Genomic DNA, 56,880 nt, shown 5'->3' with positions numbered 1-56,880 from the left:
GGCCGACGCCGGCCGGCGCATCGCCGACGCCCACGACCTGGGGCCGCGCCGTGCGCTAAGCGGTGCGCCGTTGGCCCCGCAGCTGAGCGCGACCGCGACCGGGCAACGCGCCGGGCTCATCGGTGATGGACACATCAACGTGATCCGAAGCTTCCTGGCCCAACTCCCGGTTGAAATCGACGCGCTCACCCGCGCGGCCGCCGAGGCCGACCTGGCCGGCAAGGCCGCCGGCTATCGCCCGGAGCAGTTGGCCAAATACGCCCAGCGGCTGATGGATTGGCTGCACCCCGACGGGGAATTCAGCGACGCCGAGCGGGCCCGCAAACGCGGCATCACCCTGGGCGCCCAGGAGTGCGACGGCATGTCCCGCCTGAGCGGGCTGATCACCCCGGAGCTGCGCGCCGCCCTCGAGGCCATGCTGGCCAAGCTCGCCGCGCCCGGGGCCTGCAACCCCGACGACCAAACCCCGGTGGTCGACGCCACACCGGACGCCGACGCGGTGCGCCGCGACGCCCGCAGCCAGGCCCAGCGCAACCACGACGCGCTGCTGGCCGGGCTGCGCGGCCTGCTGGCCTCGGGGGAGCTGGGCTGCCACAACGGGCTGCCGGTGTCGATCGTGGTCACCACCACCATGGCCGACCTCGAGGCGGCCGCCGGCAAGGCGCTGACCGCCGGCGGCACCCTGGTACCGATGTCGGATGTGATCCGCTGGGCCGGCCACGCCCACCATTATCTGGCGATCTTCGACCAAGCCCGGCCGCTGGCGCTGTATCACACCAAACGCCTGGCCTCCCCGGCACAGCGAATCATGTTGTACGCCAAGGACCGTGGCTGTAGCAAACCGGGCTGCGACGCACCCGCCTACCACACCCAGGTCCACCACGTCCGCGGCTGGCAAGCCACCCGCCGCACCGACATCGACGACCTCACCCTGGCCTGCGGACCCGACAACCGCCTCGCCGAAACAGGCTGGACCACCCGCACCAACGCCCGCGGCGAAACCGAATGGATCCCCCCACCCCACCTGGATCGCGGCCAACCAAGAACCAACACCTACCACCACCCCGAACGATTCCTCCGCGAGGATGGCGACGACGACGGCGACGAACCTCATTGACCCACAACGCAACTGCACTGGTTGAGGCCACTAGGCCGGCATCACCCGGCGGACGTCGGGGCCCCACAGGGGCTGCATGCCACCCGGCAGCGCCAACTGCGTGGTGGTGATGACCTCGGCCAGCTCGCGCAACCCCGCATGGACCGAGCCGAGCAGGTCGTCCAGCTCCGCCCGCAGCCCCTCGGCGCTGACCGCCTCCAGCTCGGCGGGATGCGAGCGGCGCAGCAGGGTGCCGATCTCGTCCACCAGCCGCTCCGGGCGCGACGACCCCGACGCCCCCGGCAGGTCCTTGAGGTTGGCGCGCAGCCGCTCCACCTGATACAGCAGCGAACGCGGATTCTGCGCGTCGAACAACATCAGCTCGGCCACCGCGGCGACGCTGACCTTGCCGGCGGTGCGGCGCCGGTAGATCACCGAGGACTCGCAGGCCACCAGCGTCGCCTCGATGATCGTCTGTTCGGCGGCGGTGCGGCGCACGGCGGTCAGCGTGGCGCGCAGCAGCGCGGTCAGCCACAGCCCGCGTTCGATCCGCTTGCCGATGTCCATCATCGTCCAGCCCGCGTCGCGCACCATCGACTCGCCGGCCACCCCCGACAGCGTCAGCATCCCCGACAACGTCTGCACCTGGGCCGACGCGAGCACCGCGTCCGCCTCGGCGAGGGAGTCCGGCGGCTCCCGGCGCTGCGCCAGCGCGCGCTCCACCCCGGCGAGCACCATCCACGTGTCGTTGGACATCTGGTCGCGCACCGCCCTGGCGGCCAGCGCCAACCCTTCCACCGACTGCACGAGGGAGCCGGGCCGGTCCGGATCCACGGTGAGGGACCACAGCGTCGACGGGGCCACAGCGATGACCTCGGCCCCATCCCCGTCCCCGGCGATGTCGCCGTCGGTGTCGGTCCCGGTGATGCGGCCGAGCGCGGCCATCAGCACCGGCACGCACTCGCTTTCCTCGGTGTGCTGCTGATGGCGGTAGACGTGGAACCGGTCCCGGGCGACGAGCAGCAGCCGCGCCATGTTCTCCGCGCGCTCGCCGTAGCGGCCGATCCAGAACAGGTCGGACAGCACGCGCGGCGAGCTGACGCCCCAGGTGCCCGCGGCCGTCTTCGCCGGGGGCAGGGGCGACGGCAGGCTCACCGCCTCGGCGCGCGCGCGTTCCGTCGGTCGCACCCAAACATCCTTGGCCGCAACGGTTTGCAGCGTGTAGGCGGCCGGGCCGGGCGCCAGGACGTAGCCGACCCCGCCGATCATCGGGGCGTACCCGCTGCGCTGGGCGACGTTGAACAGCCGGATCCCGACCGCGGCCGACGACAACACCCCGGCGTGATCGGTGGGCGCCGACGAGAACTGGGGCAGCTCCTGGCCGATCCACTGCCAGGGCATCTTCTCGATGCGGGCGGCCAACTGCGCCAGCTGATGCGACGAAAGGGTCGGGCCGACAAGGGTTTTCCCACCGATGGTGGACTTCACCAAAAGCGAGGAAAGATTGGCCAGCAGGTGCGAGCGTTCGGCGGGGATGCCGCCCCAGTGGACCGGCGCGGTCTGCAACAACGGTTCCTCGCCGCGCAGGCGTTCGGACAGCTGCGGCAAAAACCGAAGCAGCCCAGGGTTTTCCAGGATTCCGCTGCCCAGGGTGTTGACCACGGTCACCGTCCCGCGGTGAGACGCCTCCACCAGGCCGACCACGCCCAGCCGTGAGTCGGCGCGCAGATCGAGCGGGTCGGCGTAGTCGGCGTCGACCCGGCGGAGGACGACGTCGACGCGTTTCAAGGTGCCCAGCGAGCGCATCCACAACTTGCCCTCGCGCACCACCAGGTCCGCGCTCTCCACCAACGGAAAGCCCAGCAGCGTGGCCAGATACGCCTGGTCGAAAGCGGTTTCGGAGAAGATGCCGGGGCTGAGCACCACCACCACCGGATCCTGCGCGTCGTCGGGTGCGGCGTCGATCAGCGCCAGCCGCAGCGCCTGGGCGAACGGCGTCGTCGGCCGCGGCACGATCCGCTCGTACAGGTCGGGCACCGAGTGCGCGACGACACGCCGGTCGGCCAGCGCGTAGCCGGCGCCCGACGGTGCCTGCGTCCAGTCGGCGTTGACCCCGAAGGTGCCGTCCGGCAACCGGCTGACGTCGCACGCGTGCAGGAAGAGCTGGTGATGCCCGGGCACTTCGATGCCGTTGGCGGCCCGCACATATCCGGGATGGGCGAACAGCAGCTCCGGCGGCAGGATGCCCTCGGTGAGCAGGCTGCGCGGTCCGTACAGGTCGGCGAGCACCGCGTCGAGCAGCCGGGACCGCTGCACCAGGCCCGCCTCCAGCACCTCCCACTCCGCGGCGGACAGCACGATCGGCAGCGTGTCCAGGATCCACGGCCGCGGCTCCAGGCCGTGTCCGCCGGGTTCGACGTCGGTATAGGTGTCGGTGTAGGTGATGCCGTCGCTGTCGATCAGGCCGCGCACCACCGAGCGCAGCCGGTCGAGCCCAGCCCGGCCGCGCTCCGCGATGGTGTCGGCCAGCTCAGTCCAGGCCGGCCGCACGTTCCCGTCCCCGTCGACGAACTCGTCGTAGCCCGCGACCGGACCGTGCCGCAGGTCGAAGAGGGCCTCCTGGGCGCGCGCGGCCCGGTACCCGGCCAGCAGCCGGTCGGCATCGTAGCGGCCTTCGTAGCGGTCTTCGTGGCGGCCACCCGCGGCCGGCGGGGCCGCGCCGGTGCCGAACGTCATGTCCGCGTACGCCATTACCGCTGCACGGTACGCACGCGGCGCAGGTCGAGGATGCCCGGCGCGCCGATGTCGGTGAAGATGCGCGCCTGTTTCTCGCGAATGTCGGACAGGTCGAGCTTGCCGGGGGTGAAGCCGGTGGCTTCGAAGCGGCGGGCGCGCCGCGCCTCGGCCTCGACAGCGTTCACGGGCGGCTCGTCGTAGGCCCGGCCGCCCGGATGCGCGACGTGATAGGTGCAGCCGCCGCGCGACGTGCCCGTCGTCAAATCCACCAGCTCGAACTGCAACGGGACGTCGGTGCTGATGGTCGGGTGCAACGCGCTCGGCGGCTGCCACGCCTTGAACCGCACCCCGCCGACGTGGATGTCGGGATTGTCGGTGGCCAGCAGCGGCGCCGGGTAGCCGTTGACCGTCACCACGTAGCGGTGGCGATCGGCGCCGATGATGCGGATCTGGATGCGCTCGACCGACGAGTCGACGTAGCGGGCGGTGCCCGCCGCGGTGGCCTCCTCGCCGAGCGTGTTCCATGGCTCGATCGCGCCGCGCAGCTCGATCTCCACGCCGTCGAACACCGCGGTGCCGATGCGGGGGAAGCGGAACTCGGTGAACGGGTCCAGCCAGCTGGTCTCGAACGCGATGCCGTGCGCGCGCAGGTCGGCGGCCACGTCGGCGATGTCGTGAATTAGGAAGTGCGGCAACAGGTATCGGCCATGCAGGTTGGCGCCGTGGCGGATCAGCGGGGCGCGCAGCGGCTCGTCCCAGAACCACGCCACCAGCGAACGCACCAGCAGCGACTGCACCATCGCCATCCGCAGGTGCGGGGGCATCTCGAACCCGCGCAACTCCAGCAGGCCGAGCCGGCCGCGGGGGCTGTCGGGGCTGTACAGCTTGTCGATGCAGAACTCGGCGCGGTGGGTGTTGCCGGTGATATCGGTCAGCAGGTGGCGCAGCGCGCGGTCGATCATCCACGGCCGCGGGGCGTTGCCGCCGAAAGGCCCTGCCAGGCGGATGATCTCGGCGAACGCGATCTCGAGTTCGTAGAGCGCCTCGGCGCGGCCCTCGTCCACCCGGGGGGCCTGCGAGGTGGTGCCGACGAACCGGCCGGCGAACAGATACGACAGCGACGGGTGCCGCTGCCAGTACGTGAGCAGCGAGACCAACAGGTCGGGACGCCGCAGTAGCGGGGAGTCCGCGGGCGTGACGCCGCCCAAGGTGATGTGGTTGCCGCCGCCGGTGCCGCCGTGGGTGCCGTCGACGTCGAACGACTCGGTCGAAAGGCGCGCCAGTCGTGCCTGCTCGTAGAGCGTTTCGAGCTGCTCGCGCTGCTCGGCGAAGCTGGCCGTGGGCGCGACGTTCACCTCGATCACCCCGGGGTCCGGGGTGATCGTCGTCGAGCGCAGCCGCGGGTCGGGCGGGGGGTCGTAGCCCTCGATCACGACCGGGCAGCTCGCCTTGGCCGCGGCGGCCTCGACGCGGGCGACGAGGTCGACGAAGTGTTCCAGCGCCTCGGTGGGCGGCATGAAGAGGTGGAGCAGCCCCCCGCGCACCTCGGCGACCATCGCGGTGGGCGGCGCGGTGTCGGGGTCCTCGACGACCGCGCTGCCCGACTCCGGCGGCCGTCCCTCTCCGGCGGCCTGGGGATCGGCGTCGAACGTCGGCCGCGGTGGCCGCCAGCTGATGGAGTCCAGCGGCAGGCGCAGGCCCGCCGGAGAATCGCCGGGCAGCAACACGATTCGGCCGCGGCGCAGCCGCCAGTCGGCGCTCGCCCAGCCCAAGCCGTCGGCGCGGCGGTGCAGCGGAAGCACGAAAGCCGCCGGCGCCGTGACGGATTCGTCGAGCCGGGCCAGCAGGGCGGCGCGGCCGTCGGGGGTGTCCGGGGCGAGATCGTCGGCCGGGTCCGCCGGGTCGCCGTCGGGCAGCCGCGCCTTGGTCGCCAGCCGGTGCAGCGGGTCCTCGTAGGCCGCCCGCACCTGGGAAGGCGGCAGCCCCAGGCCGTCGGCGACCCCGGCGAGCAGGTGGTAACCCGCGTCGCCGTCGACCGGGGCCGAGCCGTCCGCCCAGGGGTCGGCCAGCAGCGTGTCGTCGGTCCACAGCGGCCGCCCGTCGGTGCGCCAGTACAACGCAATCTGCCAGCGCGGCAAGGGTTCTCCCGGGTACCAGCGCCCCTGCCCGCGCTGGATCAGGCCGCCCGGTGCCCACGCGGCCTTGAGCCGCGCGGCCAGGTCGGAGGCGCGCCGCCGCTTGTGCGGTCCGTCGGCGGCGGTGGTCCACTCCTCGGCGACCTGATCGTCCACCGACACGAACGTCGGCTCACCGCCGATGGTCAGCCGCACGTCGGCGGCGGCCAGCCGTTCGTCGACGCGGCGGCCGACCTCGCAGATCGTGTGCCACGCCTCGTCGGTGTAGGGCAGCGTGACGCGCGGATCCTCGTGGATGCGGGTGACGGTGTTGGAGAACTCCAGCACCGATTCGCACGGCTCGGTGCCGCCGGTGATGGGCGCCGCCGACGCCGGCTGCGGCGTGGCCGCCAACGGGATGTGGCCCTCGCCGGCGAACAGCCCGGACGTCGGGTCCAGCCCGATCCAGCCCGCGCCGGGGATGTACACCTCGGCCCAGGCGTGCAGGTCGGTGAAGTCGGCGGCGGGACCCGACGGCCCGTCCAGCGCCTCCACGTCGGACGCCAGCTGCACCAGATAGCCGGACACGAACCGGGCGGCCAGCCCGAGCTGGCGCAGGATCGACACCAACAACCACGCCGAGTCGCGGCAGGAGCCAACGCCGGTGCGCAGCGTGTGATCCGGCGTCTGGACGCCGGGCTCCATCCGCACGCTGTAGGCGACGTCGGCGTTGACGGCGCGGTTGAGGGCGACCAGCAGGTCGATGGTGCGCGTGCGGTCGGCCACGGAGAAGTTGTCGAGCCACGCCCGCACCAGCTTGCCCGGGCCCGAACCGTCCCCGTCCTCGTCGACGGGCCGCAGGTAGGGCTCCAGGTCGTCGGCGAGCTCCTTGGGGTACGTCAACCCCTGCGCCGGCCACGTCTCGGCCCAGTCCTCGATGAAGAAGTCGAACGGGTTGATCACCTTCAGGTCGGCGATCAACCCGACCGTGATCGTCAGTCGCCGCGTGGGGGTCGGAAACACAAGGCGCGCAAGGAAATTGCCCACCGCATCCTGTTGCCAGTTGATGAAGTGCTCGTCCGGCTCGATGCGCAGCGAGTACGCGTCGACGGGCGTGCGGCAATGCGGCGCGGGACGCAGCCGCACGACATGCGGATACACCCGGACCGGCCGGTCAAAGGTGTAGCTGGTGCGGTGCTCCAGCGCGACTTTGATGCTCATGACATGGTGATCTCATCACAGGCGGCACACGGCCGCAGCGCACCGCGGCCCCGGCTTACAGCGCCGTAACTTCGGCCGGTGGTCGGCGCCGGCTTGCTACGCGCCGGCTCTATGCCTGTCGTTAAGCCGACTGCGGCCCCGGCGGCGGACCGGGCTGATAGCCCGGCTGCGGCACGGGGGCCACTTGGCCACCGCTCAGCCTGCGGTAGGTGTAGACGATCAGCAGCGACGCGACCGGGGCCGCCACCAACAGGCCGACGCCGCACAGCAGGAACCCGACGATGGCGGACGCGAAGACGATCAGCCACAGCAGCAGGGCGTTGACGAAATTCGACCCGGCGAGCGAGAAGCTGGACGTGAAGCCCTTGATGGCCGACTCCGAGCGATCGATCACGAACAGCGCGGTGAACTGGGTGAAGATGCCCAGCACCAGGCCGGGGATGAAGCACGCCGCCGACGCGATCGAGGTGAGGACCTCGACGAGCAGGACGGCCAGAAACACCATCCCGACGTTGCGCGGCCTGAAGAACGAGCCGATGGTCACCGCGCGGCCGTCGGCGAGGTCGAGGCAGCCGGACAGGAACGCCGCCTGCGCGAACGCGCTCACCGCATAGGCGACCAGGTAGCCGAGCGCCAGCAACCCGTACCCGGGGGCGGTCAGGTTGGTCGTGAAGGTGAAGTCGTAATCGTCGGAAGTCGTTCCCGCGGTCATGTTCTGGCTCAGGGTGATCAGCCCGCCGGCGACCGCGATCAGCAGTCCATAGACCAAGGTGGGGACGATCAACGCCACGGCGTTCCTGGTGAACGTGTTCCACGCCCAGCTGAACCCGTCGAGCACGATGATCGGGCGCTTGGGCGGGGCGCCGTACCCGGGCGGCGGCCCGTAGCCGGGTGGCGGGGGAGGCGGTGCGCCGTAGCCGGGGGGCGGCCCGTAGCCGGGTGGCGGGGGAGGCGGTGCGCCGTAGCCCGGCGGCGGAGCGCCGTAACTGGGGGGCGGCGGGTAGCCCGGGGGGTTGTGCTCGCTGCCGTGCGGGTCGGCCGGGGTGCCTGGATATTCGGGAGGCTGGCTCATGTCCGTCCTAGCTGTTGACTCAACCTGTGGGCACGCGCACACGGGAACTTAGCAAAGATGTCGGGGCGGCGCCCGGATTCGTTTTCGTGGTATGCCTGAAGCCGTGTCCGACGGTCTTTTTGACCTGCCCGGCGCGGCGCCGGCGAGCGATCACGGCCTGGGCGTGTCGGCCGGCGCGCCGTTGGCGGTGCGCATGCGGCCGGCCTCGCTGGACGAGGTCGTCGGCCAGGAGCACCTGCTGGCGCCCGGATCGCCGCTGCGCCGCCTGGTGGAGGGCTCGGGCATGGCGTCGGTCATCCTCTACGGCCCGCCGGGCAGCGGCAAGACGACGCTGGCCGCGCTGATCTCGCAGGCCACCGCGCGCCGGTTCGAGGCGCTGTCGGCGCTGTCGGCCGGGGTCAAGGACGTTCGGGCCGTCATCGATGTGGCGCGCCGGGCCCTGTTGAACGGCGAGCAGACGGTGCTGTTCATCGACGAGGTGCACCGGTTTTCCAAGACCCAGCAGGACGCGCTGCTGTCCGCCGTCGAGAACCGGGTGGTGCTGCTGGTGGCGGCCACCACCGAGAACCCGTCGTTCTCGGTCGTGGCGCCGCTGCTGTCCCGGTCGCTGATCCTGCAGTTGCGCCCGCTCGACGCCGACGACATCCGCGCCGTGGTGCGGCGCGCGATCGACGACCCGCGGGGGCTGGGCGGCCGGGTCGCGGTGACCCCCGAGGCCGTCGACCTGCTGGTGCGGCTGGCCGCCGGCGACGCGCGGCGGGCGCTGACCGCGCTGGAGGTGGCCTCCGAATCGGCCCAAGCAGCTGCCGAGTCGGTCACCGTCGAGACCATCGAGCAGTCACTGGACAAGGCCGCGGTGCGCTACGACCGCGACGGCGACCAGCACTACGACGTCATCAGCGCGTTCATCAAGTCGGTGCGCGGCTCCGACGTCGACGCCGCGCTGCACTACCTGGCCCGCATGCTCGTCGCGGGGGAGGACCCGCGCTTCGTCGCGCGCCGGCTGATGATCCTGGCCAGCGAGGACATCGGCATGGCCGATCCCAGCGCCCTGCAGGTCGCGGTGGCGGCCGCACAGACCGTCGCGCTGATCGGGATGCCCGAGGCGCAGCTGACGCTGGCGCACGCCACCATCCACCTGGCCACCGCGCCGAAGTCGAACTCCGTCACCACCGCGCTGGGGGCGGCCATGGACGACATCAAGGCGGGCAAGGCGGGCATGGTGCCACCGCACCTGCGCGACGGGCACTATTCCGGCGCGGCGGCGCTCGGCCACGCGCAGGGCTACCGGTATTCGCACAACGACCCCGACGGCGTCGTCGCCCAGCAATACCCGCCGGACGAGCTGGTGGGCGTGGACTACTACCGGCCGACCGGCCGCGGCGCGGAGCGGGAGATGGCCGGTCGGCTGGAACGGTTGCGGGCGATCATCCGCCGGAAGCGATAGGAGGCCGGCGACGGTCATGAAGGCCTTCACCGACGAGGAGATGGGCCGGCTGCTGGCCACCACCAACGAATACAGCGTCGTGATCCTCAAGCGCGGCCCGAAGTTCGGCGACGAGTCGTCACCGGGGGTCATCTGGGAGCACGGCCGGCGCAACTTCGGCCTGCGCGACGACGGCGTCCTGGCCGTGGTCTTGCCGGTCGCCGACGGTTCCGAGGTCTGCGGGATCGCGGTGTTCGCGGCCACGGTCGACGACACCGCCGCGATCATGGCCGAGGATCCCGGCGTGGCGAGCGGCGTCTTCGCCTTCGAGGTGCACCCGTGTCGCGGGTTCCCGGGCGACGCGCTGCCCTGAGCGCAGCCAAGCGCAGCCCCAACGCCACCCCAGGCGCGCGAGCGTCACGCCAGCGTGGCGCTCGACCGTCGCCGCCACGCTGGCGTGACGCTCGAGGCGGCGGCGGCGGCGAACGTGACGCTCGAGGCGGCGGCGGCGGCCAACGCTCGCGGCGAGGTGGCGGCGAAAGCAGCCAAAGCCGCCGAAGCCCGCGGGCCTCAGACCAGCTCGGGCACCCGCAGGTGGGCGATCGCCAGCTCGAACTCGGCCACGTCGACCACCTCGGCGCCCAACTCCCGGACCCGCCTGCTGCGCAACTCGGTCGCGCGGTCGCGGTTGCGGGCCATCGCGTCCATCGAGTCGAACGTCGAGCAGGACACCGCCCGCCGGCACGCGGGGTGGTCGACTAGCAGGCTGGCGCTGCAGAACCCGTCGAGATCCCGCATCTCCGGCAGCACCGACATGCGGTAGAAGTCCACGGATCGGTTCAGCTGGTCCGGTACCACCTTGAGCCAGGTGGCCCGCACGCAGGCCCCGGGGCGGGAGCGGTGATCGCGGTGCAGCAAAGCGATGTCCCACTCCTCGACGCGGGCGCTGCCGTCGAACATGAGCGCCGCCCGGTCGCGGATCGGGGCGACCCGCTCGGCGCCGGCGCGCATGGCGTCGATGCTGTCCCACGAGCTGGTGGCGATGCAGGTTCCGGACTGCCGGTCGACCAACAGTGACAGTCCGACGCACCCGTCGATCTCCATGAGAGCCGGCATGACGACATCGCGCACGTGCGCGATCCCGATGTCGACCGACAAGGGTTGCGCCTGGATGGTGGTAGAGCGTGCGTACACGGCCAACCTCCTCTGTCGGGGCTGATATCCAATGCGCCCCGGTGGCGCCACCGGGGCACACCAGTTACCTTCCTCCTGCCCGTTGCCCGCCGCAATGCCCCGATGTGGCCGGCCTCACACCGACTGGCCGGTCTTCACCGGGGCCCGCGGGCGCGCCGTAGGCTTGTCCGGATGCATACCGACGTGCTGGACGTGGACACCTCGCGGCGCCGCATCGTCGATCTGACCGAGGCGGTGCGGGGCTTCTGTTGGTCGCGGGGGGACGGCCTGTGCAACGTGTTCGTCCCGCACGCGACGGCCGGGGTCGCCATCATCGAGACCGGGGCCGGCTCCGACGACGACCTGGTCGAGACGCTGGAGAGGCTGCTGCCGCGCGACGACCGGTACCGGCACGCGCACGGCTCCCCGGGCCACGGCGCCGACCACGTGATGCCGGCGCTGGTGGCGCCGTCGGTGACGGTTCCCGTCTCGGGCGGCGAGCCGATGCTGGGCACCTGGCAAAGCATCGTGCTGGTCGACCTCAACCGGGACAACCCGCAGCGCTCGGTGCGGCTGAGCTTCCTGGAGGGTTAGCCGACCGGGAGCCCACCACTCCAGCGAATAGGCTGGGATAGACGTCCACGCAAACGAGCAACCAGGGAAGAAGCGGACCCAACAGTGCAGACACACGAGATCAGGAAGCGGTTTCTTGATCACTTCGTGACGGCGGGCCACACCGAGGTGCCGAGCGCATCGGTGATCCTCGACGACCCCAACCTGTTGTTCGTCAACGCGGGCATGGTCCAGTTCGTGCCGTACTTCCTGGGCGCGCGCACGCCGCCGTACCCGACGGCCACCAGCATCCAGAAGTGCATCCGCACGCCCGACATCGACGAGGTGGGCATCACCACCCGGCACAACACGTTCTTCCAGATGGCCGGGAACTTCTCGTTCGGCGACTACTTCAAACGCGAGGCCATCGAGCTGGCGTGGACCCTGCTGACCAACGGCGTCTCCGAGGGCGGCTACGGCCTGGACCCCGACCGGATCTGGACGACGGTCTATTTCGACGACGACGAGGCCGTGCGACTGTGGCAGGAGATCGCCGGCCTGCCGGCCGAGCGGATCCAGCGCCGCGGCATGGAGGACAACTACTGGTCGATGGGGATCCCCGGGCCGTGCGGACCGTCGTCGGAGATCTACTACGACCGCGGGGAAGAGTTCGGCGTCGGCGGCGGCCCGATCGCCAACGAAGACCGCTACATCGAGATCTGGAACCTCGTGTTCATGCAGAACGAACGGGGCGAGGGCACCGGAAAGACCGACTTCGAGATCCTGGGCCCGTTGCCGCGCAAGAACATCGACACCGGCATGGGCGTCGAGCGGGTCGCGTTCATCCTGCAGGGCGTGCACAACGTCTACGAGACCGACCTGCTGAGGCCGGTCATCGATCTCGTCGCGGCGCGGGCCCCCCGCGGCTACGACGCGGGCCGCCACGACGACGACGTGCGCTACCGGGTGATCGCCGACCACAGCCGCACCGCGGCCATCCTGATCGGTGACGGCGTCACCCCCGGCAACGACGGCCGCGGGTACGTGCTGCGGCGGCTGCTGCGCCGGGTGATCCGGTCGGCCAAGCTGCTCGACATCGAGGGGCCGATCGTCGGCGACTTGATGGCCACGGTGCGCGACGCGATGGGGCCGTCGTATCCGGAACTGGTCGCCGACTTCGGCCGGATCAGGCGCATCGCCGTCGCCGAGGAGACCGCGTTCAACCGCACCCTGGTGGCCGGCTCCAAGCTGTTCGACGAGGTGGCCGGCACCACCAAAGCCGCGGGCGCCAAGGCGATTTCGGGCAACGACGCCTTCACGCTGCACGACACCTACGGCTTTCCCATCGAGCTGACCCTGGAGATGGCCGCCGAGGCCGGCCTGCAGGTCGACGAGATCGGCTTCCGGGAGCTGATGGCCGAGCAGCGCCGCCGGGCCAAGGCGGATGCCGCCGCCCGCAAGCACGCGCACGCGGACCTGACCGCCTACCGCGAGTTGGTCGACGCCGGACCCACCGAATTCACCGGCTTCGACGAATTGTCCTCCGAGGCAAAGATTCTGGGTATCTTCGTCGACGGCAAGCGGGTGCCGGTCGTCACCCACGGCGCGCACCCGGACGGGGCCGGCGCGCATCAGGTCGAGCTGGTGCTGGACCGCACCCCGCTCTACGCCGAGTCCGGCGGGCAGATCGCCGACGAGGGCACCATCAGCGGAACGGGGGCCGGCGAGAGCGCCCGCGCGGCGGTCACCGACGTGCAGAAGATCGCCAAAACCCTCTGGGTGCATCGCGTCAACGTCGAGTCCGGGGAATTCGTAGAGGGTGACACCGTGGTCGCCGCGGTCGACCCGGAATGGCGCCGCGGCGCCACCCAGGGCCACTCGGGCACCCACATGGTGCACGCCGCGCTGCGACAGGTGCTGGGCCCCAACGCCGTTCAGGCGGGGTCGCTGAACCGCCCCGGCTACCTGAGGTTCGACTTCAACTGGCAGGGCCCGCTGTCCGAGGAGCAGCGCACCCAGGTCGAAGAGGTCACCAACCAGGCCGTCCAGGCCGACTTCGAGGTGCACACGTTCACCGAGCAACTCGAGAAGGCCAAGGCGATGGGCGCGATGGCGATGTTCGGCGAGGCCTACCCGGACGAGGTTCGGGTGGTCGAGATCGGCGGGCCGTTCTCGCTCGAGCTCTGCGGCGGAACCCACGTGCACAACTCGGCGCAGATCGGGCCGGTGACCATCCTGGGCGAATCGTCGGTCGGTTCCGGGGTCCGCCGGGTGGAGGCCTACGTCGGGCTCGACTCGTTCCGCCACCTGGCCAAGGAACGCGCCCTGATGGCCGGGCTGGCGTCGTCGCTGAAGGTGCCGTCCGACGAGGTGCCCGCGCGGGTGGCCGGCCTGGTGGAGCGGCTCAAGGCCGCCGAGAAGGAACTCGAACGCGCGCGGCTGGCGGGCGCGCGTGCCGCCGCGGCCAACGCCGCGGCCGGCGCGGAGCGTATCGGTAACGTCCGTGTGGTGGCGCAACGGATGTCCGCCGGGATGACGGCCGGTGACCTGCGCTCCCTGGCGGGCGACATTCGCGGCAAGCTGGGCAGCGACCCCGCCGTGGTGGCGCTGATCGCGGAGGGCGAGGGCGGCAGCGTGCCGTACGCGGTCGCCGCCAACCCCGCCGCCCAGGAGCTGGGAATCCGCGCCAACGACCTGATCAAGCAGCTCGCCGTGACGGTCGACGGCCGCGGCGGGGGCAAGCCGGACCTGGCGCAGGGCTCCGGAAAGGACCCGAGCCGCATCGACGCGGCGCTCGCGGCGGTCCGCTCGGAGATAGCGCGGGTCGGTTGAGTGGTCCCCACACAGCATCGGTTGCCCGACCGGCCCGGCGACCCCGACCAGGACCCGGGGCGGGGACGACGGTTGGGCGTCGACGTCGGCAGCGTGCGCATCGGCGTCGCCTGCAGCGACCCCGACGGCATCCTGGCCACGCCCGTGGAGACGGTGCGGCGCGACCGGTCCGGCAAGCACGTGCGGCGGCTGGCCGAGCTGGCCGCCGAGCTCGGGGCGGTCGAGGTGGTCGTCGGGCTGCCCCGGACCCTGGCCGACCGCACCGGTCCGTCGGCGCTCGACGCCATGGAGCTCGCTGACACGCTGGCCCAGCGGCTCGCGCCCACTCCCGTGCGACTGGCCGACGAGCGCCTGACCACCGTCAGCGCGCAGCGATCGCTGCGCGCGGCCGGCGTCCGCGCCAAGGAGCAGCGGGCGGTCATCGACCAGGCGGCCGCGGTGGCCATCCTGCAGAGCTGGCTCGACCAGCGGCGCGCCACGCTGACGGCCGGGGAGCCCGCCGATGGTTGACAGCGGACGGCGGGAACGGGCCGAACCGGAAGCGGTCGGCCCCCGGGGCAGACGGAGCCGGGTCAACCGCAATCGGGCCGAGCGGGTGCTTCGCCGCCGGCGGTTCGCCGGCAAGGTCGTGCTCGCGGTCGTCGCCGTCGTCGTGCTGGTGGGCGTCTTCGTCGGCGCCAAGCTGTGGCACACGATGTTCGGCGCCGGGGACGACTACACCGGGAACGGCAAGCGCGACATCGTCATTCAGATCAAGGACGGCGACTCCACCACCATGGTGGGGGAGACGCTGCAGCACGAGCAGGTGGTCAAGACCGTGCGGGCGTTCGTCAACGCCGCGCACGGCAACAGCAAGATCTCCTCGATCCAGCCCGGCTTCTACCGGATGCGCACCGAAATCCCGGCGGCCGACGCCGTCGCGCGGCTGGCCGACCCGGAGAACCGGGTGGGCCGGCTGGTCATCCCGGAAGGCCGTCAGCTCGACGACACCACCGACATGAAGACCAACAAGGTCAATCCCGGGATCTTCTCGCTGATCTCGCGCGCCACCTGCGTGACCCTGGACGGCAATCAGCACTGCGTCGCGGTGGAGGAGCTGCGGGCGGCGGCGACCAACAGCACGCCCGCCGCGCTGGCGGTGCCGCCGTGGGCCGTCGAGCCGTTCACCGAGCTCGGCAGGGACCATCGCCGGATCGAGGGGCTGATCGCGCCGGGCACCTTCAACGTCGACCCCGCCGCCTCCGCCGAGACGATCCTGTCCACCCTGATCAGCGCGGGCGCGGTGGAGTACATGAAGTCGGGGCTGGTGGACACCGCTCAGACCATGGGCCTGTCGCCCTACGACATCCTGGTGGTGGCGTCGCTGGTGGAGCAGGAATCCAGGTCGCAGGACTTCGCGAAGGTGGCGCAGGTGATCTACAACCGCCTGCACGCCCACCACACGCTGGAATTCGACTCGACGGTCAACTACCCGCTGGACCGCCGCGAGGTGGCCACCACCGACGCCGACCGCGCCCAGAAGACGCCGTGGAACACCTACGTGTCGCAGGGGCTGCCCGCGACGGCGATCTGTTCGCCCGGCGTCGACGCCCTGCACGCCGCCGAGCATCCCGAGCCCGGCGACTGGTTGTACTTCGTCACGATCGACGCGCAGGGGACGACGCTGTTCACCAAGGATTATCAGCAGCACCTGGCCAACATCGAGCTGGCCAAACGCAACGGTGTCCTCGACTCCGCGCGGTAGGGCGCCCCGCCCCGGCGCCGCGCGGAGAGCGGCGGTGCTCGGCAAGCCGATCGCCCACTCGAAGTCCCCGCAGCTGCACCTGGCCGCCTACCGCGCGCTGGGCCTGCACGACTGGACCTACGAGCGCATCGAGTGCGACGCCGAGCGGCTGCCCGCCGTGGTCGGCGGGTTCGGCCCCGAATGGGTCGGGGTGTCGGTGACCATGCCGGGCAAGTTCGCCGCGCTGCGCTTCGCCGACGAGCGCACCGAACGCGCCGGGCGGGTGGGCTCGGCCAACACCCTGGTCCGCACGCCGGCGGGCTGGCGGGCCGACAACACCGACATCGACGGGGTGAGCGGGGCGCTGGCGTCGACAGGGGTGGCGGCCGGCCCGGCACTGGTGTGCGGCTCGGGCGGCACCGCCCCGGCGGCCGTCCTCGGGCTGGCTGAGCTGGGTGTCACCGCCATCGCCGTCGTCGCCCGCAACCCGGACAAGGCGGCCCGGCTGGTGGACCTCGGCGCGGGGGCCGGGGTGTCGACGCGGTTCGTGCACCTGGACGGCGACGAGTTGGCCGGCGCGGTGGCCGAGGCGGAGGTGCTGGTCAGCACGATCCCCGCCGACGTCGCGGCGCGGTACGCGGACACCCTGGCGGCCATCCCGGTGCTGCTCGACGCCGTCTACGACCCGTGGCCCACGCCGCTGGCGGCCGCCGTCGCCGCCGCGGGCGGCCGCGTGATCAGCGGCCTGCAGATGCTGCTGCACCAGGCGTTCACCCAGGTGGAGTTGTTCACAGGGCTCCCGGCGCCGCGAGAGGCGATGGCGGCCGCCCTGGGCTAGCGTCCCCCGGCATGCGGGTGACGGCGACGGTCGTGGTCCTGGTCTGGCTGGCGGCGCTGAGCGGCTACGACGTGCGCGAACGCCGGCTGCCCAATCCGCTGACGCTGCCCGGGGCCGGGGTGATCCTGGTGGCGGCCACCGGGGCCGGGCGCGGCGGGGACGCCCTGGCCGGGGCGGCGGCGCTGGCCGCGATCTACCTGCTGGTGCACGTCGTCGCGCCGGTGGGGATGGGGGCCGGAGACGTCAAGCTGGCGGTCGGCCTGGGCGCGCTGGCCGGCAGTTTCGGCGCGGGGGTGTGGTTCCTGGCGGCGCTGGCCGCGCCGCTGCTGACGGCGCTCTTCGCGGTGGTGTGCCGCGCGCGAACGGTGCCGCACGGCCCATCGATGTGCCTGGCCACCGCCGCCGCGGTCGGGCTGGCCGTCGGGATTTAAGCCCGCGCCGGACCCCGTGGGAAGATGTTCGGGTGTTGCGTTGGATCACCGCCGGGGAGTCGCACGGCCGCGCGTTGGTGGCCATGCTCGAGGGCATGGTGGCCGGCGTGGAGGTCAACTCGACCGATATCGCCGACCAATTGGCCCGCCGCCGGCTCGGTTACGGCCGCGGCGCGCGGATGAAGTTCGAGCGCGACGCGGTGACCGTGCTGTCCGGGGTGCGCCACGGCATCACGCTCGGCGGCCCCATCGCCATCGAGATCGGCAACACCGAGTGGCCCAAGTGGGAAACCGTGATGGCCGCCGACCCCGTCGACCCCGCGGACCTGGCCAACCTGGAAAAGTCAGCGCGCAACGAACCCCTCACCCGCCCGCGCCCCGGCCACGCCGACTACGCCGGCATGCTCAAGTACGGCTTCGACGACGCCCGGCCGGTGCTGGAGCGGGCCAGCGCCCGGGAGACGGCCGCCCGCGTCGCCGCGGCCACGGTCGCGCGGTCCTTCCTGCGCCAGGCGCTCGGCGTCGAGGTGCTCTCCCATGTCATCGCGATCGGCCCGTCGGCGCCCTACGACGGCCCGCCGCCGCGCCAGGAGGATCTGGCCGCCATCGACGACAGCCCCGTTCGCGCGTTCGACAAGGCCGCCGAGGCGGCGATGATCGCCGAGATCGAGGCGGCCAAGAAGGACGGCGACACCCTGGGCGGCGTGGTCGAGGTGGTGGCGCTGGGCCTGCCCGTGGGCCTGGGCTCGTTCACCAGCGGTGACAACCGGCTGGACAGCCAGCTGGCCGCCGCCGTGATGGGCATCCAGGCGATCAAGGGCGTGGAGATCGGCGACGGCTTCGAGACGGCGCGCCGCCGCGGCAGCCGCGCCCACGACGAGATGTACCCCGGACCCGACGGTGTGGTCCGCTCGACCAACCGCGCCGGCGGGCTCGAGGGCGGCATGACCAACGGGCAGCCGCTGCGGGTGCGCGCCGCCATGAAACCGATCTCCACCGTGCCGCGGGCGCTGGCCACCGTCGACATGGCGACCGGGGACGAGGCCGTCGCCATCCACCAGCGCTCCGACGTGTGCGCGGTGCCGGCCGCCGGCGTCGTGGTCGAGGCGATGGTGGCGCTGGTGCTGGCACGGGCGGCGCTGGAGAAGTTCGGCGGCGATTCGCTCACCGAGACCCGCCGCAACATCGAGGCCTACCAGCGCGCCGTCGCCGACCGGGAAGCGCCGGCCGCCCGGGGTACCGCGTAATGGCGCCCAGGGCGGTCCTCGTCGGGTTGCCGGGCTCGGGCAAGTCCACCATCGGGCGGCGCCTGGCCAAGGCGCTCGGCGTCGGGTTCCTCGACACCGACGCGGCGATCGAGCAGCGCACCGGCCGCACCATCCCCGACATCTTCGCCGCCGACGGCGAGCGCGAGTTCCGCCGGATCGAGGAGGAGGCGGTGCGCGCCGCGTTGGCCGATCACGACGGCGTGGTGTCGCTCGGCGGCGGGGCCGTCACCAGCCCGGGGGTGTGCGAGGCGCTCGCCGGCCACACCGTCATCTACCTCGAGATCAGCGCCGGCGAGGGCGTGCGGCGCACCGGCGGCAGCGCCGTGCGGCCCCTGCTGGCCGCGACGGACGAGGCGGAGAAGTACTCGAAGTACAAAGCGCTGATGGCGCAACGGGTCCCGCTCTACCGCCGCGTGTCGACGATCCGGGTCGACACCAACCGCCGCAACCCCGGGGCGGTGGTGCGCTACATCGTGTCCCGCCTGCAGACACCCGAGAACGCCCACGCGGAGGCCGCCACATGACCGCGCCAGTCACCGTGCAGGTGGCCGTCGACCCGCCCTACCCGGTGGTGATCGGCACCGACCTGGGCGACCAGCTCGTCGAGCTGCTCTGCGACCGCCACCGGGTGGCGGTCGTGCACCAGCCGGTGCTGGCGCAGACGGCCGAGGCGATCCGGGGCCGGCTGGCGGACAAGGGCGTCGACGCGCACCGCATCGAAATCCCGGACGCCGAAGCCGGCAAGGACCTGCCGGTCGTCGGCTTCCTCTGGGAGGTGTTCGGCCGCATCGGGATCGACCGCAAGGACGCGGTGGTCAGCCTGGGCGGCGGCGCCGCCACCGACGTCGCCGGGTTCGCGGCGGCCACCTGGCTGCGCGGCGTCGACGTGGTGCACATTCCCACCACGCTGCTCGGCATGGTCGACGCGGCCGTCGGCGGCAAGACCGGCATCAACACCGACGCGGGCAAGAACCTGGTGGGCGCGTTCCACCAGCCGCTGGCGGTGCTGGTCGACCTGGCCACCCTGGAGACGTTGCCGCACAACGAACTTGTCGCCGGGATGGCCGAGGTGGTCAAGGCCGGGTTCATCGCCGACCCGGTGATCCTCGACCTCATCGAGGCCGACCCGCGGGCGGCCGTGGACCCCACCGGTGACGTGCTGCCGGAGCTGGTCCGGCGCTCGATCGCGGTCAAGGCGAAGGTGGTCGCCGCCGACGAGAAGGAGTCGGAGCTGCGCGAAATCCTCAACTACGGCCACACGTTGGCGCACGCGATCGAACGCAGGGAACGCTACGAGTGGCGGCACGGCGCGGCCGTGTCGGTGGGGCTGGTGTTCGCCGCGGAGCTGGCCCGCCTCGCCGGGCGGCTCGACGACGCGACCGCGCGGCGCCACCGCGCCGTGCTGTCCGCGCTCGGCCTGCCCGTCAGCTACGAGCCCGACGCGCTGCCGCAGCTGCTGGAATTCATGGCCCAGGACAAGAAATCGCGGGCCGGCGTGCTGAGGTTCGTGGTCCTCGACGGGCTGGCCAAGCCGGGGCGGCTCGCCGGGCCCGACCCGTCGCTGCTGGCGGCGGCGTACGCGGGGCTGTCCGACGAGGGGGCCCGATGAGCGCGGGGAACGTGAACGTGCAGGTCATCAACGGCCCGAACCTGGGCCGGCTGGGCCGGCGCGAGCCGGACGTCTACGGGGACACCACGCACGAGCAACTGGCCGCGCTGATCGAGCGGGAGGCCGCCGCGCTCGGCCTGAAAGCCGTTGTGCGGCAAAGCGACAACGAGGCCGAACTGCTGGACTGGATCCATGCGGCCGCCGACGCGGGCGAACCGGTGGTGCTGAACGCCGGCGGCCTGACCCACACCTCGGTGGCGCTGCGCGACGCGTGCGCGGAGTTGCGCGCACCCCTGATCGAGGTGCACATCTCCAACGTGCATGCGCGCGAGGAATTCCGGCGCCACTCCTACCTCAGCCCGGTCGCGACGGGGGTGATCGTCGGGTTGGGAGTCCAGGGCTACCTGCTCGCCCTGCGCTACCTGGCGGAGTCCGCCGCGGGCTAATCCTTGCCGGCGTCCGGCTTGGTGTGCTCGTCGCCGACGGGGCGGATCACCTCGGTCTTGGGGTCGTCCTCGGTCTTGGCGATCGTTTCGGTCGGGGCTTCCTGCTCCGCGGTGCCCACGGCTTCGGTGGGCGCCTCCCGCTCGGCCGTGGCGACCGCCGCGGTCCGCTCCTCGTGCTGCGCCCCGGCCGCGGGAATTTCGCCGGTCGGCGCGTCGTCGCCGCGCACCGCGGAGAACACGTCGGTGTCGGCCCGCTCCTCGTCCGTCCCCGGCCGGCGGGGCGGGGGATTGCGGTCCACCCGCCACCGGCCGACGGTCACGCCGATGATCCCGGGCAGGAACACGCACAGCGCGGTGAACGCGGCGAACGTGGTCAACTCGTTGATCAGGCCCCCGGTGTAGAGACCCTTGTACACCAGCGCGATGAGCCAGGACACGGCCCCCGACAGGACGCCGGCCACCAGGCCGGCCAGCAGCCACGTCATCGCCAGGTCGCGCCGCCGGTCCGGGTCCGGGTTCGCGATGGCGTCGGCCCGGCCGTCCAGTACCCCCCAGACCGCCACCCCGATGATGAACAGAAGCAACAGCACCACACTAAAAAGCCCGGCCTGCGTCTGCCACGCGTTGATCAACGCCCCCTGGAACAAGCGGACCACGACCATCGCCGCGGCGTACACCAATCCGCGCAACATCCAGCTCCTCATGGGCAATCAGCGTAGCGAGTACCGTCAAGGGTCGTGACACATTCTCAGCGCCGGGACAACCTGAAAGCGCAAATCCGGGCCGGTGGGCTGGATGCGATGCTGGTCAGCGACCTGAACAACGTTCGCTACCTGTCCGGTTTCACCGGATCGAACGGCGCGTTGCTGGTGTTCGCCGACGATCGCGGCGCGGTGCTGGCCACCGACGGTCGGTATCGCACCCAGGCCGCGGAGCAGGCGCCGGGGCTCGAGATCGCCATCGAGCGCGCCCTGGGCCGCTACCTGGTGGGCCGGGCCGCCGACGACGGTGTGGGGCGGCTGGGCTTCGAGAGCAACGTGGTCACCGTCGACGCCTTCGACGTCCTGACCGGCGAACTCGGCGAGCGCAAGGCGGCCACCGAGCTGGTGCGGGCCGCCGGGACCGTCGAGGCGCTGCGGGAGGTCAAAGACGACGGCGAGGTGGCCCTGCTGCGGCTGGCCTGCGAGGCGGCCGACGCCGCGCTCGCCGACCTGGTGGAGCGGGGCGGTCTGCGGCCCGGGCGAACCGAACGCGAGGTGAGCCGCGAGCTGGAGGCGCTGATGCTCGACCACGGCGCGGACGCGATCTCGTTCGAGACCATCGTGGCCGCCGGCCCGAATTCGGCGATCCCGCATCACCGCCCCACCGACGCCGCGCTGGCCACCGGCGACTTCGTCAAGATCGACTTCGGCGCGCTGGTGGCCGGCTACCACTCCGACATGACCCGCACCTTCGTGCTCGGCAGGGCCGCCGACTGGCAGCTGGAGATCTACCAGCTGGTCGCCGACGCCCAGCGGGCCGGGCGGGAGGCGCTGCGGCCCGGGGCGAGCCTGCGCGACGTCGACGGCGCCGCCCGAGGACTCATCGTCGACGCGGGCTACGGCGAGCAGTTCGGCCACGGGCTGGGGCACGGCGTGGGGCTGCAGATCCACGAGGCGCCGGGAATCGGGGCCACGTCGACCGGCACGTTGCTGGCCGGTTCGGTGGTGACCGTCGAGCCGGGCGTCTACCTGCCGGGCCGTGGCGGCGTGCGCATCGAGGACACCCTGGTCGTGCCCGGCGAGGCGGCGGCGACCCGCGGGCAGGCGCCGGAGTTGCTCACCCGGTTCCCCAAGGAGCTGGCGATCCTCGACTAGGGCCAACCGCGCGGTTCGGCGGCCCGGCCGTCCGGGGTAAAGTCGGGTGGCGTGAATGGGGTGGAGCCGATCGAACGTGGGCTGGCGCGCCTGCGGGATTTCCGATGGGAGCTGAACGCCCAGCCCTTGCGGGAGCTGCGGCTGGAGGTCGACATCGTCTATTTCACCGTCCCGGTGCCGTTTTTCGGCGGGAAGAAGCTGAGCGTGCCCTTCTTGACGATGATCAAGCGGGTGCCCCCTTCGCCAAGCGAGCCGACCGAGCCCGGCCGGTAAGGCGGGAGCTTTCCGCCTCACCGGCGCGGGCGCGACCCGCGAGACCGGGCCGCGGCGCGCTCTAGACTGACGGACAAATTGCAGACGGTCGCGAACGACCGTCCATCCTCTAGGAGATACACCGAACCGTGGCAAGCACCGCCGATTTCAAGAACGGACTGGTGCTGGTGATCGACGGCCAGCTCTGGCAGATCGTCGAGTTCCAGCACGTCAAACCCGGCAAGGGCCCGGCCTTCGTGCGCACCAAGCTGAAGAACGTGCTGTCCGGCAAGGTGGTCGACAAGACCTACAACGCCGGGGTGAAGGTGGAGACGGCCACCGTCGACCGGCGCGACACCACCTACCTGTACCGCGACGGCTCGGACTTCGTGTTCATGGACAGCCAGGACTACGAGCAGCACCCCCTGCCGGAGTCGCTGGTCGGCGACGCCGCTCGGTTCCTCCTCGAGGGCCTGCCGGTGCAGGTGGCGTTCCACAACGGGGCGCCGCTGTACATCGAGCTGCCGGTGTCGGTCGAGATGGAGGTCACCCACACCGAGCCGGGCCTGCAGGGTGACCGGTCCAGCGCCGGCACCAAGCCCGCCACCGTCGAAACCGGGGCCGAGATCCAGGTGCCGCTGTTCATCAACACCGGCGACAAGCTGAAGGTGGACACGCGCGACGGCAGCTATTTGGGGCGCGTCAACGCGTGAGCAGGCCCGCGCGACCGGTTAAAGGCCGCCACCAGGCCCGCAAGCGTGCCGTTGACCTGTTGTTCGAGGCCGAGGCCCGCGGGCTGGGCCCGGCCGAGGTCGTCGACGTGCGCGCCACCCTGGCCGCGGCGAACCCCGACGTGGCGCCGCTGCAGCCCTACACCGTCGCGGCGGCCCGCGGGGTCGGCGAGCACGCCGCCCACATCGACGACCTGATCAGCTCGCACCTGCAGGGCTGGACGCTGGACCGGCTGCCCGCGGTGGACCGCGCGATCCTGCGGGTCGCGGTGTGGGAGCTGCTCTACGCCGACGACGTCCCGGAGCCGGTCGCCGTCGACGAGGCCGTGCAGCTGGCCAAGGAGCTGTCCACCGACGAGTCGCCGGCCTTCGTCAACGGCGTGCTGGGCCAGGTCATGCTGGTGACGCCGCAGATTCGGGCGGCCGCCGCGGCGGTCCGCGGCCACGCGGCCGCCGCGCCGGAAAACGAGGAACACCAGGCGTGACCCGGCTGGAACTGCGCGCCGTCGTCGCAGGGTTGCTGGCCGCGACGGTGGTGTTGGGTGCCGTCGTGTGCGCCGCGTTCGGGTGGACGATCGTCGCGTCGGCGCTGTCGATCTACGCGCTGGCGGTGGGCGCCTGGCTGTATCACTGCGTCGAGCGGCTGATCGTGGCCCGCCGCATCAGCACGGTCCGCACCGCGGCCAGACCGCTGCAGCCGCTGCTGCCGGTGATGGCCGCGCTCATGGGCCTGACCCAGGCCGTGGTGCGATCGCTGTCCGACGTCACCGAGCTGCCGGCGCGTCGCTGGGACCTTCCGGTGCTGCGCTGGGTGGACGGCACCCGCCCCGGCCGGCGCCTCGTGGATGCCGACGTGGACGCCGACGAGGATGACGACGAACTGAACAGCTGAGGGGAGCTGATGCGAAACGATCACGTCGGCACCGCGGCGGGGTGAGAATACAAGTCGCTCAGAAGAACAGGTGAGGTCATGATTCGATACACCACCCAGCCGCGACGACTTCGGGTCTCCGCGCTCGCGGCGGTGGCCAACCCGTCCTACGCCCGCGTCGACACCTGGAACCTGCTCGACGACGCGTGCCGCCACCTCGCCGAGGTCGACCTGGCCGGCCACGACAAGACCCACGACGTGGCCCGGGTGAAACGCCTGATGGACCGCATCGCCGCCTACGAGCGGTACTGGCTGTACCCGGGCGCAAAGAACCTGGCGACCTTCCGCGCGCATCTGGAGAGCCTGTCCACGGTGCGGCTCACCGAAGAGGTCTCCATGGCGGTGCGGCTGTTGAGCGAATACGGCGACCGCGCAGGCCTTTTCGACACCTCCGCGCCGCTGGGCGACCAGGAGCTGGTGGCCCAGGCCAAGCAGCAGCAGTTCTACACCGTGCTGCTCGCCGACGACGCGCCCGCGACGGCCCCCGACTGCCTCGCCGAATGCCTGCGCGCCCTGCGCAACCCGTCCGACGACGTGCAGTTCGAGGTCCTGGTGGTGCCCAGCGTCGAGGACGCCATCACCGCCGTCGCGCTGAACGGAGAGATCCAGGCCGCGATCGTCCGCGACGACCTGCCGCTGCGGTCGCGCGACCGGTTGCCGCTGATGAACTCCCTGTTGGGGGCCAACGAGGACGTGGATATCCCCGACCGCGCCAACGACTGGGTGGAATGCGGCGAGTGGATCCGGGAGCTGCGGCCCCACATCGACCTCTATCTGCTGACCGACGAGTCGATCGCGGCGGGCGACGACACCGAGCCCGACGTCTACGACCGCACGTTCTACCGGCTCAACGACGTCACCGACCTACACAGCACCGTGCTCGCCGGACTCCGCAACCGTTACGCCACACCCTTTTTCGACGCGCTGCGCGCCTACGCGGCCGCGCCGGTCGGCCAGTTCCACGCGCTGCCCGTCGCGCGCGGCGCCAGCATCTTCAACTCGAAGTCGTTGCAGGACATGGGCGAGTTCTACGGCCGCAACATCTTCATGGCCGAGACCTCGACCACCTCCGGTGGCCTGGACTCGCTGCTCGACCCGCACGGCAACATCAAGAAGGCGATGGACAAGGCCGCGCACACGTGGAACTCCGACCACACGTATTTCGTCACCAACGGCACCTCGACGGCCAACAAGATCGTCGTGCAATCGCTGACCCGCCCGGGCGACATCGTGCTGATCGACCGCAACTGCCACAAGTCGCACCACTACGGGCTGGTGCTGGCCGGCGCCTACCCGCTGTACCTGGACGCATACCCGTTGCCGCAGTTCGCCATCTACGGGGCGGTGTCGCTGCGCACGATCAAGCAGACGCTGCTGGACCTGGAGGCCGCCGGACAGCTGAACCGGGTGCGCATGCTGCTTTTGACCAACTGCACCTTCGACGGCGTGGTGTACAACCCGCTGCAGGTCATGCTGGAGGTGCTGGCCATCAAGCCGGACATCTGCTTCCTGTGGGACGAGGCGTGGTACGCCTTCGCCACGGCCGTGCCCTGGGCGCGGCAGCGGACGGCGATGGTGGCGGCCGAGCGCGTCGAGCAGATGCTGGCGTCGCCGGAATACGCCGCGGAATACCGGAATTGGGCCGCCGAGATGGAGCGGGTCGACCGGTCGGAGTGGGTCGACCGCCCGCTGTTGCCCGACCCGGCCCGCGCCCGCGTCCGCGTCTACGCCACGCATTCCACGCACAAGTCGCTGTCGGCGCTGCGCCAGGCGTCGATGATCCACGTCCGCGACCAGGACTTCAACGCGCTGACCCGCGACGCGTTCGGTGAGGCGTTTTTGACCCACACCTCGACCTCACCGAACCAGCAACTGCTGGCGTCGCTGGACCTGGCGCGGCGGCAGGTGGACATCGAGGGCTTCCAGTTGGTCCGGCAGACCTACGACATGGCGCTGGTCTTCCGGCACCGCGTTCGGCGAGACCGGTTGATCAGCAAGTGGTTCCGCATCCTCGACGAGTCCGACCTGGTGCCCGAAGAGTTCCGCGCGTCGTCGGTGAGTTCCTACCGCGAGGTCCGCCAGGGCGCGCTGGCCGAGTGGAACGAGGCGTGGCGTTCCGACCAGTTCGTGCTGGACGCGACGCGGGTGACCCTGTTCGTCGGCAAGACGGGGATGAACGGGTACGACTTCCGCGAGAAAATTCTGATGGAGCGCTTCGGCATCCAGATCAACAAGACCTCGATCAACAGCGTGCTGCTGATCTTCACCATCGGCGTCACATGGTCGAGCGTGCATTACCTGCTCGACGTGTTGCGCAGGGTGGCAATCGATTTCGACCGCTCCGATGACGCGGCCAGCGTCGCCGACCGGGCGCTGCACGCGCGCCACGTCGAGGAGATCACGCAGGACCTGCCGCACCTGCCCGACTTCAGCGAGTTCGACGTCGCCTTCCGGCCCGTCGACGCGTGCATCTTCGGCGACATGCGGTCGGCCTTCTACGCCGGATACGAGGAGTCCGACCGCGAGCACGTCCTGATCGGCATGGCGGGGCGCCGGTTGGCCGAGGGCAAGACGCTGGTGTCCACCACGTTCGTGGTGCCCTACCCGCCGGGGTTCCCGGTGCTGGTTCCCGGTCAGGTGGTCTCCAAGGAGATCGTCTACTTCCTGGCCCAGCTCGACGTCAAGGAGATCCACGGATACAACCCCGACCTGGGGCTGTCGGTGTTCACCGAGGCCGCGCTGGCGCGGATGGAGGCCCAGCGGAACGCGGCGACGGCCGCCGTCGGCTCGGCGGTGGCCGCCTTCGAGCTGCCCTCGGACGCCAAGGGATTCAACGGGGGGCGCAACGGCGACGGCGCCGACCACGTCGTCAGCGAGGACGCCTCGGCCTAGCGGCTGGGCGGTCAGTTGTGTGGCGGACCCTGGGGCCAGCCCAGTTCGCCTTGCCGGATCCCTCGCTTGATCTCGTCGCTGCGGGCGGGGCTGCCCGCCGGGGCCGTCTCCGGACAGCTGCAGCTGAGCGTATTGAACGGGCTGGTGTCGGCGCCGGCCGGCGCCGCCCCCACCAGCCCCAAGCCCGTGACGATCGCGAGGAAGGCCAGTATTCGTGTGGTCGCGCGGTTGGTGCGGCGCGCAAGGCGTGCAGTACCTGACATGACGGGATTCAGCCTAGGCGGGAGTCGCTGAGAGGGCGCTGAGAAGCGCGCTGAACTCGGTGTTTCCCGCCGGCCCCCTGCCCTGCAGAATCGGAGGCGTGCAGTTGCCTCGCCTCCCGCACTGGGGCATCCCCGCCCGCTCGGCCGCGGTGGCGGCGGGCGTCGTGCTGTGCGCCCTCGCCCTCGCCGGCGCGGGGTTGGACGCGATCCTGTATCGGTCGCTGCTGGCCGGCGTCGACTATGCGTCCGCGGAAAGGGTCCGCGACGTGGCGAAGGAATTGCAGTCCGATCCGCCAGCCGCGCTCGACGGCACCCTGTTCAGCACCGACCAACGGGTGGTCGCCGTCCAGGTCGTCGCCCCCGACGGCAAGGTGATCAGGCGGTCGCGGTCGGCGCCCGCCACGGCGCTCGTTCCCGTCACCGCCTTCGGCTACGGCCTGCGGCGGGGGTTGTCCGACGACGCCGTGGCGGGTGACGACATGCGGGTCAGCGGGCAGCGGGTGGCCACCGCATTCGGCGACTACACGGTGCTCGTGGGGGGTGGCAGCGGAACGGTCGAGGCGACGGCGCGGACGGTCGCGCTGCTGCTGGCGGGCGGTGCGCCCATCGTCATCGCGGTGGCGGCGGGCGCGACGTTCTGGCTCGTGCGCCGGTCGCTGCGATCCGTGGACGCGATCCGCGCGCGGGTCGCCGAGATCTCGGCATCGGATCTGGCCGAACGGGTGCCGGTGCCGAACGGCCGCGACGAGATCGCGGCGCTGGCGGTCACCATGAACCGGATGCTGTCGCGGATCGAGGCCGGCCACCGCGCGCAACAACGCTTCGTCGGCGACGCGTCGCACGAACTGCGCAGCCCACTGGCCACCATCATCTCCGGGCTGGAAGTCGCCGAGGCGCACCCGGACCTGCTCGACGCGGAACTCGCGATCAACACCCTGCTCCCCGAGGCGCAACGCATGCACACGCTGATCGAGGATCTGCTGCTGCTGGCCCGCGCCGACGAGCGCAGCCTGCTGCGCCGCCAAGAGGAGGTCGCCCTCGACGACGTCGCCCGGGCCGAGGTCGCCCGGGCGCGCCGGGACGCGCCCTGCGCCGTCGAGGCCGACACGTGCCCGGTGCGGTGCACCGGCGACCCGGTGGCCCTCTCGCGGATGGTCCGCAATTTGATGGAAAACGCCGTCCACCATGCCAGTTCGTTTGTCCACCTGGAGGTCGGCAGCCGCAACGGCACGGCGATCCTCACCGTCAGCGACGACGGCCCCGGAATTTTGGCGGCCGACCGGGCCCGGGTGTTCGAACGCTTCGTGCGGCTGGACTCGGACCGGGCCCGCAGCGGCGGGGGAGCCGGCCTGGGCCTCGCGATCGTCGCCGAGGTCGCCGCCGCGCACGGCGGCACGGTCACCATCGACGACCGGCCGGGCGGCGGGAGCCGGTTCATCGTGTCCCTGCCGCACCGCGGGCCTCATCCAGACAGTCGGTAACCGACACCCCGGATCGTTTCGATGGTGTTGGTGCCGAACGGTATATCGATCTTGCGGCGCAGATATCCCACGTAAACCTCGACCACGTTGTCGGGCCCGTGATAGTGCGCGTCCCACACGTTGCGCAGGATGTCGGCCTTGGTGACGACCATGTCCTTGTTGCGCATCAGGAATTCGAGCACACCGAACTCCCGGGGGGTCAACGTGATCGGGTTGGCGCCGCGCTGCACGCTGTGCCGCGCGGGATCCAGCAGCAGCGACCCCGCGGTCAGCACCGCCGGCCGCTGCGGCACGCCGCGGCGCACCAGCGCGCGCAGCCGCGCGACGAGCACCCGGAAGGAAAACGGTTTGGTCAGGTAGTCGTCGGCTCCCAGGTCGAACGCGTCGGTCTCGTCGTACTCCCCGTCCTTGGCGGTCAGCATGAGCACCGGTGTCCACACGTTGCGCGCCCGCATCCGGCGCAGCACCTCGTACCCGCTGTGGCCGGGGAGCATGATGTCGAGGATCACCACGTCGAAGTTGTTGTCCACCGCCTCCCGCAGGCCGTCGACTCCCGTGCCCACGGCAACCACCACGAATCCCTCCGCCTTGAGCCCCCTGGCGAGGGTCGCCGACAGCCGCGCCTCGTCCTCGACCAGCAGGACCCTCATGCCGTCACGCCTCTTCGGCGACGGCGCCGGGGTGGCGCCCCGGACGCTGCGGCAAGACGACGACCAAGGCCACCATGATCGCCGCGATCACCGCCGAAGCCAGCGGGCGGCTCAGCGCCAGGCCGCCGTCGGTGACCGGCTTGTCGATGAAGTCGCCGACCGTCGCGCCCAACGGCCGGGTCAGAATGAACGCGACCCAGAACAACGCGACGCGCGAGACGGCGGTCCAGTAGTACAGCGCGACGACCACGGCCAGGCCCGCGGCGAACACCAACGCCCCGCGCTCGTAACCGAAGTCGCGGGTGTCGGCGAGCCAGTCACCGAGCGCGGTGCCCAGGGTCTGCGAGAAAGTGATTGTCGCCCAATAGAAGGCCTCCACCTTAGGTGTCGAGACGGTGGTCACCGAGACGGTGCCCTCCGACCAGCGCCACAGGCCCAACGTGGCCAGCAGGCAACCCAGCAGCACCAGCGACCCGCCGGTGTAGCCGATCCCGAGCGATCGGTCGGCGAAGTCGGCCAACGTCGTGCCGAACGTCGTGGAGGCCACGATCGTCGCCCAGTACAGGGCGGCGTGGAAGCGCTCGGCGAAGATCTGAGCGGCGACCAGCGCCACCAACGCGACGCCGAACAGCGCGACCCCCGCCGCGTATCCCCAGTTCAGGGTCATCGTGACGGTGTCCCCGCCCGTCTCGCCCAATGTGGTCGCCAGGATCTTGACGACCCAGAAGCCCAGGGTGACCGCGGGCACCTTCGTCAGCGCCTGCCGCGAAACGTCACTCATCAACAGCCATCTTTCCGGTGTCGCATCATCCAATGTCGTCGTTGGGGTATTTCTAGGGTAGCCGCGCTGAGAAAACGCTGAGTCCGCGCATGAGAAGTTCCTGTGTCCATCCTGTGCGCGCCCGTCGCGCGCAGGTCCACGAAAAGTGAAGTCGCACAACGGATAACGTGATCCGGACGCGTCCTGCCATACCCGACCGCCGCCGATTCGTTATCAAAAACCTTAAGGTTCAATGAGTTACGGCACGCCGCCGGCGTCGTGCAGCCGAGCGCCCGGCGAAGGTCGTGCCACCATGGGGTGATGTCCCTCGAGCCCAGGAGCGCCGACGAACTCGGCGCAGGCACGCGCTGGTCGCTCATGGTCGTCTCCCTGGGGGTGACGGCGACGTCGTTCCTGTTCATCAACGGCGTCGCGTTCCTGATCCCGTCGCTGCAGGCGCGCCGCGGCATTCCGTTGGCCGAGGCGGGCCTGTTGTCGTCCATGCCGAGTTGGGGCATGGTGGCGACGCTGGTGCTCTGGGGCTGGGTCCTGGACCGCGTCGGGGAGCGGATCGTGCTGACGGCCGGGTCGGCGCTCACCGCGGCGGGCGCCTACGGCGCGGCGTCGTCGCATTCGATGTTGGCCATGGGCGCGTTCCTGTTTCTCGGCGGGATGGCCGCGGCCAGTTGCAACACCGCCGGCGGCCGGCTGGTGTCCGCGTGGTTCCCGTCGCACCAGCGGGGCCTGGCGATGGGCATTCGCCAGACCGCGCAGCCGTTGGGCATCGCCCTGGGCGCGATGGTGATCCCCGAGCTGTCCGAGCGGGGCCCCCGTTCGGGGCTGATGTTCCTCGCGCTGATGTGCACCGTGGCGGCGGTAGCCAGCGCGCTGGGGATCGTCGACCCGCCGCGGAAATCGCGCAAGATCGCCACCGACGCGGAGCTGGCCAGCCCGTATCGCGGGTCGTCCGTACTGTGGCGGATCCACGCCGTCGGTGCCCTGCTGATGGTGCCGCAGACGGTGACGGTGACGTTCATGCTGGTGTGGCTGATCGATCGCCGCGGCTGGTCGGTGGCCGGCGCGGGCGGGCTGGTCATGGTCTGCCAGCTGCTGGGTGCGGTCGGACGGATCGCGGTCGGACGTTGGTCGGATCGCGTCGGCTCCCGGATGCGGCCGGTCCGCGTCATCGCCGCCGCCGGCGCGGCGGCCCTCGTCCTGCTCGCCCTCACCGACAACGGCGGGTCGGGCTACGACGTGTTGCTGATGGTCGCCGTCGCGGTGATCGCGGTGCTGGACAACGGGCTCGAGGCCACCGCCATCACCGAGTTCGCCGGGCAATTCTGGAGCGGCCGCGCCCTGGGGGTGCAGAACACCACCCAGCGGCTGATGGCCGCCGCCGGGCCGCCGCTCTTCGGTGGGCTGATCGTGGCCGCCGGATACCCGCCGGCCTGGGCGCTGTGCGCGTTGTTCCCGCTGGCGGCCGTCCCGCTGGTGCCCGCCGAGCCGGGCAGGCCACGACCATCCGCACGCGCCTCGCCGTCGGGACCGGGCCGCGAGGTGGTCGGCGCTCCGCGATCGCGCTGAGGCGCCGGATAGCCCGAGATCGCCTGTGCACTCACGGTTTCGAGTGTGCGGGTGCGGCGGCGACACGCCGAGGATTCCCGCCCTGGACGCACACCGGAAGGCGATTGCTGGGCGGGGCAGCCCCATGCGGGTCGTTTGCTACCGTCCCGCGCAGCGTGTACTCGGTGAACGATTTGGCGACGAAGACGGCTCCTGTACGAAAAACCTGCGGGTGGATCGGCCGTCTTGCTGGGCGGCTAGATCCGATGCTCGGACTTGAGCATTTGGGCGGCACGCTCGCCGATGATCACGCACGGCGCCATGGTGTTTCCCGTCGTGATGCGGGGCATGATCGACGCATCGGCGATACGCAGGTTCTCGACCCCGTACACCTTCAGCTCGCCGTCAACCACGGACACCTCGTCGCGTCCCATCTTCGCGGTGCCACACTGATGCCAGAAGGTCCGCGTCGCGTTGCGGACGAACGATTCCAGCCGATCGCCGTCCAACTCGCCTGGCATCACCTCGCGCTTGACGAACGGTCTCATTTCCACGGAGTTGCCGATCTCACGGGACAGCGCAATGCAGGCCAGCGCCACGTCGACGTCGGCGCGTTCCGTCAGCGCGTTGGTATGGATGCGCGGCGGTGCCAGCGGATCGGCGCCCGAAAGCCGTATCCGCCCGCGGCTGCGGGGGTGCGCGATCGCGGAGAACAACGTCCACCCTGACTCCGGAAGCCCGTATCGGGCGATGTTCTCCGGTGTGGACAGCGGCGCCTCCGCCTGCCAGATGAATATGTCCGGGGCGTCGCTTGCGGCAGTGATCCGCTCGAACACAACCACTTCCGATCCGTTGTTGCGCAGTGGCAGCGCGCCATCGGGGTATTCCCAGACGCAGTCGAACGCGGTGTGGTCCTGGAGATTCTTCCCGACGCCGGGTAGGTGATGCTTGGCGTCGACGCCGGCGTCGCGGAGTTCATCACGGTCGCCGAGCCCCGACAGCATGAGAACCTTCGGGGTGTTGATCGCACCCAGCGAGAGCACCACCTCCGCGGCGGCCGAGATCGTGTGCAGCTGCCCCCGGTAGATGATCTCTACACCAGCCGCCCGGCGGCCGTCGACGACGACCCGTGTCACCAACGCGTTGGGCAGCACCGTCAGATTCGGGCGGTCCATCAGCGGATAGGTGTAGGTGCGGAACGTGGACAGCCGCTGCCCGCCGCAGAGACGCAAATCGCCGAGCGCCACGCCGCGATTGGACTCCATCATGCGGCCGTTCGCGTTCTCGTAGTGCGGTATCCCAATCGCCTTGGCCCCCTGCAGCATCGCCAAAGCGACGGGATGAGGATCGGGCGCCTGCTGAACGAAAACCTCCCCACCCGTGCCGCGCCGCCGCGGATCGGGATCGCCGCACCAGTCCTCGATTCGTCGATAGACGTCCAACACCGACTGGTAGCTCCATGAACGGTCACCGGACTCGGCCGCGAAAAGGTCCCAGTCCCGGGCGTGCCCACGTGACCACACCATCGCGTTGATGCTGGATCCGCCGCCGAGCACCTTGCCCATCGCCATCTGGAGGCGGCGGCCGCCGAGGCTGGGTTCGGATTCACTGGTATAGCCCCAGTCCCGGTCGCCCCCGATGTTCGTCGGCCAAGCGGTGGGGTCGACGACGGCCGGCACGTTGTCCGCGCCGCCGGCTTCAATCAGGAGGACCTGAGTGGTGGGATTTTCGGCCAATCTGCGAGCGACCACCGAACCCGATGAACCCGAGCCGCACACCACGAAGTCGTAGACGCTGCGCAACGCGGCACGCAGGTGACGTTGGTTGGCCTGCACCGTGCGGTCGAATTCGCGGTCGGTGTAGCGGGCAATACGGTCGACGTCTCCCTCCTGGACACTGGAACGCGTTGTCATCAAACGACTCCATTCGTCGCGGCTTCGCCCCGTCATGCCGCCACCCCGGTGGGTTGGGCCGGCCCTCGGGCGCCTTGTGAACTCAAAGCTAGGCACGCGGAGGTTCTTAGTCATGCGTCTGTCCGCTCAGCGGACAGCGACCACACGGGAGAGGCGGGATTTACTCGAAAGCGAATCTTCCTGTTCTTGACGCGCGCGAAACATGCTCCCGCCGTTAGGAATTCGATGCTGCTGACAGCTGTTGTGCGACACGTTCCGCGGCACGGCGAATGAGGACCGCAAACCGGCTGGATGGCCTGTCGGCCGGAGTCGAGATCTGCAGGGCAGCTTCGGTACGTCCGGCCACACGAATGGCCGACGCATAACACGTCAACCCGGCATGCACCCGCGCGTCATCGTGGGCCCAGCCGTCCACCGGGTTGGCCCGTTCCGGCGCCGCGCTCGGGTCGAAGATCAGGGCCGCCGCGGAGGTGCGCGGCATCGCGATGCCGGCGTAGATGGGGGTGGGGAGGGTAACTCCGCCTGGCACCACTTCGAGCGCCTTGGAGCCGTGCGCGGTGGGGACAACGAGCGAGACCGTCGCCCCGGTACGGCTGCGCAGGGCATGCATGATTTGCAAGCCCTGCGCCCGCAGCGCTGCGTGCGGATCCGCATGGCGCGCGATGTCCGAAAGGAGCGGCGCCGGCACGTAGTGCCCGTCGGCCAGACGCTCCACCGCGCCGACAGCCTCCAATTGCGACATCAGACGGTAGACCGACGAGCGCGGAATCCCGGTGATACGCGCCAGTTCACTGTGTTGATGTTCGCGGCCGCTCTGCGGCAACGCTTGCAATAGGCGGAAGGCGCCGTCCAAGACTCCGCGCCCCGAGCTCCAGGTTTCCTGAGGCCGCTCATCGGGTTCGCCGCCGCGCCGCGGCGACGATGGTTTGCGATTCGTCACACCACCTCACTCGCCACCGGTCATCCTGAGTGAACGCTGCTACCCCTCCGAATAGTTCAACGGCACTGGCTCGATGCGGCGCTCAGCGCAGGATCCGCGCGTACAGCAGGCTGTCCTGCGGCTCGACGCCCAGGTTGGGGTAGACGGCGTGGCGGGCCAGCCGTCCCTCCAGCACGAAGCCGGCGCGCTCCAGCAGCCGCGCCGACCGCACGTTCTCGACGTTGCAGGTGGCCCATACCCGGTACACCCCCCGGTCGCCGTCGAGCGCGTCCAGCAGCATGTCGAGAACCTCGACCATCAGGCCCTTGCCCCACCACCGCCGGCCCAGGCAATACCCGATCTCGACCGAGTGCGGCACCGGGCGCCGGCAGCTGGCCAGCCCGATCACGTCACCGCTGTGCCGCAGCTCGATCACCCACGTCCGCTCGTCGGGGGTGGCGTTGAGCTTCTCGGTGATCACCCGCCGGGTCGCCGCCACGTCCGGGTGCGGCGACCACATCAGGTACCGGGTGACCTCGGGATCCCGGGCCACCCGCTGGAAGAGCGCGCCGGCGTCGTCGAGCACGGGCCGGCGCAGCACCAGCCGGGGCCCCGTGATGCGGTCGGGTGGGTAATCGACCACGTCAGAGGCCGAGCGCTTGATAGGTGCGGCGGACGAATTTCGGTTGCGCGGATTGGAGTTTCGCCAGCGAGGTGTTGCCGGCGACGGCCGCCGCCACGTCCGCGGACATGTCGGGCATGTTCTGCACCAGGTAGATCAGGACCAGATCGGCGCCCGGGTCGGCCTGCCACCACGTCCCGTAGGCGCCCGGCCAGCTGAACGTCCCGATCCCGCCCGGCCCGAACAGCGGCGCGCTCCTGGCGGGGTCGGTCACCACCGACAGGTTCAGGCCGAAGCCGCGGCCCACCCAGTACGGCGCCCCGAGGAAGTGGTGCCGCTTCTGTTCGTCCGTCAGCCGGTCGGTGCGCATCAGGCGGGCGGACTCCGGCGACAACACGCGCACCCCGTCGATCGTCCCGTCGCCGAGCAGCATCCGCACGAACCGCAGGTAGTCGTCGGCGGTCGACCACAGCCCGCCGCCCGCGTTGGGGAACGAGGGCGGCGTGATGTGCGGCGGCCCCATCACGTCGTGGTGCAGCCGGCCCCGGTCGTCGAGCCGGTACATCGTCGCGGCGCGGCGGCGCGCCTCGGGGGACACGAAGAACCCGGTGTCGGGCATGCCCACCGGGCCCAGCACGCGTTCGTCGAGCACCTCGTGGAACGGCTTGCCCTCGATGCGTGCCGCGATGACGCCCAGCAGGTCGATGGAGTGGCTGTAGGTGAGCCGGTCGCCGGGCTGATGCACCAGCGGCAGCTTGGCCAGCTCGGCCAGCCAGGCGTCCGGGCCCTGGTTGAACGGCAGCCGGATGTAGGCCTTGGCGATCGGCCCGGAGACCGAGAAGCCGTAGGCCAGGCCGCTGGTGTGGGTGAGCAGGTCCTCGATCAGGATGGCGCGCCGCACCGGGTGCGTCCGGTCCAACGGGCCGTGCGGGTCGTCGAGCACCCGCAGGTCGGCCAGCTCCGGCGCCCAGCGCACCACCGGGTCCTTCAGCGTGAGCTTGCCCTCGTCGACCAGGCTCATCACCGCCGCCACGGTGACCGGCTTGGTCATCGAGGCGATCCGGAACAGCGTGTCGCGCCGCATCGGCAGGCCGGCGTCCACGTCGCGATGACCGATTTCGTTGACCTGCAGCACTTCTCCGCGCTGCCACACCATCGTCAGCGCACCGGCGAGCAGGCCCGCGTCGCACACTTCGCGGATGGAGGCGCCATTGACGTCGAGATTCACCCGATTGAGGTTAGCGTCGTGCCCGGGCCGCGCGATCGTCACGCTAGGACTGTCGCCCGTCCAGCGCCTCGGCGACGGTGGGATAGAGGTCGATGAACTCGTCGAGGCCCACGATGCGCAGCGGCCGGCTGGTGGCCGAACCGTCGGCCGCCACCCGCAGCGAGGTCGGGCTGTTCTCGGTCAGGCGATGCACCTCGACCAGCACGGTGATGCCGGCGGAGGACAGGAAATCCACCTCGGTGAGGTCGATGACCAGCACCGCGGGCGTGCCGGACAGGGCGACGTCGATGTGCGTGGCGAGCGAGGGCGCGGTGATGATGTCCACCACCCCGTTGACCTGCAACACCACCGCGTCACCGGCATCGCGGCGGGTGACGAAGAACTCCTCGCTCACGGTTCGAACGTACTGTCTTCTCCGCGACGCCCGACCACCCGGGCCGGATCAGCGCCGCCGCGCCCGCACGGACCAGAACGCCATCTCCACCTGCGCGCCGTCCACCTCGCGACGCATCGTGGCGGGCTCCAGCGATTCGATGTCCCAGGCCGCGCCCCCGAGCACGTCGCGCAGCGTCTGCTCGGACACCGACGGCCGCGGCCATCGCTCGTCGGGGCCATTGGCGTCGGAGAAGCAGCTGATCAACAGCGTCGCGCCGGGCCTGGTCGCCCGGTGCACCGCCGCGGCGTAGCTGCGCTTGCCGTCGTCGTCGAGGCAGTGGAACATGCCGCTGTCGATCACCGTGTCGAACGCGTCGGTGAATCCCTCCAGTTTGGTGGCGTCGGCCACCGCGAACGTCACGTCCGCCCCGGCCTCGTGCGCCCGCCGCTGGGCGGTGACCAGCGCGGTGGCCGAGATGTCGAGCCCGGTGACCCGGAACCCGTTTCGCGCCAGGTAGATCGCGTTGTCGCCGAGCCCGCAGCCGATGTCCAGGACGTCGCCGTGGACCCAGCCGCCGCCATGCCACGCGACGACACTGTCCTTGGGTGCCTTGGTATCCCACGGCGGCGTGGCCATCGGCGGGATCCCCTCGCCGGGGCTCTCGCCGCGGTAGAGCGCGTCGAAGTCCATCCGCTGCAATCCCGAGAATCCCGAGCCGGTCATTTCCGCCAGGGTAGCGTCCACCGCGCTCGAGGGCGTTGACGCCGTGAATCGGCCGGTCAGCGACGTTGGGGCGAGGCCAAAATTTCATGACGGTTTCGGTTGGGCAAAGGTACGGCAGCGTGCCCGCGATGCGGGCGCCGATCTCGCCGGTCCGGTTTTACTGTTGGCCGCATGGCCGAACCGGACGATCGCGTGAAGCGCTGGCGCACAGCGCTTCACGTCGCGGTGTCGGCCCTGATAGTCGTCGTCCTCGGATTCGCCGTCAGCCCGGTAGCTCATGCGGCCGCGGCCAGGGCGACGTTGGCGGTCGAACATGCCTGGCAGACCGGTTTCATCGCCAACTTCACCGTCACCAACCTGAGCACGGTGCCGCTCACCGATTGGCGGCTGGACTTCGACATGCCGGCGGGACAATCCGTGCTGCACACGTGGAACAGCGCCATCACCCAATCGGGCACCCACTACGTGCTCACCCCCGCGAACTGGAATCGCAGCATCGCACCCGGTGGATCGGCCACCGGTGGTCTCCGTGGCGTGCTGACCGGCTCCTTCTCACCGCCGTCGAATTGTCTGCTCAACGGGCAATATCCGTGCACCTAGGGGCGGCCGCGCGCTGAAGGCTCGACCCGTGGCCGCCGACGGTCCGGTCGATCGGTGGCGCCGCCCGCCCGTGCCTCCCGCCGGCGCTCCCCGAGGAGGTGCTACGCTGCCGGGCAGTCGACATCCTTTAACGATCCGTCCGGCGAGGCGGAGAAGGAGGTCAAGTCTCGCATGGGTGCTGTGGACGACAGCGGCTCAGGCCGTGGGTCCCGGGAACTGATGTCGGCGGCCGACGTCGGTCGCACCATTTCCCGCATCGCGCATCAGATCATCGAAAAGACCGCTCTGGACGGGCCCGACGCCCCCCGGGTGGTGCTGTTGGGCATCCCTACCCGCGGCGTGATCCTGGCCGAGCGGCTGGCCACCCACATCGCCGAGTTCAGCGGCGTGGAGGTCGGCCACGGCGGTCTGGACATCACCCTCTACCGCGACGACCTGATGCAGAAACCGCCGCGGCCGCTGGAGGCCACCTCGATCCCGGCCGGCGGCATCGACGACGCGCTGGTGATCCTCGTCGACGACGTGCTCTACTCCGGGCGCTCCGTGCGCTCGGCGCTGGACGCGCTGCGCGACGTCGGTCGCCCGCGGGCGGTGCAGCTGGCGGTGCTGGTCGACCGGGGCCACCGCGAGTTGCCACTGCGCGCCGACTACGTCGGCAAGAACGTGCCCACCTCCCGCAGCGAGAGCGTGCACGTGCTGCTCGGCGAGCAGGACGGGCGCGACGGGGTGGTGATCTCGCGATGACGCGTCACCTGCTGGCCGCCGGGGACCTCAGCCGCGACGAGGCCACCGCCATCCTCGACGACGCGGACCGGTTCGCCGAGGCGTTGGTGGGCCGCGAGATCAAGAAGCTGCCGACGCTGCGCGGGCGCACGGTGATCACCATGTTCTACGAGAACTCCACCCGCACCCGGGTGTCGTTCGAGGTGGCCGGCAAGTGGATGAGCGCCGACGTGGTCAACGTCAGCGCGGCCGGGTCGTCGGTGGGCAAGGGTGAGTCGCTGCGCGACACCGCCCTGACGCTGCGTGCGGCCGGCGCCGACGCGCTGATCATCCGCCATCCGGCCTCCGGCGCAGCCCACCTGCTCGCCGACTGGACATGCGCCGACGACCACGCCGGCCCCTCGGTGATCAACGCCGGCGACGGCACCCACGAGCACCCGACGCAGGCGCTGCTCGACGCGCTGACCATCCGCCAGCGCCTCGGCGGCATCGAGGGCAGGCGCATCGTGATCGTCGGCGACATCCTGCACAGCCGGGTCGCCCGCTCCAACGTCATGCTGCTGAACACCCTGGGCGCCGAGGTGGTGTTGGTCGCCCCGCCGACGCTGCTGCCGGTCGGGGTCGACGGCTGGCCGGTCACCGTTTCCGGCGACTTCGACGCCGAGCTGCCCGCCGCCGACGCCGTGCTGATGCTGCGCGTGCAGGCCGAGCGGATGAACGGCGGCTTCTTCCCGTCGGTGCGCGAATACTCCTCCCGCTTCGGGCTTTCGGATCGCCGCCAGGCGATGCTGCCCGGCCACGCGGTGGTGCTGCACCCGGGTCCGATGCTGCGCGGCATGGAGATCGCGTCGTCGGTGGCCGATTCTTCGCAATCGGCTGTGCTGCAACAGGTTTCCAACGGTGTACATGTGCGGATGGCGGTGCTGTTCCATGTGCTGATCGGCGCTGAGTCGGCCGGAAATGAGGGTGCGGCATGAGCGTGATGATCCGCGGGGTGCGGTTGTACGGCGAGGGTGACCGGGTCGACGTGCTGGTCGGCGGCCCCGGCTTCGAAGGCCAGATCGCCGAGATCGGTCCCGGGCTCGCCATCCCCGAAGACGCCGACGTCATCGACGCCACGGATCACGTGCTGCTGCCCGGCTTCGTCGACCTGCACACCCACCTGCGCGAGCCCGGGCGCGAATACGCCGAGGACATCGAAACCGGCTCGGCCGCTGCGGCTTTGGGCGGATACACCGCGGTGTTCGCGATGGCCAACACGAATCCGGTCGCCGACAGCCCCGTGGTCACCGACCACGTCTGGCACCGCGGCCAGCAGATCGGACTGGTCGACGTCCACCCCGTCGGCGCCGTCACCGTCGGGCTGGCCGGCGCCGAGCTCACCGAGATGGGCATGATGGCGGCCGGGGCCGCGCAGGTCCGGATGTTCTCCGACGACGGCATCTGCGTGCACGACCCGCTGGTGATGCGCCGCGCCCTCGAGTACGCCACCGGCCTGGGGGTGCTCATCGCCCAGCACGCCGAGGAACCCCGGCTGACCGTCGGCGCCGTCGCGCACGAGGGACCCACCGCCGCCCGGCTGGGACTCTCGGGCTGGCCGCGGGCCGCCGAGGAGTCGATCGTCGCCCGCGACGCGCTGCTGGCCCGCGACGCCGGCGCCCGCGTCCACATCTGCCACGCCTCCACCGCCGGCACGGTCGAGCTGCTGAAGTGGGCCAAGGGGCAAGGGATTTCGATCACCGCGGAGGTCACCCCGCATCACCTGCTGCTCGACGACAGCAGGCTGGCCAGCTACGACGGGCGCAATCGCGTCAACCCGCCGCTGCGGGAATCCGCCGACGCGGCGGCGCTGCGCCAGGCCCTGGCCGACGGCGTCATCGACTGTGTGGCCACCGACCACGCCCCGCACGCCGAGCACGAGAAGTGCGTGGAGTTCGCCGCGGCGCGGCCCGGCATGCTCGGGCTGCAGACCGCGCTGTCGGTGGTGGTGCAGACGATGGTTCGACCCGGGCTGCTGGCGTGGCGCGACGTCGCCCGGGTGATGAGTGAGAACCCGGCGCGCATCGTCGGACTGCCCGATCAGGGCCGCCCGCTGGAGGTGGGGGAGCCGGCCAACCTGACGGTGGTCGACCCCGACGCCACCTGGACCGTCTCCGGGTCCGGTCTGGCCAGCCGGTCGGCCAACACGCCGTTCGAGTCGATGGAGCTGCCCGCCACCGTGACGGCGACCCTGCTGCGCGGCAAGGTCACCGCTCGAGACGGGAAGTGCCCGGCATGAATTCGGGGACCCTTGTGGGGTCGCTCATCTTCGCGGCCGTGCTGGTGGTGGTGATCGCGGTGGTGATCCAGCTGATGATGCGCAGCTGGCAGCGTCGCTCGCAGCGGCAGACGGAACTGATCGGCGACCTGCCCGAGGTGCCCGATCAGGTGGGCGCGGCGATCATCACCACCCACGGCCACTACTGCGGTTCCATGATGGGGCCGGACTGGAAGGAGCGGATCGCGGCCGGTGATCTGGGTTTCCGCAGCAAGGCGGTGCTGACCCGCTACTCCGGCGGAATCTTGGTGGAACGCCAACGGGCCCAGCCGATTTGGATTCCCAAAGACGCGATCACCGATATCCGCATGGAGCGCGGCATGGGGGGCAGGGCCGTGGCCCGGATCGGCATCCTGGCGATTCGGTGGCGGCTGCCGTCGGGCGTCGAGCTCGACACCGGCTTTCGGGCGAACCACCGCGACGAGTACGCCGAGTGGCTGGAAGAGGAAGCAGCGTGACGAATAAGGCCCTACTGGTACTCGAGGACGGGCGCGTCTTCGCCGGAACGGCGTTCGGAAAGGTCGGCCAGACGCTCGGCGAGGCCGTGTTCTCCACCGGCATGTCCGGCTACCAGGAGACGCTGACCGATCCCAGCTATCACCGCCAGATCGTGGTGGCCACCGCCCCGCAGATCGGCAACACCGGGTGGAACGACGAGGACGCCGAGAGTCGCGGCGACAAGATCTGGGTCGCGGGCTACGCCGTGCGCGACCCGTCGCCGCGGGCGTCGAATTGGCGCGCCACCGGCACGCTGGAGGACGAGCTGGTGCGCCAGCACGTCGTCGGGATCGCCGGCATCGACACCCGGGCGGTGGTGCGCCACCTGCGCACCCGCGGATCGATGAAGGCGGGGGTGTTCTCGGGTGCGGCGCTCGCCGACCCGGCCGAGCTGGTAGAGCGGGTGCGCGGGCAGCAGTCCATGCTGGGCGCCGATCTCGCCGGCGAGGTGAGCACCCCGGAGCGCTACATCGTGGAACCCGAAGGGCCGCCGGGGTCTTCGAGGTTCACGGTGGTCGCGCTGGACCTGGGGATCAAGACCAACACCCCGCGCAACTTCGCGCGCCGCGGGGTCCGCAGCCACGTGCTGCCGTCGTCGACGAGCTTCGCGGAAATCGCCGAGATCGCACCCGACGGCGTGTTCCTGTCCAACGGTCCGGGCGACCCCGCCACCGCCGATGACGTCGTCGCGCTCACCCGCGAGGTGCTGGGCGCCGGGATCCCGCTGTTCGGCATCTGTTTCGGCAACCAGATCCTGGGCCGGGCGCTGGGCCTGTCCACCTACAAGATGGTGTTCGGCCACCGCGGGATCAACATCCCGGTCATGGACCACGCCACCGGCCGGGTGGCGGTGACCGCGCAGAACCACGGCTTCGCGCTGGAAGGCGAGGCGGGCCAGTCCTTCGACACGCCGTTCGGCCGGGCCGTCGTCAGCCACACGTGCGCCAACGACGGGGTGGTCGAGGGCGTCAAACTCGCCGACGGGCGGGCGTTCTCGGTGCAGTACCACCCCGAGGCCGCCGCCGGCCCCCACGACGCGGAATACCTGTTCGACCAATTCATCGACCTGATGGCGGGCCACCAATGACAACATCTCCCGCGAGTGACCGCGTCTGTACGGCGACACGCCGTAAACGGTGTACAAACGCGGTCGCTCGCGCCAGAGAAGGAGGGTGCTAGTGCCGCGGCGCACCGACCTCAACCACGTGCTGGTGATCGGCTCGGGGCCGATCGTCATCGGCCAGGCGGCCGAATTCGACTACTCCGGCACCCAGGCCTGCCGGGTGTTGCGGGCCGAGGGGTTGCAGGTCAGCCTGATCAACTCCAACCCGGCCACGATCATGACCGACCCGGAGTACGCCGACCACACCTACGTCGAGCCCATCACCCCGGCGTTCGTCGAGCGCGTGATCGCCCAACAGGCCGAGCGCGGCAACAAGATCGACGCGCTGCTGGCCACGCTGGGCGGTCAGACCGCGCTCAACACCGCGGTCGCGTTGCACGAGAACGGGGCGCTGGAGCGCCATGGTGTCGAGCTCATCGGGGCGGACATCGACGCCATCCAGCGCGGCGAGGACCGGCAGATGTTCAAGGACATCGTCGCCAAGGTCGGCGGCGAATCCGCCCGCAGCCGCGTGTGTTTCACCATGGACGAGGTCCGCGAGACGGTCGAGGAACTCGGGCTGCCGGTCGTGGTGCGGCCCAGCTTCACCATGGGCGGGCTTGGGTCGGGGATGGCGCGATCCGTCGAGGAGGTCGACCGGATGGCCGGCGCGGGCCTGGCCGAAAGCCCCAGCGCCAACGTGCTGATCGAGGAATCGATCTACGGCTGGAAGGAATTCGAGCTCGAGCTGATGCGCGACGGCCACGACAACGTCGTCGTGGTGTGCTCGATCGAGAACTTCGACCCGATGGGCGTGCACACCGGCGACTCGGTCACCGTCGCCCCCGCCATGACGCTGACCGACCGGGAATACCAGCGGATGCGGGACCTGGGCATCGCGATCCTGCGCGAGGTCGGGGTGGACACCGGCGGCTGCAACATCCAGTTCGCGGTCAACCCGCGCGACGGCCGGCTGATCGTCATCGAGATGAACCCCCGGGTGTCGAGGTCCAGCGCGCTGGCGTCCAAGGCCACCGGCTTCCCGATCGCCAAGATCGCCGCCAAGCTGGCCATCGGGTACAGCCTCGACGAGATCGTCAACGACATCACCAAGGAAACGCCGGCCTGCTTCGAACCCACCCTCGACTACGTGGTCGTCAAGGCGCCGCGGTTCGCGTTCGAGAAGTTCCCCGGGGCCGACCCCACCCTGACCACCACGATGAAGTCCGTCGGCGAGGCGATGTCGTTGGGCCGCAACTTCATCGAGGCGCTCGGCAAGGTGATGCGGTCGCTGGAGACCACCCGCGCGGGTTTCTGGACCAAGCCCGACGACGAGGGGGCCGCCGACGAGGTCCTGGCCCGGCTGCAGACCCCCACCGAGGGCCGGCTCTACGACATCGAGCTGGCGCTGCGGCTGGGGGCATCGGTCGAGCAGGTCGCCGAGGCCAGCGGCGTCGACCCGTGGTTCGTGGCCCAGATCGGCGAGCTCGGCGAGCTGCGCGCCGAGCTGGTGGACGCCCCGGTGCTCGACACCGACCTGTTGCGGCGGGCCAAGCACAGCGGGCTGTCGGATCGCCAGATCGCCGCGCTGCGGCCGGAATTGGCGGGGGAGAACGGGGTGCGCTCGCTGCGCGAGCGCCTCGGCATCCACCCGGTGTACAAGACCGTGGACACCTGTGCGGCGGAGTTCGAGGCCAAGACGCCCTACCACTACAGCAGCTATGAACTCGACCCGGCGGCCGAGACGGAGGTGGCCCCGCAGGCCGACCGGCCCAAGGTGCTGATCCTCGGGTCCGGTCCCAACCGCATCGGCCAGGGCATCGAATTCGACTACAGCTGCGTGCACGCGGCAACCACGTTGAGCCAGGCCGGTTTCGAGACCGTGATGGTCAACTGCAACCCCGAGACCGTGTCCACCGACTACGACACCGCCGACCGGTTGTACTTCGAGCCGCTGACGTTCGAGGACGTTCTCGAGGTGTTCCGCGCCGAACAGCAGTCGGCCGGCGACGGCCCCGGCGTGGTCGGCGTCATCGTGCAGCTGGGCGGCCAGACCCCGCTCGGGCTGGCGCAGCGCCTCGCCGACGCCGGGGTCCCGATCGTGGGCACCCCGCCGGAGGCGATCGACCTGGCCGAGGACCGCGGCGCCTTCGGGGACGTGCTGGCCGGGGCCGGCCTGCCGGCGCCAAAGTACGGCATGGCAACGACTTTCGCGCAGGCCCGCCGGATCGCCGACGAGATCGGCTATCCGGTGCTGGTGCGGCCCTCGTACGTGCTGGGCGGCCGCGGCATGGAGATCGTGTACGACGAGGCGACGCTGGAGGGCTACATCACCCGCGCCACCGAACTCTCGCCCGAACACCCGGTCCTGGTCGACCGCTTCCTCGAGGACGCGGTGGAGATCGACGTGGACGCGCTGTGCGACGGCGCCGAGGTCTACATCGGCGGCATCATGGAGCACATCGAGGAGGCCGGCATCCACTCCGGCGACTCGGCCTGCGCGCTGCCGCCGGTCACGCTGGGCCGCAGCGACATCGAGAAGGTGCGCCGCGCGACGGAGGCCATCGCGCACGGGATCGGGGTGATCGGGCTGCTCAACGTGCAGTACGCCCTCAAGGACGACGTGCTCTACGTCCTCGAGGCCAACCCGCGGGCCAGCCGCACCGTGCCGTTCGTCTCCAAGGCCACCGCGATCCCGCTCGCCAAGGCGTGTGCCCGGATCATGTTGGGCGCCAACATCTCCCAGCTGCGCACCGAGGGCATGCTGGCGGCCTCGGGGGACGGCGCCCACGCGCCGCCGCAGGCCCCGATCGCGGTCAAGGAGGCGGTGCTGCCGTTTCACCGCTTCCGCCGCATCGACGGGGCCGCCATCGATTCGCTGCTGGGCCCCGAGATGAAGTCGACCGGCGAGGTGATGGGGATCGACCGGGACTTCGGCAGCGCCTTCGCCAAGAGCCAGACCGCGGCCTACGGGTCGCTGCCCGCCGAGGGCACCATCTTCGTCTCGGTCGCCAACCGGGACAAGCGGTCGCTGGTGTTCCCCGTCAAGCGCCTCGCCGATCTGGGCTTTCGCGTCCTGGCGACCGAGGGCACCGCGGAGATGTTGCGCCGCAACGGGATTCCCTGCGACGAGGTGCGCAAGCACTTCGAGGACCCGCAGCCCGGCCGCCCCGAGATGTCGGCGGTCGACGCGATCAAGGCCGGCGAGGTGGACATGGTGATCAACACGCCCTACGGCAACTCCGGCCCGCGCATCGACGGCTACGAGATCCGCTCGGCGGCGGTGTCGGTCAACATCCCCTGCGTCACCACGGTGCAGGGCGCGTCCGCCGCCATCCAGGGCATCGAGGCGGGCATCCGCGGCGACATCGGCGTCCGGTCGCTGCAGGAGCTGCACAGCCTCATCGCGCCGGACAAGGGCGCGCGGTGACGAGGTTCGGCCTCCGGCTGGCCGAGGCCAAGGCGCAACGCGGCCCGCTGTGCGTGGGCATCGACCCGCATCCGGAGCTGCTGCGCGCCTGGGATCTGCCGACCACCGCCGACGGGCTGGCCGCCTTCTGCGACATCTGCGTCGAGGCGTTCTCCGGTTTCGCGGTCGTCAAGCCCCAGGTGGCGTTCTTCGAGCCCTACGGCGCGGCCGGGTTCGCGGTGCTGGAACGCACCATCGCGGCCCTGCGCGCGGCGGGCGTCCTGGTGCTGGCCGACGCCAAGCGCGGCGACATCGGCACGACGATGGCGGCGTACGCCGCCGCCTGGGCGGGGGATTCGCCGCTGGCCGCCGACGCGGTGACCGCGTCGCCGTACCTGGGGTTCGGCTCGCTGCGGCCGCTGCTGGAGGTCGCCGCGGCGCACGACCGGGGCGTGTTCGTGCTGGCGGCCACGTCGAACCCCGAGGGCGCGACCGTGCAGCGCGCCGCGTTCGACGGCCGCACGGTCGCCCAGCTGGTCGTCGACCAGGCGGCGGTGGTGAACAAGTCCGCGACGCCGTCCGGGCCCGGGTACGTCGGCGTGGTGGTGGGCGCGACGGTGCTCGAGGCCCCCGACCTCAGCGCGCTGGGCGGCCCGGTGCTGGTGCCGGGCCTGGGCGTGCAGGGCGGACGGCCCGAGGCGCTGGCCGGGCTCGGCGGGGCGGATCCCGCGCAGCTCCTGCCCGCGGTGGCCCGCGAGGTGCTGCGCGCCGGCCCGGGGATTCCGGAGCTGCGGGCGGCCGGCGAGAAGATGCTGGACGCCGTCGCGTACCTGGGCACCCTGTAGGCCGCTTGCACGCCCCCTGCAGGCACCTCGCGGGTGAAGTCTTGGCTTCCGGTGTGCGCTCAGGGCGCGAATCCGGCCGTTTTTGCGCCGCCAGCGCACCCGCGCAGCCGTCAGCGCACCCGCATCGCGCGGCCTCAGTCCGACGCCATCGACGTGCTGGGCCGGGAGGTCTCCACGATCACGGTGGTGGCTTTCACGACGGCCACGGCGACGCTGCCGGGCCGCAGCTGCAGCTCCTCGGCGGCCTCGGTGCTCATCAGCGAGACGACGGTGAACGGGCCGCACTGCATCTCCACCTGCGTCATCACCGTGTCGCTGGTGACCTTGGTGACCAGCCCGACGAACCGGTTGCGCGCCGAGCTGCCGATACTCAGCGGGTCCGGCGGCGGGGCGGGCGCGTTCGACCGGGAGAACCGGGCCAGATCCTCGCTGGCGATGACCTTGCGGCCGGCGGCGTCGTGGCCGACCGTCAGCGATCCCTGGTTGATCCATCGCCGGACGGTGTCGTCGCTGACTCCGAGCAGCTCAGCGGCCTGACGGATCCGCAGGTTCGACACCGCTAGATGGTAACCCGGCAAGGATCGCCCGCGGGCCGTACCGGCAATCGGCGCCTGATCGCGCCGCCCGGGCGGCGCGGGCGCGACACGCGCGACACGCGACGAAAAATGCGTGATCCCCCGCACGAGGAGTTTCGGTCCGCCGGGGCGGCCCTTCACCGCGATCCCGGCCGCGGCGCCCACACCGGCGAGCTGGGATAAAACCGCAGTTCAGAGCCCATATTTTCGAGCCCGACAAGGTGTCGCGCCGCCCGCGGCGGCGACGATCGCGGGCGCCGCGGGCGGCGCGCGACGGAGCGCAATCGAGGGCCAAACTCCCGTCGCATGCTGGGACTTTGCCCCCCGAACCAGGGGGTCGGGTTAGATTTCGTCAGGAGGCCTGAGTACGGTCGTCTCCGCTGGCAGAAGAACCGGCGAGACAAAATGAGATCGATTGAAATTGATTGATCAGATACGGAGGAATCGTGGCCCTTCCCCAGTTGACCGACGAGCAGCGCGCGGCCGCGTTGGAGAAGGCTGCTGCCGCACGTCGAGCGCGAGCAGAGCTCAAGGACCGGCTGAAGCGCGGCGGCACCAACCTCACCCAGGTGCTCAAGGACGCCGAGACCGACGAAGTCCTGGGCAAGATGAAGGTTTCTGCGCTTCTCGAGGCGTTGCCCAAGGTGGGCAAGGTCAAGGCGCAAGAAATCATGACTGAGCTGGAGATCGCCCCCACCCGCCGCCTGCGCGGCCTCGGCGACCGCCAGCGCAAGGCCCTGCTGGAAAAGTTCGGCTCCTAGCCCGGCCCCGGCCAACCCGCGCTATGGGCGCACCGGCCCAGGAGCGCCAGTGAGCGCAAGCGGGGGACCGGACGTCGAGCACGGCACGCGTCCCGCACCACCAGGTAAGGGGCGTGTGGTCGTGCTGTCCGGTCCCTCCGCGGTCGGCAAGTCGACGGTGGTCCGGTGTCTGCGCGAGCGGATCCCGGACCTGCACTTTTCCGTCTCGGCCACGACGCGCGCGCCGCGGCCGGGTGAGGTCGACGGCGTCGATTACCACTTCGTCACCCCGGCCCGCTTCCAGGAGTTGATCGACGACGGCGCCCTGCTGGAGTGGGCCGAGATCCACGGCGGACTGCACCGGTCGGGCACCCTGGCCGAGCCGGTGCGGACCGCCACCGCCGCCGGGATTCCGGTGCTCATCGAGGTCGACCTGGCGGGCGCCAGGGCGGTCAAGAGGGCCATGCCCGAGGTCGTCACGGTGTTCCTCGCGCCGCCCAGTTGGCAGGACCTGGAGGCCAGGCTCGTCGGCCGCGGCACCGAAACGCCGGAGGCCATGCAGCGACGCCTCGAAACCGCCCGCGTCGAGATGGCGGCGCAGGACGACTTCGACGAGGTCGTGGTCAACCGTCAATTGGAGTCTGCGTGCGCCGAATTGGTATCCTTGCTGCTAGGAACTGCGCCGAGTCCGCATGACCCGCCTGGCCAGACCGGCCAGACCAAATCCGATCGAGATTGAGCATTCGAATTGTGAGCGGTAGCCAATCCGTTTCGGGGCTCTGACCGCCTTCACACGTTGAGGAGTTTGACCTAAGTGACTATTCCGCAGTCCGACGCGGCGCTGGCCGCCGTTCCCGACCGGTTCGACCCGTCGACCGGGGGCCACGGCGGCTACGACACCCCGCTGGGCATCACCAACCCGCCCATCGACGAGCTGCTGGACCGCGTGTCGAGCAAGTACGCGCTGGTGATCTACGCCGCCAAGCGGGCCCGCCAGATCAACGACTACTACAACCAGCTCGGCGAGGGCATCCTCGAATACGTCGGGCCGCTGGTCGAGCCGGGGCTTCAGGAGAAGCCGCTGTCGATCGCGCTGCGCGAGATCCACGCCGACCTGCTCGAGCACACCGAGGGCGAGTAACAGGGCAGGGCCGGGCGCGCTGTGGACGACCGTAATCGGGTCGCGAAAAGGGTCATAGTCGGCGTCTCCGGTGGCATCGCCGCCTACAAGGCGTGCACGGTCGTCCGCCAGCTCTCCGAGGCGGGTCATCTCGTCCGTGTCATCCCCACCGAGTCCGCGCTGCGGTTCGTCGGCGCCGCCACGTTCGAGGCGCTCTCCGGCCAGCCGGTGCACACCGGGGTCTTCGACAACGTCCCGGAGGTGCCGCACGTCCAGCTCGGCCAGCGGGCCGACCTGGTGGTGGTGGCGCCGGCCACCGCGGACCTGCTGGCCCGCGCGGTGCACGGCCGCGCCGACGACCTGCTGACCGCCACTTTGCTCACGGCGCGGTGCCCGGTGCTGTTCGCGCCCGCGATGCACACCGAGATGTGGCTGCACCCGGCCACCGTCGACAACGTGGCGACGCTGCGGCGCCGCGGGGCGGTGGTGCTGGAACCGGCGTTCGGCCGGCTCACCGGCACCGACAGCGGGTCGGGCCGGCTGCCCGAGGCGGAGGAGATCACCACGCTGGCCCAGCTGCTGCTGGAACGCCACGATGCGCTCCCGTACGACCTCGCCGGCTGCAAGGTGCTGGTGACCGCCGGCGGCACCCGCGAGCCGATCGACCCGGTGCGCTTCATCGGCAACCGCAGCTCGGGCAAGCAGGGTTATGCGGTGGCCCGCGTCGCGGCCCAGCGCGGCGCCGAGGTCACGCTGATCGCCGGGCATACCGCCGGGCTCATCGACCCCGCCGGCGTCGAGGTGGTCCACGTCAGCTCCGCGCAGCAGCTCGGCGACGCGGTCGCCAAGCACGCACCCGCGGCCGACGTGCTGGTGATGGCCGCGGCCGTCGCCGACTTCCGTCCGGCGCAGGTCTCCGCCGCCAAGATCAAAAAGGGTCCCAACGATCAAGAGGCGGCGCCACTGATCGAGCTGGTCCGCAACGACGACGTGCTGGCCGGCGCGGTGCGGGCCCGCGCCAACGGCGAGCTGCCCAACATGCGGGCCATCGTCGGGTTCGCCGCGGAAACCGGCGACGCCAACGGCGATGTGCTGTTTCACGCCCGCGCCAAGCTGCGCCGCAAGGGCTGCGACCTGTTGGTGGTCAACGCGGTGGGGGACGGCCGGGCGTTCGAGGTGGACAGCAACGACGGGTGGCTGCTCGCGTCCGACGGCACCGAGTCCGCGCTGCAGCATGGCTCCAAGACGTTGATGGCCAGTCGTATCGTGGATGCGATCGCCACGTTCCTGCACGGCGGCGGGTAATCCGGTTCGGCTTTCCTGCGGCGCGAGGCCAGGGGCCGGCCGGCCCGATGCCAGCCGATATGATTCGGTTAACTAATTATTTGGAAGGATTGAGACTGTGAGCGAAAAGGGTCGCCTGTTTACCAGTGAGTCGGTGACTGAGGGACATCCCGACAAGATCTGTGACGCGATCAGCGACTCGGTCCTCGACGCCCTGCTGGCGCAGGACCCCCGCTCACGTGTCGCGGTGGAGACGCTGGTCACCACCGGTCAGGTGCACGTCGTCGGCGAGGTGACGACGACGGCCAAGGAAGCGTTCGCCGACATCACCAACACCGTCCGGGCGCGCATCCTCGAGATCGGCTACGACTCGTCGGACAAGGGCTTCGACGGGGCGTCGTGCGGCGTGAACATCGGCATCGGCGCCCAGTCGCCCGACATCGCCCAGGGCGTCGACACCGCCCACGAGACGCGCGTCGAGGGCGCGGCGGACCCGCTGGACTCCCAGGGCGCCGGCGACCAGGGCCTGATGTTCGGCTACGCGATCGCCGACACCCCCGAGCTGATGCCGCTGCCGATCGCGCTGGCCCACCGCCTGTCCCGGCGGCTGACCGAGGTCCGCAAGAACGGCGTGCTGCCGTATCTGCGCCCGGACGGCAAGACGCAGGTCACCATCGAATACGAGGACAACGTCCCGGTGCGGCTGGACACCGTGGTGATCTCCACCCAGCACGCGGCCGATATCGACCTGGAGCGGACGCTGACCCCCGACCTTCGGGAGAAGGTGGTCAACACCGTGCTCGACGACCTCGCGCACGACACGCTGGACACCTCGTCGACGCGGTTGCTTTTCAACCCGACCGGCAAGTTCGTCGTCGGCGGCCCGATGGGCGACGCCGGGCTGACCGGGCGCAAGATCATCGTCGACACCTACGGGGGCTGGGCCCGCCACGGCGGCGGCGCCTTCTCCGGCAAGGACCCGTCCAAGGTGGACCGTTCCGCGGCGTACGCGATGCGCTGGGTGGCGAAGAACATCGTGGCCGCCGGGCTGGCGGAGCGGGTCGAGGTGCAGGTGGCCTACGCCATCGGCAAGGCCGCCCCGGTCGGCCTCTTCGTCGAGACCTTCGGCACCGCCACGGTCGACCCGGTCAAGATCGAGAAGATCGTCCCCGAGGTGTTCGACCTGCGGCCCGGCGCCATCATCCGCGACCTGGACCTGTTGCGCCCGATCTACGCGCAGACCGCCGCTTACGGCCACTTCGGCCGCACCGACATCGAACTGCCGTGGGAGCAGCTCAACAAGGTCGACGAGCTCAAGCGCGCCGTCTAGGTTCCTCGTCTGCTCGCGGCACCGGCGTCAGCCGGTGAACGTGTAGTCGTCGAGGTCGAACCGCCGGCTGCGCCAGTAGGCCTCCACCGTGGTGGTGGGGCGCAGCGGCACGTCGCCGTTCTTGTCGAAGTAGTAACTGTTCGCCAGTCGGCAGCTGTCCTGCCAGAAGATCTGCCGGTGCCGCCGGCGCATCATCTCCGCGAAGTACCGGCCGTTGGCTTCCTCGGTGACCTCGACGCGCGTCGCGCCCTCGCGCCGGGCCCGTTTCAGGCACCGCACGATGTGGTGGGTCTGCGTCTCGATGAGCGCGAAATACGACGAGCCGACATAGCCGTACGGCCCGAACACGGTGAACAGGTTGGGAAAATCGGGCACGCTGACGCCCTCGTAGGCCTGCAGCCGGTGTTCGTCCCAGAACCGGCTCAGGGATTTGCCGCCGCTTCCGGTGACCGCGAACGTCGGGACGTCGTCGGGGTCCATCACCTTGAATCCGGTGGCCAGGATCAGCACGTCTATCTCGTGGCTTTCGCCGTCGGTGGTGGCCACCGCCGTTCGCGTGACCTTGTCGATCGGCTCGGTGACCAGCCGCACGTTGTCGCGGTTGAAGGTGGCCAGGTACTCGTTGTGGAATCCGGGTCGCTTGCAGCCGACCCCGTAGCGCGGGGTGAGTTGGTCGCGCACCGCCGGGTCGTGAACCTGCTTGCGCAGATAGGCCAGTCCCGCCGACTCCATCCGCTTGGCCAGCGGCAGGACCGTGAAGTAGTGCGCCGAGATGGGGAAGGTGACCTCGACGAACGCCTGGCTCAGTAGCCGCTGCAGGACCTTGCCGCCGGGAATGCGCATCGCCCAGCGGGCCGGCGCGGGCAACGCGACGTCGAGCTTGGGGAAGCACCAGATCGGCGTGCGCTGAAAGACCGTGAGCTGCTTGACGATCGGCGCGATTTCGGGGATGACCTGGACGGCCGAGGCGCCGGTGCCGATGATTGCGACGCGCTTGCCGCTCAGGTCCTGGTCGTGGTCCCAGCGCGCGGTGTGCATCGTCACGCCGCCGAACGTGTCCACGCCGTCGATGTCGGGCTGGTTGGGCACCGTGAGCACCCCGCAGGCGCTGATCAGGAACCGGGCGGTCACCGTGCCGCCCGGGTCGGTCTGCACCCGCCACAGGGACTGCTCGTCGTCGAACTCGGCGGCTTGCACCTTGGTGTTCAACCGGATTCGCGATCGGATGCCGTATTTGTCGACGCAGTGTTCGGCGTACGCCTTGAGCTCGCGCCCCCGCGCGTAGGTGCGCGACCAGTCCGGGCTCTGCTCGAAGGAGAACTGGTAGGAGAACGACGGGATGTCCACGGCGATACCGGGATAGGTGTTCCAGTGCCACGTCCCGCCGACCCCGTCGCCGGCCTCGACGACCAGATAGTCGGGCAGGCCGGCGTCGTCCAGCTTGATGGCGGCGCCGATGCCGGAGAAGCCGGCGCCCACGATCAGCGTGTGAAAGTCGGGGGTCTCGGTCATCGGTGCCGCCTACGGGTGCAGGGCCTTCTTCAGCGCGGCCAGCCCGCGGTCGGTGGCGGCACCGGCCGCGGGAATCACCAGGGCGAAGCTGGCGTAGCCGTGCACCAGGTCGGGCTCGTTGCTCAATTCCGCGGGCACGCCGGCGGCGGCCAGCAGTTCGGCGTAACGCGCCCCGTCGTCGCGCAGCGGATCGTGTTCGGCGGTCCCGATGTACGCGGGCGGCAGGCCGGACAGGTCCGTCGCGTTCGCCGGGGCGAGGGTGACGGGCAGCGCCCCGGGGTCGCTGATGTCGATGTCGGGCAGATACCAGGACAGGAAGGCGTCGATCACGTCACGGTCCAGGATGGGGGCGCTGGCGTTCTCGGTGAACGACGGCAGCGACAGGTCGGCGGTGACGACCGGGTACCACAGCAGCTGGAAGCTGAGGTCGGGGCCGGCGTTCGCGCTGGCCAGGTGCGCCATCACGGCGGCCAGGTTGCCGCCCGCCGAGTCGCCCGCGACGGCGATCCGGCCCGGGTCACCGCCGAGCTCGGCGGCGTTCGCGGCCACCCACTGCAACGCCGCCCAGGCGTCGTCGACCCCGGCCGGGAACGGATGCTCGGGGGCGAGCCGGTAGTCGACGGACACCACGATGGCCTCGGCGCCGACGGCGTGCGCGCGCGCCAGCGGGTCGTGGGTGTCCAGGCCGCCGAGGCAGAACCCGCCGCCGTGGTAGAAGACGACGACGGGCAACGCCTCCTCCGGTTCCAGGGGCGGCCAGTAGATGCGCACGGGAATGTCGGTGAGTGCCCCGTGACCGATCGTGCGGTCCTCGATCCGCAGGTCCGGCAGCATTTCGGGGGGCACCTGGAGCAGTCGCAGCCGCTTGCGCGCGACCTCCACGCCGTCGGCTGCGCTGAAGGTCATCGGGAAGGCGTCGAGCAACGCCTTGAACGTCGGGTCGATGCCCGGTCGGGCGAAGGTGGGCTCCGTCATGGATTCACCGTACGCTCCGGGTTCACCCGCGCAGGCCGGTTCGCAGGGCCGTCAGCCCGCGCTGCATCGCCGCGGTGGCCGCGGGCACCGCGGCGGCGTAGCCCAGGTAGCCGTGCACCAGGGTCTCGGCGTTGTGCACCTCGACGGTCACACCGGCGTCGGCCAGCCGTTCGCCGTACCGGATTCCGTCGTCGCGCAGCGGGTCGTAGCCCGCGACGGCGATGTAGGCCGGCGGCAGGCCGGACACGTCGTGCGCCCGCCCCGGCGCCATGCCCGGCGGCGGTGCGGACAAGTCGACTTCGCCCGCGTACCAACGGGAGAACTCGGCGACGGCCTTGACGTCGAGGATCGGCGCGTCGGCGTTTTCGGTGAAGGACGGCAGCGACGCGTCCCACATCGTCGACGGATACCACAACAGCTGGAACGCGATCGGCGGCGCACCGTTGTCGCGTGCCCGCTGCGCCATCACGGCGCTGATCGTTCCGCCGGCCGAATCCCCGGCCACGCCCAGCCGGTTCGGGTCACCGCCCAGTTCGGCGGCGTGCCCTGCGACCCAAAGCGTTGCGGCCCAAGCGTCTTCGACGGCGGCGGGGTAGGGGTGCTCCGGCGCCAGCCGGTAGTCGACGGACACCACGATGGCGTCGGCGCCCGCCGCGTGCTGGCGCGCGGTGCCGTCGTAGCTGTCGAGGTCGCCCACCACGAAGCCGCCGCCGTGGAAATACAGCACGACTGGTGGCGCGGTGCTGCCCGTGCTGGTCCCGGAATCGATTGGCGGCCAATAGATCCGGACGGCGATCGACCCCGCCGGGCCGGGGATGGCCCGGTCCTCGACGCGCAGCTCGGGATGCAGCGGCCGGCGGGGGAGGTCGCGAAACCGCTGCCGCGCCGCATCGACGCCGTCCTCGGTGGATAGCCGGAAGGGAACCGCATCCAGTACCTTCTGCAGGATGGGGTCGATAGCGGGCTTTTCGTCGGCGGTGTTGTCCAAGCTGGGCATGGACGTACCGTACGCACCGCGGCTGGTGTTCGGCGGCTGGGTGGTCGCCGGCTGGGCGGCCCTGGCTTACGGCGTCTACCTGACCGTGCTGGCGCTGGGCTCGCCGCCGGGGACCGAGCTGACCGGGCACTGGGTGCTGCAGCCGCTGTTCAAGGCGTCGATGGCGTTGCTGTTGACGGCCGCCGCCGCGGGCCACGCGGTCGTCCGCGAGCGGCGGTGGCTGATGCCGGCGCTGCTGCTCTCGGCCACCGGCGACTGGGCGCTGGCGATCCCCTGGTGGACGCAGTCTTTCGTGGTGGGACTGGCCGCATTCCTGTTGGCGCACTTGTGTTTCCTGGGTGCGCTGGTGCCCCTGGCCGCCAGGCGCCCCCCGAAGCCGCGCATCGCCGCCGTGGTCGCCATGTGCCTCGCCACCGCGGGGTTGCTGGCGTGGTTCTGGCCGCGCCTGGGCAAGCTGACGCTGCCGGTGACGTTTTACATCGTGGTGCTGACCGCGATGGTGTGCGCCGCACTGGTGGCGCAGCTACCGACGATCTGGACGGCGGTGGGGGCGGTGTGTTTCGCGGCATCCGATTCGCTGATCGCCATCGGCCGCTTCATCCTGGGCAACGAGGCGCTGGCGGTGCCGATCTGGTGGTCGTACGCCGCGGCACTGGTCCTGATGACGGCCGGGTTCTTCTTCGGCCGTGAGGCACCGGTCGACGCCGGCGCCCCGGGCCCCGCCGAAAGCTGACCGCCGTTCGAAAGCGGACGTAAAGACATTGAGCAGCAACCCATTACGGGCCCCGGGGCTGATGTGACCGCCGCCGCGCGCACGCCCGTTCAGGTCGAACCCATCGCCAGGGTGTTGCCGATGCTCTCGGTGCCGCACCTGGACCGCGAGTTCGACTACCTGGTGTCGGCCGAGCAGTCCGACGACGCCCAGCCGGGGGTCCGGGTGCGGATCCGATTCCACGGCCGGCTGGTCGATGCGTTCCTGCTGGAGCGGCGCAACGACACCGACCACCCGGGCAAGCTGGGCTGGCTGGACCGCGTCGTGTCGGCCGAACCGGTGCTGACGCCCGAGATCCGCCGGCTGGTCGACGCCGTCGCGGCGCGCTACGCCGGGACGCGGCCGGATGTGCTGCGCCTGGCGGTGCCGGCCCGGCACGCGCGG

53 protein-coding genes and 1 pseudogene are annotated in these 56,880 nt (G+C 70.7%); 36 read left to right on the top strand and 18 right to left on the bottom strand.

Annotation, left to right across the window (positions count from 1 at the left end; translation table 11 throughout):
- The coding region (locus HMPREF0591_RS27100; RefSeq protein WP_007171972.1) for an HNH endonuclease signature motif containing protein at nt 1-1,117 on the top strand (1,117 nt) is incomplete at its 5' end.
- Between the two features lie 30 nt (nt 1,118-1,147).
- Here the strand turns inward: HMPREF0591_RS27100 and HMPREF0591_RS27095 are convergent.
- The 3 genes from HMPREF0591_RS27095 to HMPREF0591_RS27085 form a co-directional block, all read right to left on the bottom strand.
- A complete protein-coding gene (locus tag HMPREF0591_RS27095; protein ID WP_007171971.1) occupies nt 1,148-3,847 on the bottom strand; it encodes a circularly permuted type 2 ATP-grasp protein in 2,700 nt (899 codons plus the stop codon).
- On the bottom strand, nt 3,847-7,167 hold the full coding sequence (locus HMPREF0591_RS27090) for a transglutaminase family protein (RefSeq protein ID WP_007171970.1): 3,321 nt from the start codon (nt 7,165-7,167) through the stop codon (nt 3,847-3,849). Before HMPREF0591_RS27090 ends, HMPREF0591_RS27095 begins: the two co-directional genes overlap by 1 nt.
- Before the next feature lie 121 nt (nt 7,168-7,288).
- On the bottom strand, nt 7,289-8,239 hold the full coding sequence (locus HMPREF0591_RS27085) for a hypothetical protein (RefSeq protein WP_007171969.1): 951 nt from the start codon (nt 8,237-8,239) through the stop codon (nt 7,289-7,291).
- A 91-nt stretch (nt 8,240-8,330) separates the two neighbouring features.
- Between HMPREF0591_RS27085 and HMPREF0591_RS27080 the strand changes: the two genes are divergently transcribed.
- Together HMPREF0591_RS27080 and HMPREF0591_RS27075 are read left to right on the top strand one after the other, a co-directional pair.
- Nucleotides 8,331-9,686: a replication-associated recombination protein A gene (locus HMPREF0591_RS27080; RefSeq protein ID WP_007171968.1), complete on the top strand. Its 1,356-nt coding sequence runs from the start codon at nt 8,331-8,333 to the stop codon at nt 9,684-9,686.
- A gap of 16 nt (nt 9,687-9,702) precedes the next feature.
- Nucleotides 9,703-10,038: a hypothetical protein gene (locus HMPREF0591_RS27075; protein WP_007171967.1), complete on the top strand. Its 336-nt coding sequence runs from the start codon at nt 9,703-9,705 to the stop codon at nt 10,036-10,038.
- A gap of 197 nt (nt 10,039-10,235) precedes the next feature.
- Here the strand turns inward: HMPREF0591_RS27075 and HMPREF0591_RS27070 are convergent, their stop codons facing one another.
- On the bottom strand, nt 10,236-10,859 hold the full coding sequence (locus HMPREF0591_RS27070; protein WP_040624162.1) for a hypothetical protein: 624 nt from the start codon (nt 10,857-10,859) through the stop codon (nt 10,236-10,238).
- A 183-nt stretch (nt 10,860-11,042) separates the two neighbouring features.
- Here HMPREF0591_RS27070 and HMPREF0591_RS27065 point away from each other — a divergent pair, with 183 nt between their 5' ends.
- The 10 genes from HMPREF0591_RS27065 to aroQ all read left to right on the top strand — a co-directional run bounded on the left by HMPREF0591_RS27065 (nt 11,043) and on the right by aroQ (nt 20,537).
- Nucleotides 11,043-11,432, top strand: a complete 390-nt coding sequence (locus HMPREF0591_RS27065; protein ID WP_170826172.1) for a secondary thiamine-phosphate synthase enzyme YjbQ — start codon at nt 11,043-11,045, stop codon at nt 11,430-11,432.
- Between the two features lie 84 nt (nt 11,433-11,516).
- Nucleotides 11,517-14,222 (top strand): alanine--tRNA ligase, encoded by a 2,706-nt coding sequence (gene alaS, locus HMPREF0591_RS27060; RefSeq protein WP_007171964.1) that lies wholly within the window; start codon nt 11,517-11,519, stop codon nt 14,220-14,222.
- Nucleotides 14,223-14,732 carry a Holliday junction resolvase RuvX gene (ruvX, locus tag HMPREF0591_RS27055; protein WP_007171963.1) on the top strand — a complete coding sequence of 170 codons (510 nt, stop codon included), beginning with the start codon at nt 14,223-14,225 and terminating at the stop codon, nt 14,730-14,732.
- Nucleotides 14,725-15,966 carry an endolytic transglycosylase MltG gene (locus tag HMPREF0591_RS27050; protein WP_007171962.1) on the top strand — a complete coding sequence of 414 codons (1,242 nt, stop codon included), beginning with the start codon at nt 14,725-14,727 and terminating at the stop codon, nt 15,964-15,966. The genes ruvX and HMPREF0591_RS27050 overlap by 8 nt, the downstream gene beginning before the upstream one ends.
- Nucleotides 15,944-16,783: a shikimate dehydrogenase gene (locus HMPREF0591_RS27045; RefSeq protein ID WP_050790153.1), complete on the top strand. Its 840-nt coding sequence runs from the start codon at nt 15,944-15,946 to the stop codon at nt 16,781-16,783. The genes HMPREF0591_RS27050 and HMPREF0591_RS27045 overlap by 23 nt, the downstream gene beginning before the upstream one ends.
- 11 nt (nt 16,784-16,794) lie before the next feature.
- Nucleotides 16,795-17,214 (top strand): A24 family peptidase, encoded by a 420-nt coding sequence (locus tag HMPREF0591_RS27040; protein ID WP_007171960.1) that lies wholly within the window; start codon nt 16,795-16,797, stop codon nt 17,212-17,214.
- A 32-nt stretch (nt 17,215-17,246) separates the two neighbouring features.
- Nucleotides 17,247-18,461, top strand: coding sequence for a chorismate synthase (gene aroC, locus HMPREF0591_RS27035; RefSeq protein WP_007171959.1), 1,215 nt, complete (start codon nt 17,247-17,249; stop codon nt 18,459-18,461).
- Nucleotides 18,461-19,006, top strand: a complete 546-nt coding sequence (locus tag HMPREF0591_RS27030; RefSeq protein ID WP_007171958.1) for a shikimate kinase — start codon at nt 18,461-18,463, stop codon at nt 19,004-19,006. The genes aroC and HMPREF0591_RS27030 overlap by 1 nt, the downstream gene beginning before the upstream one ends.
- Nucleotides 19,003-20,091 (top strand): 3-dehydroquinate synthase, encoded by a 1,089-nt coding sequence (gene aroB, locus HMPREF0591_RS27025; RefSeq protein ID WP_007171957.1) that lies wholly within the window; start codon nt 19,003-19,005, stop codon nt 20,089-20,091. The genes HMPREF0591_RS27030 and aroB overlap by 4 nt, the downstream gene beginning before the upstream one ends.
- Nucleotides 20,088-20,537 (top strand): type II 3-dehydroquinate dehydratase, encoded by a 450-nt coding sequence (aroQ, locus tag HMPREF0591_RS27020; RefSeq protein WP_007171956.1) that lies wholly within the window; start codon nt 20,088-20,090, stop codon nt 20,535-20,537. Before aroB ends, aroQ begins: the two co-directional genes overlap by 4 nt.
- Here aroQ and HMPREF0591_RS27015 read toward each other — a convergent pair.
- Nucleotides 20,534-21,241, bottom strand: coding sequence for a B-4DMT family transporter (locus HMPREF0591_RS27015; protein ID WP_007171955.1), 708 nt, complete (start codon nt 21,239-21,241; stop codon nt 20,534-20,536). The genes aroQ and HMPREF0591_RS27015 overlap by 4 nt on opposite strands.
- Before the next feature lie 33 nt (nt 21,242-21,274).
- On the opposite strand from HMPREF0591_RS27015, the gene HMPREF0591_RS27010 reads away from it, so the two are divergent.
- The 6 genes from HMPREF0591_RS27010 to HMPREF0591_RS26985 all read left to right on the top strand — a co-directional run bounded on the left by HMPREF0591_RS27010 (nt 21,275) and on the right by HMPREF0591_RS26985 (nt 27,199).
- On the top strand, nt 21,275-22,393 hold the full coding sequence (locus HMPREF0591_RS27010) for a M24 family metallopeptidase (protein ID WP_007171954.1): 1,119 nt from the start codon (nt 21,275-21,277) through the stop codon (nt 22,391-22,393).
- Between the two features lie 51 nt (nt 22,394-22,444).
- The gene (locus HMPREF0591_RS27005) at nt 22,445-22,666 is read left to right on the top strand and encodes a hypothetical protein (protein WP_040624159.1); all 222 of its coding nucleotides are present in this window, start codon (nt 22,445-22,447) and stop codon (nt 22,664-22,666) included.
- 128 nt (nt 22,667-22,794) lie between these two features.
- Nucleotides 22,795-23,358 carry an elongation factor P gene (gene efp, locus HMPREF0591_RS27000; protein ID WP_007171952.1) on the top strand — a complete coding sequence of 188 codons (564 nt, stop codon included), beginning with the start codon at nt 22,795-22,797 and terminating at the stop codon, nt 23,356-23,358.
- Nucleotides 23,355-23,861: a transcription antitermination factor NusB gene (nusB, locus tag HMPREF0591_RS26995; protein WP_007171951.1), complete on the top strand. Its 507-nt coding sequence runs from the start codon at nt 23,355-23,357 to the stop codon at nt 23,859-23,861. Before efp ends, nusB begins: the two co-directional genes overlap by 4 nt.
- Nucleotides 23,858-24,268 (top strand): hypothetical protein, encoded by a 411-nt coding sequence (locus HMPREF0591_RS26990; RefSeq protein WP_007171950.1) that lies wholly within the window; start codon nt 23,858-23,860, stop codon nt 24,266-24,268. Before nusB ends, HMPREF0591_RS26990 begins: the two co-directional genes overlap by 4 nt.
- 78 nt (nt 24,269-24,346) lie before the next feature.
- Nucleotides 24,347-27,199 (top strand): aminotransferase class I/II-fold pyridoxal phosphate-dependent enzyme, encoded by a 2,853-nt coding sequence (locus tag HMPREF0591_RS26985; RefSeq protein WP_007171949.1) that lies wholly within the window; start codon nt 24,347-24,349, stop codon nt 27,197-27,199.
- 11 nt (nt 27,200-27,210) lie between these two features.
- On the opposite strand, the gene HMPREF0591_RS26980 is transcribed toward HMPREF0591_RS26985, so the two are convergent.
- Complete coding sequence (locus HMPREF0591_RS26980; RefSeq protein WP_007171948.1) at nt 27,211-27,462, bottom strand: hypothetical protein; 252 nt, start codon at nt 27,460-27,462, stop codon at nt 27,211-27,213.
- Between the two features lie 59 nt (nt 27,463-27,521).
- Between HMPREF0591_RS26980 and HMPREF0591_RS26975 the strand changes: the two genes are divergently transcribed.
- Nucleotides 27,522-28,943: a sensor histidine kinase gene (locus HMPREF0591_RS26975; RefSeq protein WP_425270259.1), complete on the top strand. Its 1,422-nt coding sequence runs from the start codon at nt 27,522-27,524 to the stop codon at nt 28,941-28,943.
- Here the strand turns inward: HMPREF0591_RS26975 and HMPREF0591_RS26970 are convergent.
- Nucleotides 28,925-29,593, bottom strand: a complete 669-nt coding sequence (locus HMPREF0591_RS26970) for a response regulator transcription factor (RefSeq protein WP_007171946.1) — start codon at nt 29,591-29,593, stop codon at nt 28,925-28,927. The two genes, HMPREF0591_RS26975 and HMPREF0591_RS26970, sit on opposite strands and share 19 nt — an antisense overlap.
- A 4-nt stretch (nt 29,594-29,597) precedes the next feature.
- Nucleotides 29,598-30,374, bottom strand: a complete 777-nt coding sequence (locus tag HMPREF0591_RS26965) for a COG4705 family protein (protein ID WP_040624157.1) — start codon at nt 30,372-30,374, stop codon at nt 29,598-29,600.
- 300 nt (nt 30,375-30,674) lie between these two features.
- On the opposite strand from HMPREF0591_RS26965, the pseudogene HMPREF0591_RS26960 reads away from it, so the two are divergent.
- Nucleotides 30,675-31,962: pseudogene (locus HMPREF0591_RS26960) on the top strand (MFS transporter); the annotation flags it as partial.
- A 211-nt stretch (nt 31,963-32,173) separates the two neighbouring features.
- Here HMPREF0591_RS26960 and HMPREF0591_RS26955 read toward each other — a convergent pair.
- From HMPREF0591_RS26955 to HMPREF0591_RS26930, 6 genes are all read right to left on the bottom strand, one after another.
- Nucleotides 32,174-33,829 carry a GMC family oxidoreductase gene (locus tag HMPREF0591_RS26955; RefSeq protein WP_007171943.1) on the bottom strand — a complete coding sequence of 552 codons (1,656 nt, stop codon included), beginning with the start codon at nt 33,827-33,829 and terminating at the stop codon, nt 32,174-32,176.
- Between the two features lie 214 nt (nt 33,830-34,043).
- Nucleotides 34,044-34,769, bottom strand: a complete 726-nt coding sequence (locus HMPREF0591_RS26950; RefSeq protein ID WP_083212440.1) for a helix-turn-helix domain-containing protein — start codon at nt 34,767-34,769, stop codon at nt 34,044-34,046.
- A gap of 82 nt (nt 34,770-34,851) precedes the next feature.
- On the bottom strand, nt 34,852-35,391 hold the full coding sequence (locus tag HMPREF0591_RS26945; RefSeq protein ID WP_007171941.1) for a GNAT family N-acetyltransferase: 540 nt from the start codon (nt 35,389-35,391) through the stop codon (nt 34,852-34,854).
- A 1-nt stretch (nt 35,392) separates the two neighbouring features.
- Entirely contained in the window at nt 35,393-36,598 is a 1,206-nt protein-coding gene (locus tag HMPREF0591_RS26940) for a serine hydrolase domain-containing protein (RefSeq protein ID WP_040624215.1), read from the bottom strand.
- Between the two features lie 43 nt (nt 36,599-36,641).
- Nucleotides 36,642-36,992, bottom strand: a complete 351-nt coding sequence (locus tag HMPREF0591_RS26935) for an STAS domain-containing protein (RefSeq protein WP_007171939.1) — start codon at nt 36,990-36,992, stop codon at nt 36,642-36,644.
- Nucleotides 36,993-37,040: 48 nt separating this feature from the next.
- Nucleotides 37,041-37,673 (bottom strand): class I SAM-dependent methyltransferase, encoded by a 633-nt coding sequence (locus HMPREF0591_RS26930; RefSeq protein WP_085981744.1) that lies wholly within the window; start codon nt 37,671-37,673, stop codon nt 37,041-37,043.
- A 195-nt stretch (nt 37,674-37,868) separates the two neighbouring features.
- Between HMPREF0591_RS26930 and HMPREF0591_RS26925 the strand changes: the two genes are divergently transcribed.
- From HMPREF0591_RS26925 to pyrF, 8 genes are all read left to right on the top strand, one after another.
- Nucleotides 37,869-38,297: a cellulose-binding domain-containing protein gene (locus HMPREF0591_RS26925; protein WP_040624152.1), complete on the top strand. Its 429-nt coding sequence runs from the start codon at nt 37,869-37,871 to the stop codon at nt 38,295-38,297.
- Between the two features lie 171 nt (nt 38,298-38,468).
- Nucleotides 38,469-39,041 (top strand): bifunctional pyr operon transcriptional regulator/uracil phosphoribosyltransferase PyrR, encoded by a 573-nt coding sequence (gene pyrR / locus HMPREF0591_RS26920; RefSeq protein ID WP_007171935.1) that lies wholly within the window; start codon nt 38,469-38,471, stop codon nt 39,039-39,041.
- On the top strand, nt 39,038-39,997 hold the full coding sequence (locus HMPREF0591_RS26915) for an aspartate carbamoyltransferase catalytic subunit (protein WP_007171934.1): 960 nt from the start codon (nt 39,038-39,040) through the stop codon (nt 39,995-39,997). The genes pyrR and HMPREF0591_RS26915 overlap by 4 nt, the downstream gene beginning before the upstream one ends.
- The gene (locus tag HMPREF0591_RS26910) at nt 39,994-41,298 is read left to right on the top strand and encodes a dihydroorotase (protein ID WP_007171933.1); all 1,305 of its coding nucleotides are present in this window, start codon (nt 39,994-39,996) and stop codon (nt 41,296-41,298) included. Before HMPREF0591_RS26915 ends, HMPREF0591_RS26910 begins: the two co-directional genes overlap by 4 nt.
- Nucleotides 41,295-41,795 (top strand): PH-like domain-containing protein, encoded by a 501-nt coding sequence (locus tag HMPREF0591_RS26905; RefSeq protein WP_007171932.1) that lies wholly within the window; start codon nt 41,295-41,297, stop codon nt 41,793-41,795. Before HMPREF0591_RS26910 ends, HMPREF0591_RS26905 begins: the two co-directional genes overlap by 4 nt.
- Entirely contained in the window at nt 41,792-42,922 is a 1,131-nt protein-coding gene (gene carA / locus HMPREF0591_RS26900; protein ID WP_007171931.1) for a glutamine-hydrolyzing carbamoyl-phosphate synthase small subunit, read from the top strand. The genes HMPREF0591_RS26905 and carA overlap by 4 nt, the downstream gene beginning before the upstream one ends.
- 91 nt (nt 42,923-43,013) lie before the next feature.
- A complete protein-coding gene (carB, locus tag HMPREF0591_RS26895; protein WP_040624149.1) occupies nt 43,014-46,367 on the top strand; it encodes a carbamoyl-phosphate synthase large subunit in 3,354 nt (1,117 codons plus the stop codon).
- Entirely contained in the window at nt 46,364-47,191 is an 828-nt protein-coding gene (gene pyrF / locus HMPREF0591_RS26890; RefSeq protein ID WP_007171929.1) for an orotidine-5'-phosphate decarboxylase, read from the top strand. Before carB ends, pyrF begins: the two co-directional genes overlap by 4 nt.
- A 134-nt stretch (nt 47,192-47,325) precedes the next feature.
- Here the strand turns inward: pyrF and HMPREF0591_RS26885 are convergent, their stop codons facing one another.
- Complete coding sequence (locus tag HMPREF0591_RS26885) at nt 47,326-47,748, bottom strand: TOBE domain-containing protein (protein ID WP_007171928.1); 423 nt, start codon at nt 47,746-47,748, stop codon at nt 47,326-47,328.
- Between the two features lie 464 nt (nt 47,749-48,212).
- Here HMPREF0591_RS26885 and mihF point away from each other — a divergent pair, with 464 nt between their 5' ends.
- From mihF to metK, 5 genes are all read left to right on the top strand, one after another.
- Nucleotides 48,213-48,527 (top strand): integration host factor, actinobacterial type, encoded by a 315-nt coding sequence (gene mihF, locus HMPREF0591_RS26880; RefSeq protein ID WP_007171927.1) that lies wholly within the window; start codon nt 48,213-48,215, stop codon nt 48,525-48,527.
- Nucleotides 48,528-48,576: 49 nt separating this feature from the next.
- Entirely contained in the window at nt 48,577-49,245 is a 669-nt protein-coding gene (gene gmk, locus HMPREF0591_RS26875; RefSeq protein ID WP_083212398.1) for a guanylate kinase, read from the top strand.
- A gap of 75 nt (nt 49,246-49,320) precedes the next feature.
- Entirely contained in the window at nt 49,321-49,647 is a 327-nt protein-coding gene (gene rpoZ, locus HMPREF0591_RS26870; RefSeq protein WP_007171925.1) for a DNA-directed RNA polymerase subunit omega, read from the top strand.
- 21 nt (nt 49,648-49,668) lie between these two features.
- Nucleotides 49,669-50,931, top strand: coding sequence for a bifunctional phosphopantothenoylcysteine decarboxylase/phosphopantothenate--cysteine ligase CoaBC (coaBC, locus tag HMPREF0591_RS26865; protein WP_007171924.1), 1,263 nt, complete (start codon nt 49,669-49,671; stop codon nt 50,929-50,931).
- A 97-nt stretch (nt 50,932-51,028) separates the two neighbouring features.
- Nucleotides 51,029-52,240, top strand: a complete 1,212-nt coding sequence (gene metK, locus HMPREF0591_RS26860; protein WP_007171923.1) for a methionine adenosyltransferase — start codon at nt 51,029-51,031, stop codon at nt 52,238-52,240.
- A 27-nt stretch (nt 52,241-52,267) separates the two neighbouring features.
- Here metK and HMPREF0591_RS26855 read toward each other — a convergent pair whose 3' ends face one another.
- Genes HMPREF0591_RS26855 through HMPREF0591_RS26845 form a run of 3 tightly spaced genes read right to left on the bottom strand, consistent with a single transcriptional unit; the run spans nt 52,268 to nt 55,724 of the window.
- Nucleotides 52,268-53,752, bottom strand: a complete 1,485-nt coding sequence (locus tag HMPREF0591_RS26855; RefSeq protein WP_007171922.1) for a flavin-containing monooxygenase — start codon at nt 53,750-53,752, stop codon at nt 52,268-52,270.
- A 9-nt stretch (nt 53,753-53,761) separates the two neighbouring features.
- Entirely contained in the window at nt 53,762-54,727 is a 966-nt protein-coding gene (locus HMPREF0591_RS26850) for an alpha/beta hydrolase (protein WP_007171921.1), read from the bottom strand.
- Nucleotides 54,728-54,749: 22 nt separating this feature from the next.
- Entirely contained in the window at nt 54,750-55,724 is a 975-nt protein-coding gene (locus HMPREF0591_RS26845; protein WP_007171920.1) for an alpha/beta hydrolase, read from the bottom strand.
- Between HMPREF0591_RS26845 and HMPREF0591_RS26840 the strand changes: the two genes are divergently transcribed.
- Nucleotides 55,723-56,457, top strand: coding sequence for a lysoplasmalogenase (locus HMPREF0591_RS26840; RefSeq protein ID WP_040624145.1), 735 nt, complete (start codon nt 55,723-55,725; stop codon nt 56,455-56,457). The genes HMPREF0591_RS26845 and HMPREF0591_RS26840 overlap by 2 nt on opposite strands.
- Nucleotides 56,458-56,577: 120 nt before the next feature.
- Nucleotides 56,578-56,880, top strand: a 303-nt coding sequence (locus HMPREF0591_RS26835) for a primosomal protein N' family DNA-binding protein (RefSeq protein ID WP_482805250.1), incomplete at its 3' end; no start/stop codon positions are given.

The organism is Mycobacterium parascrofulaceum ATCC BAA-614 (genome assembly GCF_000164135.1).
Taxonomy (GTDB): Bacteria; Actinomycetota; Actinomycetes; order Mycobacteriales; family Mycobacteriaceae; genus Mycobacterium; species Mycobacterium parascrofulaceum.
Note: the sequence above shows the minus strand (reverse complement) of the source record. Positions and strands in the feature narration are given on the sequence as shown.

What these genes read in the sequence shown, in the direction of transcription:
- HMPREF0591_RS27095 (WP_007171971.1), bottom strand. Translation starts at nt 3,847, where the DNA reads ATGGCGTACGCGGACATGACGTTCGGCACCGGCGCGGCCCCGCCGGCC.
- HMPREF0591_RS27090 (WP_007171970.1), bottom strand. Translation starts at nt 7,167, where the DNA reads ATGAGCATCAAAGTCGCGCTGGAGCACCGCACCAGCTACACCTTTGAC.
- HMPREF0591_RS27085 (WP_007171969.1), bottom strand. Translation starts at nt 8,239, where the DNA reads ATGAGCCAGCCTCCCGAATATCCAGGCACCCCGGCCGACCCGCACGGC.
- HMPREF0591_RS27080 (WP_007171968.1), top strand. Translation starts at nt 8,331, where the DNA reads ATGCCTGAAGCCGTGTCCGACGGTCTTTTTGACCTGCCCGGCGCGGCG.
- HMPREF0591_RS27075 (WP_007171967.1), top strand. Translation starts at nt 9,703, where the DNA reads ATGAAGGCCTTCACCGACGAGGAGATGGGCCGGCTGCTGGCCACCACC.
- HMPREF0591_RS27050 (WP_007171962.1), top strand. Translation starts at nt 14,725, where the DNA reads ATGGTTGACAGCGGACGGCGGGAACGGGCCGAACCGGAAGCGGTCGGC.
- HMPREF0591_RS27040 (WP_007171960.1), top strand. Translation starts at nt 16,795, where the DNA reads ATGCGGGTGACGGCGACGGTCGTGGTCCTGGTCTGGCTGGCGGCGCTG.
- HMPREF0591_RS27030 (WP_007171958.1), top strand. Translation starts at nt 18,461, where the DNA reads ATGGCGCCCAGGGCGGTCCTCGTCGGGTTGCCGGGCTCGGGCAAGTCC.
- aroB (WP_007171957.1), top strand. Translation starts at nt 19,003, where the DNA reads ATGACCGCGCCAGTCACCGTGCAGGTGGCCGTCGACCCGCCCTACCCG.
- aroQ (WP_007171956.1), top strand. Translation starts at nt 20,088, where the DNA reads ATGAGCGCGGGGAACGTGAACGTGCAGGTCATCAACGGCCCGAACCTG.
- HMPREF0591_RS27015 (WP_007171955.1), bottom strand. Translation starts at nt 21,241, where the DNA reads ATGAGGAGCTGGATGTTGCGCGGATTGGTGTACGCCGCGGCGATGGTC.
- HMPREF0591_RS26985 (WP_007171949.1), top strand. Translation starts at nt 24,347, where the DNA reads ATGATTCGATACACCACCCAGCCGCGACGACTTCGGGTCTCCGCGCTC.
- HMPREF0591_RS26980 (WP_007171948.1), bottom strand. Translation starts at nt 27,462, where the DNA reads ATGTCAGGTACTGCACGCCTTGCGCGCCGCACCAACCGCGCGACCACA.
- HMPREF0591_RS26970 (WP_007171946.1), bottom strand. Translation starts at nt 29,593, where the DNA reads ATGAGGGTCCTGCTGGTCGAGGACGAGGCGCGGCTGTCGGCGACCCTC.
- HMPREF0591_RS26965 (WP_040624157.1), bottom strand. Translation starts at nt 30,374, where the DNA reads ATGAGTGACGTTTCGCGGCAGGCGCTGACGAAGGTGCCCGCGGTCACC.
- HMPREF0591_RS26955 (WP_007171943.1), bottom strand. Translation starts at nt 33,829, where the DNA reads ATGACAACGCGTTCCAGTGTCCAGGAGGGAGACGTCGACCGTATTGCC.
- HMPREF0591_RS26925 (WP_040624152.1), top strand. Translation starts at nt 37,869, where the DNA reads ATGGCCGAACCGGACGATCGCGTGAAGCGCTGGCGCACAGCGCTTCAC.
- pyrR (WP_007171935.1), top strand. Translation starts at nt 38,469, where the DNA reads ATGGGTGCTGTGGACGACAGCGGCTCAGGCCGTGGGTCCCGGGAACTG.
- HMPREF0591_RS26915 (WP_007171934.1), top strand. Translation starts at nt 39,038, where the DNA reads ATGACGCGTCACCTGCTGGCCGCCGGGGACCTCAGCCGCGACGAGGCC.
- HMPREF0591_RS26910 (WP_007171933.1), top strand. Translation starts at nt 39,994, where the DNA reads ATGAGCGTGATGATCCGCGGGGTGCGGTTGTACGGCGAGGGTGACCGG.
- HMPREF0591_RS26905 (WP_007171932.1), top strand. Translation starts at nt 41,295, where the DNA reads ATGAATTCGGGGACCCTTGTGGGGTCGCTCATCTTCGCGGCCGTGCTG.
- HMPREF0591_RS26855 (WP_007171922.1), bottom strand. Translation starts at nt 53,752, where the DNA reads ATGACCGAGACCCCCGACTTTCACACGCTGATCGTGGGCGCCGGCTTC.
- HMPREF0591_RS26850 (WP_007171921.1), bottom strand. Translation starts at nt 54,727, where the DNA reads ATGACGGAGCCCACCTTCGCCCGACCGGGCATCGACCCGACGTTCAAG.
- HMPREF0591_RS26840 (WP_040624145.1), top strand. Translation starts at nt 55,723, where the DNA reads ATGGACGTACCGTACGCACCGCGGCTGGTGTTCGGCGGCTGGGTGGTC.
- HMPREF0591_RS26845 (WP_007171920.1), bottom strand. Translation starts at nt 55,724, where the DNA reads ATGCCCAGCTTGGACAACACCGCCGACGAAAAGCCCGCTATCGACCCC.